Raw genomic sequence first — 57499 nt, forward strand, 5'->3', positions numbered from 1 at the left:
TCGGTGGGTTCCGCCGTGACGAGCGCCGTGACGACCGTCCGTCGTACGGGCGCCATGAGGACCGTCCCTCGTACCCGCGTCGCGACGACCGCGGCGAGCGTCCCTCGTACCCGCGCCGTGACGACCGGGGCGAGCGTCCCTCGTACCCGCGCCGTGACGACGAGCGCGGTGGGTTCCGCCGCGACGAGCGCCGTGACGACCGCGGTGACCGCGGTGAGCGTGGCGGCTTCCGCCGTGACGACCGCGGCGAGCGCCCCTCCTACGGGCGCCGCGACGACCGCGACCGCGGCGGCTACCGCGGCCGTGACGACCGCGGCGGCTACCGTGGCGAGCGCGACGGCGGCCGGCCGGACCGCGACCGCGACCGCGACCGCGAGCCGGTGAAGCGCCTGCCGATCGACGACGACGTCACCGGCATGGAGATCGACGCCGACGTCCGCCAGGAGCTCCTGAGCCTGCCCAAGGGGCTGGCCGAAGAGGTCTCCCGGAACCTGGTCATGGTCGCCCGCCTGATCGACGAGGAGCCGGAGCGGGCGTACGCGTACTCGCGCATCGCCCTGCGGCTCGCCTCCCGCGTCGCCGCCGTCCGCGAGGCCGCCGGCTTCGCCGCGTACGCCGTGCAGAAGTACAGCGAGGCGCTCGCGGAGTTCCGTGCCGCCAAGCGCATGACCGGCTCCGTCGAGCTGTGGCCCGTCATGGCCGACTGCGAGCGCGGCCTCGGCCGTCCGGAGCGGGCCCTGGCCATGGCCGGCGAGCCCGAGGTGCAGAAGCTCGACAAGGCCGGCCAGGTCGAGATGCGCCTGGTCGCCGCCGGCGCGCGCCGTGACATGGGGCAGCTCGACGCCGCCATCGTCACCCTGCAGAGCCCGGAGCTGGCCTCCAACGCCGTGCAGCCGTGGACCGCGCGCCTGCGGTACGCCTACGCCGACGCCCTGCTCGCCGCCGGCCGCGAGGACGAGGCCCGCGAGTGGTTCGCCAAGACCCTGGAGGCGGACCGGGACGGCGCGACGGACGCCTCCGACCGGCTCGCCGAGCTGGACGGCGTCGAGTTCGTCGACGCGCTGGACAGCGACGAGGACGGCGACCGGGACGAGGACGAGTTCGACGGCCAGGACCCCGCCGAGGTGGCCCGCGCCGAGCGCGCCTCCGACCAGGCGGAGTACTACGACGAGGACGACGACGAGTACGAGCCGGTCGAGCAGTCCGAGGCGGACGCCGACGCCGACGCCGAAGTCGCGAAGACCGAGGCCGAGGCCGAGGTCGACGTGGCCGACGAGAACACCGTCGTCGAGGACGAGGGCCGGGACGGCGACAAGGCCTGAGCGCCTGAACGAGTGACAGAGGGCGGCACCCCCGACGGGGTGCCGCCCTCCGCCGTGTCCGGCGTCAGCCCAGGCTGCGCAGGACCAGGCCCGTCGCCGGCTTCGGGCCGAACGAGGTCGACTTGCGCGGCATGGTCACGCCCTGCCGGGCCAGGTCCCGTACGACCTCCTCGCGCACGGGGTGCAGCAGGACCGCCGTGCCGCCGTGCCGCTCGGCCAGGGCGACCGTGGCCGCCGCGTCGTGTATGTACGTGATCTGGTCGGGCGTGTCCGGGATCTGCCACAGGGTGTCGAGGAGCGTCGCGTGCAGCACGGTCGCGTCCAGGCGGCGCCAGGCCTCCGGCCGGTCCCGGCGCACGCTCCGCTCCAGGAGCTCCAGGTCCGGGTCGGTGACCAGGTGGAACGTGCCGTCACCGGTGAGGAGGAAGGCGTTGCCCCGCTCGGCGGCGTCCCCGAGGGCCTCCAGGGCCAGCGGCAGCGGGCCGTCCACCGGGCGGACCCGGAAGCTCCCCTCGACGGCGGCCAGGGCGTCCGCGAGCGGGAGCCGGTACAGCATGCGGTGGATGGCACGCACCCGCAGCGGGTAGCGGACCGTGTCCACGAGCAGGACGAGGCCGAAATCCCACGGCGTCGGGGACTCGTGCTCCTGCTGCAGGCGCAGGTACGTCGCCCAGCGGTGGTGGCCGTCGGCGATCAGCGCCTGGCGGTGGCTGAGATCCGCGGTGACGGCGGCCTGGTCCGCGGGATCGGTGACGGCCCACAGCCGGTGCTCGACCCCGTCCTCCGTGGTCGTGTCCAGCAGCGGGGTGCGCCGCGCGGTCCGCTCGACGACCTCCGCCGCGCCGGCCGCGACGTCGCCGCCCCGGTACGTGAGCAGGAGCGGTTCCAGGTTCGCGGACGTGGCCCGCATCAGCCCCGCCCGGTCCGTGACCACGTGCGGCATGACGTCCTCGTGCGGGAGGACGACGCCGGCGTCCGCCGGAGACAGGGCCAGGGCGCCGATGAGGCCGCGCTGGAGCAGGCGGCCCTTGCGCTGCTCGTAGACGTACAGGGCCGGTTCCGGGTCCGCGCTCAGGACGCCCTTGGCCAGCCAGTCCCGCAGGGTCTGCGCGGCCTGCTCGTTGCGGGCGTCCTGCGTCTCCGCCTGCGGGAGGATCAGGCGGACGATGTTGTGCGGGTCGGCGGACTGCAGGTAGTCGACACCGTCGGGGCGCACCACCACGTCGTACGGCGGTGAGGTGACGGCCGCCAGGCTGCCGACGCGCTCCGGGACGTAGCGCAGGCCGTGGAAGGGGATCAGGCGCAGCCCGTCGTGCGTGGTGGCAGAAGTGGTCATTGGTGCATGGTAAGGCGCGTCTCGCGATGCGGGATGATCGAGTGAGGAAGACCTCGGCGGGCGTGTGGCCGAAAGAGATCGAAGACCGAGTGGATCAGGCCGACAGGGAGTGGACAGGATGACCCGGCAGAGCAGGACCAGTCCGGCAGGCAGCGAACTCGCTCTGCACCAGGCGTACGACACGGCTCTGCTGGATCTCGACGGTGTCGTGTACGCGGGCGGCGAGGCGATCGGCCATGCGGTGGAGTCGCTGGCCGCGGCCCGGGCCGACGGCATGCACTTGGCGTACGTCACGAACAACGCCCTGCGGACGCCCGACGCCGTCGCCGCGCACCTGGGCGAGCTGGGGATCCCCACCGAGGCCGGCGAGGTGATCACCTCGGCGCAGGCCGTGGCCCGGCTGATCTCGGAGCAGGTGGCACCCGGTTCCAAGGTGCTGGTGATCGGCGGGGAGGGGCTGCGGGTCGCGCTGCGCGAGCGCGGGCTGGTGCCGGTGGACTCCGCCGACGAGGACGGGCTCGCCGCGGTCGTCCAGGGCTACGGGGGTCCCGACCTGCCGTGGGGGCGGCTCGCGGAAGCCTCGTACGCGATCAACCGCGGGGTGCCGTGGTACGCGTCCAACACGGACCTGACCATCCCGACGGGGCGGGGCGTCGGCCCGGGCAACGGGGCGGCGGTGGAGGTCGTACGGATCGCCACGGGCGCCGAGCCGCAGGTGGCGGGCAAGCCGCTGCCCCCGATGCACCGGGAGACGGTGCTGCGGACCGGGGCGAAGCGGCCGCTGGTGGTCGGGGACCGGCTCGACACCGACATCGAGGGCGCGTTCAACGGCGAGGTGGACTCGCTGCTGGTGCTGACCGGCATCGCGGACGGGGCGCAGCTGCTGCGGGCCGAGCCCCGGCACCGGCCGACGTACGTGGACCTGGACCTGCGCGGGCTGCTGACCGGGCAGCCCGAGGTCGCGGCGGACGGCGACGGCTTCCGCTGCGGGGGCTGGACCGCGGTCGCCGGGGACGGCGTACTCGAACTGCACGGCGAGGGCGAGCCGGTCGACGGGCTGCGGGCGCTGTGCGCGGCCGCGTGGACGTGGGCGGGGGACGGCTCCTGCACGCTGGACGCGGGGAAGGCCCTGGCCAGGACCGGGCTGTAGGCGCCAGAATCGGAGAGGACAGGGATCAAGAAAACGCGCAGGGTAGGCTAACCTAACCGGCGTGTTGGTCGAGAGTCCCCCTGAACAGAGCGCGGCGCCGGTCGCCGCCCCGCGCGCGCGGCACGCGGCGCGCGCCGCCGGCCTGATCGGCGCCCTCGCGGTGCTGGCCCTCGTCGCGGTGGCGAGCGTCGCGGTCGGCGCCAAGCAGATGCCCCTCGGCGAGGTCTGGCACGGCCTGTTCCACTACGCGGGGACACCCTCCGACGTGGTGGTGCGCGACCTGCGGGTCCCGCGCACCCTCCTCGGGCTGATGGTCGGGGTCGGGCTCGGGCTGTCCGGCGCGGTCATGCAGGCGCTGACCCGCAACCCGCTGGCCGAGCCCGGCATCCTCGGCGTCAACGCGGGAGCCGCGGCCGCCGTCGTGTCGGCCATCAGCTTCCTCGGGGCCTCCAGCCTGACCGCGTTCGTGTGGTGGGCCCTGCTGGGCGCCGCCGTCGTCTCGGTCGTCGTGTACGTGCTCGGCGGCAGCCGCAGCGCGACCCCGGTGCGCCTCGCGCTCGCGGGTACGGCGGCCAGCGCGGCCCTCACCGGCTACATCAACGCCGTGCAGCTGATGGACAGCAAGGCCCTCGACAAGCTCCGCTTCTGGACGGTGGGCTCGCTGGCCTCGGCCAACATGGACACCGTCCGTCAGGTGGCCCCGTTCCTCGTCGTCGGCGCGGTCCTCGCGCTGGCGCTGGGCCGGCCGCTCAACGCGATGGCCTTGGGCGACGACACGGCGCGGGCACTCGGCGCGCACCTGACGCGGACCCGGATCGCGGCCATGATCGCCGTCACCCTGCTGTGCGGGGCCGCGACCGCCGCCTGCGGGCCGATCGTCTTCATCGGGCTGATGATCCCGCACCTGGTCCGGATCGTCACCGGCCCCGACATGCGGTGGGTGCTCGCCTACTCGGCGGTCCTCTCGCCCGTCCTGCTGCTGGGCGCGGACGTCATCGGCCGGGTTGTCACCCGGCCCGCCGAGCTCCAGGTCGGCATCGTCACCGCCCTCATCGGCGGACCCGTCTTCATCTACCTCGTCCGCCGCAAGAGGATGGCCCAGCTGTGACCGTCGAACTCCGAGCGGGCCGGAACCGGTTCGGCTCCCCGACCCGGACCCTGCGCGGCCCCGGCGGCCTGTCCCTGCGCATGGAGCCGCGGGCGCTGGCCGTCGGGCTCCTGCTCACCGCCGCCGCGGCGGCCCTGGCCGTCCTGCTGATCGGCACCGGCGACTTCGAGATCGCGCCCGGGGACGTCGTACAGACCCTGCTGGGCAACGGCTCGCCCGCGCAGGACTTCATCGTCAACGACCTGCGGCTGCCGCGGGTCCTCGTCGCGATGCTCGTCGGCGCCTCGCTCGGCATGGCCGGGTCGATCTTCCAGTCCCTGTCCCGCAATCCGCTCGGCTCCCCGGACCTGCTCGGCTTCCACTACGGCTCGGCCGTCGGCGCCCTCGTCGTGATCGTCGTGTTCAAGGGCGACGCGAACGTGGTGGCGGCCGGGGCGCTGGCCGGCGGCATCCTCACGGGCGTCTTCATCTACCTCGTGTCGTACAAGCGCGGCATCAACGGCTACCGGCTGGTCCTCGTCGGCATCGGCACCTCCGCGATGCTCGTCGCCGCCATCCAGTACCTGCTGACCAAGTCCCAGCTCGTCGACGCCACCCGCGCCATGGTCTGGCTCACCGGCTCCCTCGCCGGCCGGGACTGGAGCCAGGTGTGGCCGCTGCTCGCGACCTGCGCGGTGCTGTTCCCGCTCGTCCTCGGGCAGGGCCGGGCCCTGCGGATGACCGAGATGGGCGACGACGCCGCGTACGCCCTCGGCGTGCGGGTCGAGCGCATGCGGATGCTGCTGATGCTGGCGGCGGTCCTCCTCACCACCGCGGCCGCCGCCGCGGCCGGGCCGATCAGCTTCGTCGCGCTCGCCGCGCCCCAGCTGGCCCGGCGCCTCACCCGCTCGCCCGGGTCGAACCTGCTCACCGGCGCGCTCATGGGCTCCGTCCTGCTGATGCTGTCCGACTGGGCCTCGCAGCGGGCGTTCGGCGCCGACCAGCTGCCCGTCGGCGTCCTGACCGGGCTCGTCGGCGGTGCCTATCTGCTCTGGCTGCTCGTCACCGAGCGCAAGGCGGGACGTATATGACCAACTCAAGGAGTACGCAGGTGCAGCAGCGGCTGACCGCGCAGAACGTGACCCTCGGCTACGAGCAGCGGGTCATCGCCGAGAACCTGTCCGTGGAGATCCCCGACAACTCCTTCACGGTGATCGTCGGACCCAACGCGTGCGGCAAGTCCACGCTCCTGCGCGCCCTCTCCCGGATGCTGAAGCCGGCCGCCGGGCAGGTGCTGCTCGACGGGCAGGCCATCGGCTCCATGCCGGCGAAGAAGGTCGCGAAGACCCTGGGCCTGCTCCCGCAGTCCTCCGTCGCCCCGGACGGGATCACCGTCGCCGACCTCGTCGCGCGCGGCCGGTACCCGCACCAGGGGCTGCTGCGGCAGTGGTCGAAGGAGGACGAGCGGATCGTCCGGGAGTCGATGGCCTCGACCGGGGTCGCCGAGCTCGCCGACCGCAGCGTGGACGAGCTGTCGGGCGGCCAGCGCCAGCGCGTGTGGATCGCCATGGCGCTCGCCCAGCAGACGCCGCTGCTGCTCCTGGACGAGCCGACCACCTACCTGGACATCCAGCACCAGATCGACGTGCTGGACCTGTGCGCCGAGCTCCACGAGAACCAGGGGCGGACCCTCGTCGCCGTCCTGCACGACCTCAACCACGCCGCCCGCTACGCCACGCACCTGATCGCCATGCGGGGCGGGAAGGTCGTCGCGGAGGGGCCGCCGGCCGAGGTGGTCACCGCCGAGCTCGTCGAGAAGGTCTTCGGGCTGCGCTGCCGGATCATCGACGACCCGGAGACGGGTACGCCGCTGGTGATCCCGGCGGCCCGCACCTCCGCACGCACCGACCCGGCCGAGGCCGCCACCGCCTGAGGGGCGCGGGGAGCGCCGGCCTTACCGAGCCCGCTCAGAGGAGGTTCCGGAGGCGGAACAGGTCGCGTACGCCCGCCTCCAGCCGGACCCGGCCGGCCGCCCAGGCCTGGGCGAACTTCAGCTGCCCCGCGACCATCGCGACCAGGTCGTCGCCGCTCATCGCGAGCCGGATCTGCGCCTTCGCGGCGGGCGGGCCGGGAGCGACCGCGTCGACCCTGATCCGGCCGCCGTCGAGACGGCCCGTGAAGGTCCGGTCGAGGTCGGTGATGTGGCAGCTCAGGGAGCGGTCGAGGGCGGCCGTGCCGCGCACGTCGCCGTCGGCCCGCGCCAGGTTGTCGGAGAGTCGGTCCAGTGCCGTCCGGCACTCGTCGATCGTAGCCATCGTGATCTCGACCGTACCGCAGAGCCGCGGGTGGCCGCTCGCACGCTTCGGGGTAGCGTCGGGGCATGAGCGACGAAGCGCCCGACGCGTACGGGAACCCCGCGGTGCCGGAGCCCTCCGCGGGTGCCGGGGCCTCCGGCGGACCTGACGCACCTGACCTACTCGACGGCGCCTCGGGCGATGCGTACGGCGACGCGTACGGCGACGCGGACCGGGCCGCGCAGGCCGCCGACGGGCCCGCCGGGCCCGCGCCGCTGGGCCTCGTCCGCACCCCCACCGGGAACGCCGCGGTGGACGCGCACCTCGACCGGCTGGCCGACGCCGACCACCTCACGGCGGACGGACACGCCGCGGTGTACGAGGATGTGCACAGGGGCCTGCGTGACGCGCTGACCGCGCTGGACGCACCGCCCGTTCCCGGACCGTACGAAAACAGGAGCTGAACCGAACGTGGCAGGAGTGGCACGCCGCCGCCTGGACGCCGAACTGGTACGCCGCAGCATGGCCCGCTCGCGGGAGCACGCCGCGCAGCTGATCGCCGCGGGCCGGGTCACCGTCGGCGGGACCACCGCGACCAAGCCGGCCACCCAGGTCGAGACCAGCGCGGCCCTCGTCGTCCTCAAGGACGACAGCGACCCCGACTACGTCTCCCGGGGCGGCCACAAGCTGGCGGGCGCGCTCGCCGCCTTCCAGCCGCAGGGACTCGCCGTCGAGGGCCGCCGCGCCCTCGACGCCGGCGCCTCCACCGGCGGATTCACGGACGTGCTGCTGCGCGCCGGAGCGGCCCACGTGATGGCCGTCGACGTCGGCTACGGGCAGCTCGCCTGGTCGCTGCAGAGCGACGACCGGGTCACCGTCAAGGACCGCACCAACGTCCGCGAGCTCACCCTGGAGCAGATCGACGGGATCCCCGTCGACCTCGTCGTCGGCGACCTGTCCTTCATCTCGATCGGCCTGGTGCTGCCGGCGCTCGTCGCCTGCTGCGCGCCCGACGCGGACCTGGTGCTGATGGTCAAGCCGCAGTTCGAGGTCGGCAAGGACCGGCTCGGCAGCGGCGGCGTGGTGCGCAGCCCCGAGCTGCGGGCGGAAGCCGTGCGCGGGGTGGCCGCGGAGGCGGAGGCGCTGGGGCTGGGCGTGCTCGGGGTGACCGCGAGTCCGCTGCCGGGCCCCTCGGGCAACGTCGAGTACTTTCTGTGGCTGCGGGCGGGGGCACCGGCACTCGACCCGGAGGATGTCGACCGTGCAGTGGCGGAGGGGCCGCAGTGACAGATTCAGCGGGATCGAACGGTTCAACAGCTTCAACGGGTTACACGGGACACACGGGTCCCGGGGGAGCGGAGGGGGGACGGCGTCCGGACGCGGGACGGACCGTGTTCCTGGTCGCCCACACCGGGCGGCCGGCGGCCATCCGCAGCGCCGAACTGGTGGTGCAGGGGCTGCTCAGGTGCGGCCTGGGCGTACGGGTCCTGAAGCACGAGGCGCGGGACCTGCCGCTGCCGCCCGAGGTGGAACTCGTGGCCGAGGGCACCCCGGAAGCACTGGAGGGCTGCGAGCTGCTGATCGTGCTCGGCGGCGACGGGACCCTGCTGCGCGGCGCGGAGTTCGCGCGCGGCTCGGGGGTGCCGATGCTGGGCGTCAACCTGGGGCACGTGGGCTTCCTCGCCGAGGCCGAGCGGGACGACCTGGACAAGGTCGTCGACCGGGTGGTGACGCGGGCGTACGAGGTCGAGGACCGGATGACCCTCGACGTGCTCGTGCGGACCAACGGCGACGTGGTCCACCGGGACTGGGCGCTGAACGAGGCCGCGGTCCAGAAGGCCGCCCCCGAGCGGATGCTGGAGGTGGTCCTGGAGATCGACGGGCGCCCCGTGTCCGGATTCGGCTGCGACGGGATCGTCTGCGCCACCCCGACGGGGTCGACGGCGTACGCCTTCTCGGCGGGCGGGCCGGTGGTCTGGCCGGAGGTGGAGGCCCTGCTGATGGTGCCGATCAGCGCCCACGCGCTGTTCGCCAAGCCGCTGGTGACCTCGCCGGACTCGGTGCTGGCCGTGGAGGTGCAGGCCGGCGTCCCGCACGGGGTGCTGTGGTGCGACGGCCGGCGCATGCTCGAGCTGCCGGCCGGGGCCCGGGTGGAGGTCCGCCGGGGCGCGGTGCCGGTGCGGCTCGCCCGACTGCACCACGCGTCGTTCACGGACCGGCTCGTCGCCAAGTTCGCACTGCCCGTGTCGGGTTGGCGCGGCGCGCCCCACTAGCGCCGGAACGGGGCCCGGCGGGCGGGCCCGCCGGGTGTCGTTAATAGCACATCCGTTCGGAGAATTCTGGACGGGTGACGTCACATGCCACCCGTCAAACCTCGGTATGGTCGTCCCGTGCTTGAGGAGATGCGGATACGGTCGCTCGGGGTCATCGACGACGCGGTGGTCGAGCTGTCGCCCGGTTTCACCGCGGTGACCGGCGAGACCGGCGCGGGCAAGACGATGGTCGTCACCAGCCTCGGGCTGCTGCTCGGCGGGCGCGCGGACCCGGCCCTCGTACGGATCGGCGCCAAGGCGGCGGTCGTGGAGGGCCGGATCGTCATGCGCCCCGGCACGCCCGCGGCCGTACGGGCCGAAGAGGCCGGAGCCGAGCTCGACGACGGCACCCTGCTGATCAGCCGGACCGTGTCCGCCGAGGGGCGCTCCCGCGCCCACGTCGGCGGCCGGGCCGTGCCCGTCGGCCTGCTCGGCGAACTCGCCGACGACCTGATCGCCGTCCACGGCCAGACCGACCAGCAGGGACTGCTGCGGCCCGCCCGGCAGCGACAGGCCCTCGACCGGTACGCCGGCGACGCCGTCGCCGTCCCGCTGGAGAAGTACGCGGCCGCCTACCGGCGGCTGCGCGCCGCCGCCGCCGAGCTCGACGAGATCACCACCCGGGCCCGGGAACGGGCCCAGGAGGCCGACCTCCTCCGCTTCGGACTGGAGGAGATCGCGGCCGTCGAGCCGATGGCCGGCGAGGACACGGAACTGGCGGCGGAGGCCGAGCGGCTCGGCCACGCCGAAGCCCTGGCCTCGGCCGCGCAGATCGCCCACGCGGCCCTCGCTGGCGACGTCGAGGACCCGGAGGGCGTCGACGCGAACACGCTCGTCGCGGGCGCGTACCGGGCCCTGGAAGCCGTACGGTCCCACGACCCGGTGCTCGGCTCGCTCGCCGAGCGGATCGGAGAGCTCCAGATCCTGCTGACCGACGTCGCCGGCGAGCTCGCCGGGTACGCCGACGACCTCGACGCCGATCCGCTGCGGCTCGCCGCGGTGGAGGAACGGCGGGCGGCCCTGACCCAGCTCACGCGCAAGTACGGCGACTCCGTCGACGCGGTGCTGGAGTGGGCCGAGAAGAGCTCCGCACGGCTGCTGGAGCTCGACGGCGACGACGAGCGGATCACGGAGCTCACCGCCGAGCGGGACGGGCTCGCCGCCGAACTGTCGCAGCTCGCACAGGCCCTGACGGACGCCCGGACGGAGGCGGCCACGAGGTTCGCCTCCGCCGTGACGCAGGAGCTGGCCTCGCTGGCGATGCCGCACGCCCGGGTGACCATCGACGTCCGGCAGACGGACGACGAGGACGGCGTCGAGGTCGGCGGCCGACGCGTCGCATACGGGCCCTCGGGCGCCGACGAGGTCGAACTGCTGCTCGCGCCGCACCCCGGCGCGCAGCCGCGGCCGATCGCCAAGGGCGCCTCCGGCGGTGAGCTGTCGCGCGTCATGCTGGCCGTCGAGGTCGTCTTCGCGGGCTCCGACCCCGTCCCCACGTACCTCTTCGACGAGGTCGACGCGGGCGTCGGCGGCAAGGCGGCCGTCGAGATCGGCCGGCGCCTGGCGAAGCTCGCCAAGTCGGCGCAGGTCGTCGTCGTCACCCACCTGCCCCAGGTGGCGGCCTTCGCGGACCGGCAGCTGCTCGTCGAGAAGACCAACGACGGCTCGGTGACCCGCAGCGGCGTCACCGTCCTGGAAGGCGAGGACCGCGTACGCGAGCTGTCGCGCATGCTGGCGGGCCACGAGGACTCGGTGTCCGCACGGGCACACGCCGAGGAACTGCTGGCGGCGGCACGCGCCGACGCGTAGCGGAGCGGAGCGGAACGGCCGCGAGGGCCCGGGGCGCACGGCGCTCCGGGCCCTCGACATGTGCGCCGGTACGACACGCCCGTACACGCCCGTACACGCCCGTACACGCCCGTGCAGGCTCGTACACGTCCGTGCGCGCCCCGCGTGAAGGCGCGTCGGCGGAGGGCGGCAGCGCAAGGCGGCAGGGGGTGGCGAGTGGGGAGGCGCGGGGTGGCGCGAAGGTGGCGGCAGGATGACGAGGCGCTACGCCGTGTGGGTGAGGCTCGGGGGCGCGTGACGGTATCTCGTGCGGGATCCGCACCCGTATGGTCCCGGAACGCGCGTGCGGGCTGGCATCCTGGGCGGCGACTCTGCCCCCTCATCCAGGAGCTTCGGCCCGTGAGCAGCTCCCCGGTCCCGTTTCCGGCCCCCGCACAGCCGTACGGCAGGCCGCCCCTGCGCACCGTCCAAGTGCTCGGCGGCGCCGGCGTGGACAGCAGCGCACACGTGCGGTCCCTCGCGACCGGGCTCGCCGCGCGCGGAGTCCGCGTCACCGTGTGCGCCCCCGTGGAAGCAGAAGGGGAATACGACTTCACCGGCGCCGGCGCACAGTTCGCGCCCGACGCAGTCAGCGCGCTGCGGGCCGCCTGCGCCGGAGCGGACGTCGTCCACGCGCACGGCGTCCGGGCAGCCGTACGGGCCCTACTGGCGCTGCGCGGGCGCCGCGTCCCGCTGGTCGTCACCTGGCAGGGCGGCGAGCCGGCCGCCGCAGGGCCGGCCGGGCGGCTGAGCCGACTCGTCGAACGCCAAGTGGCGCGGGCCGCCGCCGTCGTACTGGGCGCCTCCTCCGAGCTGGTCGACCAAGCGCGGGCCCGCGGCGCCCGGGACGCCCGGCTGGCCCGGCCGGCCGCCCCGACCGCCCCCGGCGCCACCCCCGCCCTCGGCACGGACCCGGGCAAGGTACGGGCCGAACTCGGCGCCATCGGGCGGCCGCTCGTCATCGCGATCGGGAGCCTCGTCCCACACCGCGGGTACTCCGTCCTGCTCGACGCGGCGCGGGCCTGGCGGAGACTGGAACCGGTACCGCTGGTGGTGATCGCGGGAGAAGGCCCGCAGCGAGCCGAACTGTCCCGGCGGATCGAGGCCGAAGGGCTGCCGGTGCGGCTGCTGGGGCAGCGCCGGGACGCGGTGCAGCTGCTCGCCGCGGCCGACGCAGCAGTGCTGCCCAGCCGGTGGGAGACCCGGTCGCTGCTGGCGCAGGAGGCGCTGCGGCTCGGCGTTCCGTTGGTCGCGACGGCGGTGGGGGGTGTGCCGGAGCTGGTCGGGGACGCGGGGGTGCTGGTCCCCTGCGGGGACGCGGCCGCCCTGGCGACGGCCGTGTCCCGCCTCCTGGCGGACCCGGAACGCCGGCGGGACCTGGCCGCGGCGGGGCGGGCCCAGGCGGCGACCTGGCCGTCGGAGGACGACACCGTCGCCCAGGTCCTGTCCGTCTACGACGAACTGATGGACCGCCGCCGCTGACCCACCACCGCCCTCCGCCCGCCGCCGCGGCCCTCCGCCCGCCGCCGCGGCCCTCCGCCCGCCGCCGCGGCCCTCCGCCCGCCGCCGCCCCGGCCGCTGACCGCCGCCGTCGCCGCGCCCGGTCCCGCTGCGCGGAGCGTTTCCCCAGCCCCGCCCCTTCCCGAAACCGGGGCCTCCGGCCCCGGACCCCCAGCCGCCTCAAACGCCGACGGGGCTGGGAAGTCGGGGCTCCGTCCCGGACCCCTGCCGCCTCAAACGCCGGCGGGGCTGGGGAGTCGGGGCTTCGCCCCGGACCCCGTTCCGGGCGCTTCGCGCCCGGTGCGCTCAGACGCCGCGCGGGCTGGATTTTCCAGCCCGCCGCCGCTTGAGGCGCGGGGGTCCGGGGGCGGAGCCCACGGTTTCGGGAAGGGGCGGGGTGGGGTGGGAGCCGCCCGCAGGGCAGCCGTCAGCCACAACCACCCGCACCCGGGCGGCTGCCGACACGCCGGGATGACGGTGGGGGGCCACCGACCGGGCCCCGCCGGACGGAGTTCGGCGCAGCGCACCGAAGCCCCGGGAGGCGCCCCGGCGCCGAGTGGTGCGAGGGGCGCGTCGAGGAGGCGTGGCGCCCCGGCGCCGAGTGGTGCGAGGGGCGCGTCGAGGAGGCGTGGCGCCCCGGCGCCGAGTGGTGCGAGGGGCGCGTCAGGAAGGCGTGGCGTGGCGGCGGGCGCGGAGGGCCAGGCTCAAGGAGAGGACCGTCTCCGGGTCGTCGAGGTCCGTGCCCAGGAGTTCCGAGATGCGGGCCAGGCGGTTGTACAGCGTCTGGCGGTTGAGGTGCAGCTCCCGCGCGGTCTCCGCCTTCCGCCCGGCATGCGCCAGGTACGTTTCCAGTGTCGGCAGCAGCGGCGGCCGCGAGGCGGCGTCGTGGGCGCGCAGGGGCCCGATCGCCCGGTCGACGAAGGCCGCGAGGTCGGGTTGTTCCCGCAGCCGCCACAGCAGCAGGTCGATGTCGAGGCGCCGGGCGTCGTACCAGGGCCGGGCGGGCAGCCCGTGGGCGGCGGTGGCGGTTTCTGCCGCGTGCCGGAGCCCGGAGGAGACGGCGGCCCAGCCGCCGGCGACGCCGACCACGACGGCCGGCGGGGCCGCGGCCCGGTCGAGGCCGGCGCGTTCCATTCCGGCCCGGAGTGCGGCGGCGACCCGGTCTGCGACGGCGGTTCGCTCGGACTCTGCCCGCAGGGACACCAGGAGCGGTACGCGGCCCTCGACCGGCCGGACTCCGAGCAGCACCGGTACGCCGACCGCGGACAGTTCTTCCAGGACGGCGCGGGCGAGCACCGCCCAGTTCCCGGCCGGGCCCAGGTCGGTCGACAGCCGCATGACGACGGGGAGCAGCGGTCCGGCTCCGGGCCGGAAGCCGAGGACGCGCGCCTGTGCGGGGGCGTCTTCGGCGGAGATCCGCCCTTCGGCGAGGTCGGTGAGGAAGTCGCCGCGGCCGCGGGCGGCGAGTTCTTCTTCCTGCCGGGCCTGCATCAGGACGACGGCGAGGACGCCGGCGGTGCGTTCGGCCGCCATGCGGTGCACGGGCATCAGGGGCGCGGACACGGCGAGGAGGACGAGTCTCGCCCGTACCGAGCCGGTGCCGTGGCCGCCGCCGGGCACGTCGACGACGACGGTGTGGCCGGACGGCCCGGCTTCGCGCTGGCCGCGCAGGCCTTCCCAGACCTGGAGCGGGTCGGCGGCTGCTTCTCCGGCCATCGGGCCGGCTCCGTAGAGGAGTTGGCCGTCGGGGGTTTCCAGGAACACCGGGTTGGCGGTGAAGTCGGCCAGGATGTGCAGTACCTGGGGGATGCCGCCGCCGCTCAGGAGTGCCTCGGTGCACCGGCGGTGTACTTCCTCGGCGCGTTGGAGGAGTGCGTAGTGGCCGTTGACGATCTCGGTGTGGACTTCCTCCGTGACGGCCACGAAGGGGACTTCGCGGTGCAGTTGGACCAGGGGCAGGCCGACGGCCTGTGCCGTGTCCACGAGGGTCGCGGGGAGCCGGGTGAAGCGCGGGCCGAGCTCGACCACGAGGGCGGCGATGCCCCGGTCGGCCAGGCGCCGTACGAAGGCGCGCTGTTCGGCGGGGCGGGTGCCCAGGCCGAGGCCGGTGGTGAGCAGCAGCTCACCGCCCTTGAGGAGGGATGCGATGTTCGGTACCTCGCCCGCGTGCACCCAGCGGACGGTCCGGCCCAGGCGGTCGGCGCAGGCGACCACCTCCGGCAGTCCGCTGCGCAGCCCGGGCAGCTCCAGTGCCCGCTGAACGGTGATCCCGCCCTGGTTGTCCATGGCTCGGGACGCTACCGCCCGGCCCGTGCCGCAGGCTAATGCGGTGTGATGTTGTGGTTGAAGCGGAAGACGTTGTCCGGGTCGTACTGCCGTTTCACCTCGCCCAGCCGGCGCAGGTTCTCCGCGCCGAGGCCGGCCACGATCCGCTCCGGGCCCTCGTCGCCGGTGAAGTTCAGGTACACGGCGCCGGTGCTCCACGGCTGCGCGTCGGCCCGTACGTCCTTGACCCACCGGACGGCGCGCTCGTCGTCCGCGGGGTCCTCCCAGATCCCGAACGGGTGCACGACCCACGGCGCGTCCCGGTACGGCACGGGCCACTGGGGCGGGCCGGAGGCGATCGCGCCGCCCTGCGGGAACAGCACGTGCTGGCAGCCGGACGGCACGGGCATGCCGGACGCGCGGGCGCAGAACACGTCGACCATCTCGTTCGGGAAGCCGGTGAGGTACTCCGCGGACCAGTAGTTGCGCATGCCGGGCGGGTCGTCGAGCATGCACTGGAAGTCCGCGTACGGCGTTGCGGTGATGATCTCCACCTCGTGCGGGACCGCCAGCAGCGGTGCCGCGAGCTTGCGGAGCCGTTCCTCGGGGCCGGCGTACGGTACGACCGCGGCGGCCATGAGGGTGCCGACCAGGTGTGGCGGCATGAAGTCGTCCGGCGGGCCGGTCAGGTAGAGGATGCCCCCGCCCACGTCGTCGGGGCCGGTCTCGATGACCTCGCGGTAGGCGCGGGTCAGGGCCGGTCCGTGTTCGGGCAGGGCCAGCAGCAGGGCGAAGGAGAACGCGGGCAGCTCGTGCAGCCGCAGGGTGAGGGAGGTGGCGATGCCGAAGTTCCCGCCGCCGCCGTGCAGCGCCCAGAACAGTTCCGGGTTCTCCTCGGCGGTGGCCTCGACCACCATGCCGTCCGCGGTGACGAGTTCCACGCCCAGCAGGTTGTCGGCGGCCAGCCCGAACTTCCGGTCCAGCCAGCCGCTGCCGCCGCCCAGTACGTAGCCGCCGAGGCCGGTGGTGGAGGCCCGGCCGCCCGTCGTGGCCAGGGCGTGCGGTTGGCAGGCCCGGTCCAGGTGGCTCATGGTGGCGCCGCCCCCGGCGCGGACCGCCCGGGCCGCCGGGTGCACGGTCACCTCGTGCATCCGGCGCAGGTCGACGACGACCCCGCCGTCGTTGAGGGCCATCCCGGCGACGCTGTGGCCGCCGCCGCGCACCCCGACGTGCAGGTCCAGGTCCCGGGCGAAGCGCACGGTGGTGACCACGTCCGCGACGCTCTCGCACTGGGCGATGACCGCCGGCCTGCGGTCGATCATCGCGTTGAAGACGCGCCGGGCCTCGTCGTAGCCCGCGTCGCCGGGCGCGAACACGTCGCCGGCCAGATCCTCGCGGAGCGCGGCAAGCGCCGTGCCCGCCTTCGACAGGGGAGCCATGGCCGCCCCTTTCCGCCGGGAGGCAAAGGACCCTTCCAGCGTAGGCGGGCCCACCGGACCCCACCTCCCGGGACCCGGGAGGACGCGGGCAGGGGGCCGGGAGGGCGGGGCGGCGAGGCGGGCGGGCTCCGGCGGGTCAGCCGCCGTAGGCGCCGCTCGCCGTCAGGCGCAGGGCCGTGTCGATCAGGGGAACGTGGCTGAAGGCCTGCGGGAAGTTGCCGACCTGCCGCTGCAGCCGCGGGTCCCACTCCTCCGCCAGCAGCCCCAGGTCGTTGCGCAGGGCCAGCAGCTTCTCGAAGAGGTGGCGGGCCTCGTCGACCCGGCCGATCATCGCCAGGTCGTCGGCCATCCAGAACGAGCAGGCCAGGAAGGCGCCCTCGTCGCCCTCCAGGCCGTCCACCCCGGCCTCCTCGCCGGCCGTCGGGTAGCGCAGGATGAAGCCGTCGGGCGTGGACAGCTCGCGCTGGATCGCCTCGATGGTGCCGATGACCCGCTTGTCGTCCGGCGGGAGGAAGCCCATCTGCGGGATCAGCAGCAGGGAGGCGTCCAGTTCCTTCGACCCGTACGACTGGGTGAAGGTGTTGCGCTCCTTGTCGTAGCCCTTCTCGCACACGTCCTGGTGGATCTCGTCGCGCAGTTCGCGCCACCGGTCCAGCGGGCCGTCCGCGTCCCCGCTCTCGATCAGCTTGATCGTCCGGTCCACCGCCACCCAGGCCATCACCTTCGAGTGCACGAAGTGCCGGCGCGGGCCGCGCACCTCCCAGATGCCCTCGTCCGGCTGGTCCCAGTGGGTTTCCAGGTAGCGGATCAGCTTCAGCTGGAGCCCCTGGGCGTAGTCGCTGCGGGCCAGGCCCGTCATGTGGCCGAGGTGCAGGGCCTCGGTGACCTCGCCGTAGACGTCCAGCTGGAGCTGGTGCGCGGCGCCGTTGCCGACCCGGACGGGGCGGGAGTCCTCGTAGCCCGGCAGCCAGTCCAGCTCGGTCTCGCCGAGCTCCCGCTCGCCCGCGATCCCGTACATGATCTGCAGGTTCTCCGGGTCCCCGGCGACGGCGCGGAGCAGCCACTCGCGCCAGGCCTGGGCCTCCTCGCGGTAGCCGGTGCGCAGCAGCGAGGAGAGGGTGATCGCCGCGTCGCGGAGCCAGGTGTAGCGGTAGTCCCAGTTCCGGACGCCGCCGATCTCCTCGGGCAGGGAGGTGGTGGGGGCGGCGACGATGCCGCCGGTGGGCCCGTACGTCAGTGCCTTGAGCGTGATCAGGGAGCGGATCACGGCCTCCCGGTAGGGGCCGTGGTAGGTGCAGTGGTCGACCCACTCCCGCCAGAACGCGGTGGTGGCGGTCAGCGCGGCCGGGGCGTCGGGGACCTCCGGTGCGCCGCGGTGCGAGGCCTGCCAGCTGATGCAGAAGGCCACCCGTTCGCCGGGGCCGACGGCGAAGTCGGAGTACGTCGTCAGGTCCTCGCCGTACGTCTGCGCGTCGGTGTCCAGCCAGACGGAGTCGGGGCCGGCGACGGCGACGGTCCGGCCGTCCACCTTGTGGACCCACGGCACGACCCGCCCGTAGCTGAACCGCATCCGCAGCGCGGAGCGCATCTGCACCCGCCCGCTGACGCCTTCGACGATGCGGATCAGCTGCGGGGCGTGGTCCTCGCGCGGCGGCATGAAGTCGATCACGCGGACCGTGCCGTCCGGGGTGTCCCACTCCGATTCCAGGATCAGCGAGTCGCCCTGGTAGCGGCGGCGGTCGGCGTACGGAGCCCCGGTGCCGGCCGGACCGATCCGCCAGAACCCGTGGTCCTCCGTGCCGAGAAGGCTCGCGAAGACGGCGTGGGAGTCGAACCGTGGCAGGCACAGCCAGTCCACCGACCCGTCCCGGCAGACCAGTGCGGCGGTCTGCGTGTCTCCGATCAGTGCGTAATCCTCGATGCGCCCGGACACGTTGCTTCTCCAGTCGAAACGGCCACGTCCGCCCCGAAGGGCGCTTGCATTGCGCGGTTGCGCGGTCTTCCGTGTGTGGATCCCCGCACTGAGCTCATGATTCCGGATGCGGCCGGGTTACGCCGTCTGCCGGACTGCTCGGCGGCGATGTGCAGCGATATCCGAGCAGGATATGACGGCACCCTAGTGATCTCTCAGAGCCCGGGGACAGTGCCGCTCGTCCAATCGGGTGACCAGGGAGGATGTCGCCCGATCGGAGGTACGCCATGGGGTAGCGGGCGGTCGGGCCGCCGTCGCGGCGCGTGGCCGGAGGCGGAGCGCGCCGGGCGCTGATAGGCTGGTATCCCGTGGATCGGTGGTCTGCCTGTGTGCATCAGGCACCCCGAAACCGCAGCCTCGGCGCCCCCTGAGACCTTCCGGTTCGACGGTGGCCGGCGCCGGACGCACCTCACTTCGCGACCACGGGAGCCCCCTCTTGGCGATGCCGCCCGCTGCTTTTCGAAACAGCACAGCCACGACGACCAAGCACATCTTCGTCACCGGGGGTGTCGCCTCCTCCCTCGGCAAGGGCCTGACCGCCTCCAGCCTGGGTGCGCTCCTCAAGGCACGCGGTCTGCGGGTCACGATGCAGAAGCTCGACCCGTACCTGAACGTCGACCCGGGCACGATGAACCCGTTCCAGCACGGCGAGGTGTTCGTCACCAACGACGGCGCCGAGACCGACCTGGACATCGGCCACTACGAGCGCTTCCTCGACGTCGACCTCGACGGCTCGGCCAACGTCACCACGGGCCAGGTCTACTCGCAGGTCATCGCCAAGGAGCGGCGCGGCGAGTACCTCGGTGACACCGTGCAGGTCATCCCGCACATCACCAACGAGATCAAGCACCGCATCCGCCGCATGGCGACCGAGGACGTCGACGTCGTCATCACCGAGGTCGGCGGCACCGTCGGCGACATCGAGTCCCTGCCGTTCCTGGAGACCGTCCGCCAGGTCCGCCACGAGGTCGGCCGCGACAACGTCTTCGTCGTGCACATCTCGCTGCTGCCCTACATCGGCCCCTCCGGCGAGCTGAAGACCAAGCCGACCCAGCACTCGGTCGCCGCGCTGCGCAACATCGGCATCCAGCCCGACGCGATCGTGCTGCGCGCCGACCGGGACGTCCCGACCTCCATCAAGCGCAAGATCTCGCTGATGTGCGACGTGGACGAGGCGGCCGTGGTCGCCGCCATCGACGCCAAGTCGATCTACGACATTCCGAAGGTCCTGCACACCGAGGGCCTCGACGCGTACGTCGTGCGCAAGCTCGACCTGCCGTTCCGCGACGTGGACTGGACCGTCTGGGAGGACCTCCTCGACCGCGTCCACAACCCCGACCACGAGGTCAACGTCGCGCTCGTCGGCAAGTACATCGACCTGCCCGACGCCTACCTGTCGGTGACCGAGGCGCTGCGCGCCGGCGGCTTCGCCAACCGCGCCCGCGTCAAGATCAAGTGGGTCACCTCCGACGACTGCAAGACCCCGGCCGGTGCCGAGGCCCAGCTGTCCGACGTCGACGCGATCTGCGTCCCCGGCGGCTTCGGCGACCGCGGTGTCGACGGCAAGGTCGGCGCGATCACCTACGCCCGCGAGAACAAGATCCCGCTGCTCGGCCTGTGCCTGGGCCTGCAGTGCGTGGTCATCGAGGCCGCCCGCAACCTGGCCGGCATCCCCGAGGCCAACTCCACCGAGTTCGACTCCTCCACCCCGCACCCGGTCATCTCGACCATGGAGGAGCAGCTCGCCTTCGTCGAGGGCGCCGGCGACCTCGGCGGCACCATGCGCCTGGGCATGTACCCGGCCAAGCTGGCCGAGGGCTCGATCGTCCGCGAGGTCTACGGCGACCAGGCGTACGTGGACGAGCGCCACCGCCACCGCTACGAGGTGAACAACGCCTACCGCGGCGAGCTGGAGAAGAAGGCGGGCGTCGTCTTCTCCGGCACCTCCCCGGACAACAAGCTCGTCGAGTACGTCGAGTACCCGCGCGAGGTGCACCCCTACCTGGTGGCCACCCAGGCCCACCCGGAGCTGCGCTCGCGTCCGACGCGCCCGCACCCGCTCTTCGCCGGCCTGGTGAAGGCCGCGGTGGAGCGCAAGCAGTCGGGCAAGTGACGACGGCCTGACCGCATAACGTAGACGGCCGGGGTACGGGCATCCGCACCCCGGCCGTCGCGTGCGTGGAGGGTTTCGGGGAATGAACATCAAGGACACGGCCGAGTCGTGGGAGACGCTGTCGAGCCGCCGGCCGTTCGAGGGCCGCAAGACGGCGGTGGTGACGGACGAGGTCCGGATGCCCGACGGCTCCGTGGCCACCCGCGACTACCAGGCGCACCCGGGCTCGGTGTGCGTCCTCGCCCTCGACGGGGAGGAGCGGGTCCTGGTCCTCAAGCAGTACCGGCACCCGGTGCGGTGGAAGCTGTGGGAGCTGCCCGCGGGCCTGCTCGACGTGCCCGGCGAGAACCCGCTGCACGCGGCGCAGCGCGAGCTGTACGAGGAGGCGCACGCCACGGCGGGGGAGTGGCGGGTGCTGGTGGACTTCTTCTCCTCGCCCGGCGGGTCGGACGAGGCGGTGCGGGTCTTCCTCGCCCGCGACCTCGCCGAGGCCGAGGGCGAGCGCTTCGAGGTGTCGGAGGAGGAGGCGGACATGGAGCTGTCCCGTGTCCCGCTCGCCGACCTGGTCCGGGGCGTCCTGGCGGGCGAACTCGGCAACCCGGGCCTGGTCAACGGCGTCCTGGCGCTCCAGGCCGCCCTGGCCTCGGAGGGCGGCCTGGACTCCCTGCGCGCCCCGCAGGCGCCCTGGCCGGCCCGCCCGTACGAGGTGTGAGCCAGGTCCGGGCCGGCGCCCGGGCGGGCCCGATGGGCCGGACGGAGGGCGGTGTGACCATCGGCTGATCCGATCGGGCGATGTGCCCGCCGCGCTCCCCACGGGTCGTCGCTCAGCGTGAACTACGCTCGCACCCCGAAGGCAGGGAGAGGAGCGGATCCGTGGCGGATTTCGTCGGGCGGCGGCGTGAGCTGAAGGAGCTGCGCGAGGACATCGCGCGCACGGGGCTCGACACCCTCTCCGGCCGCAAGGCCAAGGCCCCCCGGGCGCGCCTGCTGCTGATCGCCGGGCGCCCCGGCTCCGGCCGCACCTCCCTCGCCGAGGCCTTCGTCCGGGAGATCGCCGCCGACTACCCCGACGGCCTCCTCCGGGTCCGGCTGACCTCGCCCGGCGGCCGGCCCATCGCCACCGAACGCGCCCTGCGCACCCTCCTGGAAGGGCTCGGGGAGCCCACCCCGCCCGGCGCCGCCGAGGACGAGCTCAGCTCCGCCCTGCGCACCGCGCTCACCGGGCGGCGGGCCGTCCTCCTCGTCGACGACGCCTCCGACCCCTACCAGGTCGACGCCCTGCTGCCCGACAACCCGGACTGCCTGGTCGTCCTCACCGCCGAAGGGCCCCTCACCGGGATCCCGGACGTCCGCCCCTGCGCCCTCGGCGGCCTGGACACCGCCTCCGCCGTCGAGATGCTCGCCCAGCGCATCGGCACCACCCGCATCGCCGTCGACCCGCGCTCCGCCGACAAGCTCGCCGAGGTGTGCGACAGACAGCCGGCCGTGCTCGCCCTCGTCGGCGGGTGGCTCGCCGCGCACCCCAAGGCCTCCGTTTCCGACACCGCCAAACAGCTGCACGACATGCCGTCCGACGGGGAGGGCCCGCTCGGCCGCGGCTTCCGGCTCGTCTACGAGTCCCTGCCGCAGCCCGCCCAGCGGACCCTGCGGCTGCTGCCGCTCGCGCCCGCCGGCATCGTCGACTCGCACACCGCCTCCGCCCTCGCCGGCTGCTCCGTCGCCGCCGCGCAGTCCGTCCTGGAGGAGTTCGTCGGGCTGGGCCTCCTCCGGAACGGCTCCGACGGCCTGTTCCTGCTGCCCGGCTGCCTCGTCCCGCTGATCCGCCCGCTGCTGGAGACCCGGGAGCGGCCCGCCGAGGTCCAGCTGGCCCGGGCCCGGATGCTGGAGCGCACCGTACGCCTGCTGCACTCCTGCGAGGTCATGGCCGCCGCGGAGGGGGAGGACGTACGGGAGCTGCTGGAGGGAATGCCGCGCGCGCTCCGCTTCCCCGACCGGCGGTCCGCCGCCACCTGGCTCGACACCCGGCTGCCCGCCCTGTCCGCGGCCGCCCAGCTGGCCGTGGCCGACGGGGGGCTCGACACCCTGGCCCGTCGGCTCGTCGCCGGACTCGTCCGGGCCCTCGCCGAGCACCGCGGCACCGCGGCGGCCGCGCCCGAGCTGTACGGGCTGCACCGGCTGGTCCTGGACGTGGCCGAGCGCCGCAGCCTGCACCGCGAGCAGGCCGCGGCCCTGCTGAACCTGGCCGACCTGGACGCCGAGACCGGCCGGACCCGTGAGGCCCTCGACCGCTACCGGTCCGCGCTGGACGCCGGGCGGGCGGCGAACGACCCGTACGCCACCGGCCGCGCGATGGAATCCGTGGGCGGCGCCCACCAGGAGCTCAGCGACTGGCACCGGGCGGCCGACTGGTTCGGCCGGGCCCTGGCGCAGGCCCTGGCGCGGGGCGAGCGCGCGGACGAGGCCCGGCTGTACGGGCGGCTCGGCAACGCCTACACCCACGCGGGCCGGTACGGGGACGCGCTGCGCAGCTGGCGCGCCGCCGCCGCGGGCTACCGGCGGCTGGCGGACGTGCCCGGGCAGGCGAAGGCGCTGAGCGAGATGGCGCGAATCCAGGAGTACGCCGGGCGGCCCGAGGAATCGCTGCACACCTGCCGCGAGGCAGTCGATCTTGCGCGCCGGGCCGGGGACCTGCGCCTTCAGGCGGCGTTGCAGGTGCGGCTCGCCGACACCCTCGACCGGCTGGGTGATCCGGCGGCCGCGCGCCTGCACCGTTCGGCGGCCGACAAGTTGCTGGGAGACGACCCCGCGGCCTGCGAAATCCGCAGTGGTAACGACTGAGATTATTGGTTTGCAAGGCTAGACAGCGCCTCATCCTTCATTAGACTGGCTCCACCACGTCATCTCGTGGTGCATCCCGTTGCGCGCCTTGTGGACGGGTATGTATGGAAGTGCCCCGTAATATCCCCTGAGCCAAGGACCGTGATCGACGATGAAGGTCGGCATCCCCCGCGAGGTCAAGAACAACGAGTTCCGGGTCGCCATCACGCCCGCCGGCGTGCATGAGCTGGTCCGCAACGGCCACCAGGTCTTCATCGAGCAGAACGCCGGTGTCGGCTCCTCGATCTCCGACGCCGAGTACGTCGCCGCCGGCGCCGAGATCCTCGGCACCGCCGACGAGGTCTGGGCCACCGCCGACCTGCTGCTGAAGGTCAAGGAGCCCATCGCGGAGGAGTACCACCGCCTCCGCAAGGACCAGACGCTCTTCACCTACCTGCACCTGGCGGCCTCCCGCGAGTGCACGGACGCCCTGCTGGAGTCCGGCACCACCGCCATCGCGTACGAGACGGTCGAGCTCGCCAACCGCGCGCTCCCGCTGCTCGCCCCGATGTCCGAGGTCGCGGGCCGCCTGGCCCCGCAGGTCGGCGCCTACCACCTGATGCGCTCGGCCGGCGGCCGCGGCGTGCTCCCCGGCGGCGTCCCCGGCACCCACGCCGGCGAGTGCGTCGTCATCGGCGGCGGCGTCTCCGGCTGGAACGCGGTCCAGATCGCCATCGGCATGGGCTTCCACGTGACCCTGCTCGACCGCGACATCAACAAGCTGCGCGAGGCCGACAAGGTCTTCGGCACCAAGGTCAAGACGATCGTCTCCAACGCCTACGAGCTGGAGAAGGCCGTCATCGAGGCCGACCTCGTCATCGGCGCCGTGCTGATCCCGGGTGCGAAGGCCCCGAAGCTGGTCACCAACGAGCTCGTCGCCAAGATGAAGCCCGGAAGTGTACTTGTCGACATCGCCATCGACCAGGGCGGCTGCTTCGAGGACTCCCGTCCGACCACCCACGCCGAGCCGACCTTCCAGGTCCACAACTCGGTCTTCTACTGCGTCGCCAACATGCCGGGCGCGGTCCCGAACACCTCCACCTACGCGCTGACGAACGCCACGCTGCCCTACATCGTGCAGCTCGCGAACCTCGGCTGGGTCGAGGCGCTGCGCCGCGACGCCGCGCTGGGGCTGGGCCTCAACACCCATGACGGCAAGGTCGTTTACGGCCCGGTCGCCGAGGCCCACGGCCTGGAGTCCGTCGAGCTCAGCGCGCTGCTCGGCTGACCCGACCAGCACGTCAACGACTGACGTCAATCTCACGTATCCGGCCGGACCTTGCCCGCAAGGTCCGGCCGGACGCGTTTGCGGAAGCCGTGCGTCCGCTGTTCAACTCGCCTCGAACGTAACCCTTTAACCCTTTCGCACACCTGCGAAACTTCACAGAGGCGGGCCGGACACCCTTGACAGAGTGGTGTTCGGATGCCGACACATCGTTGCGGGTCCAGTGGATTGTGTTGCCGCTGAGCGGTGACACGCCATAGAGTCGCCAACCGTCGGCATGGTGCCACGCTGACCTATCGATAAGTGTCCTGGTCACGTCCGAGGAGGTAAGACGACTTGTGAATGAGTCGACATTTACTCCTGGGGGTGGTCGAGCAGGAACGCCCGATCGGGGCCAGAGCCCTGCCGGGCTCGAAGCTGTCGGCTCCGTCGCAGTCCGCACCTTCGCACACCACCAGCACATGACGACGCCCCAAAAGAGCATGGACGGCCTAGACGTGAACTCCACGGCCGGCGACCACAGCGGCGATTTGCCCATTGGTTTCGCCGACTACGACCAGGTGCCCGAGGGGCACTTCTACGACCCCGACGCGGAGTACGAGCCCGACCCCGAGTACGCGGCCACACTCGCCCCCGACGCTGCCCGCCAGCGCCGCGAGCGGATCGGCCCCACCGGGCGGCCGCTGCCGTACTTCCCGATCCCGGGTCCGCTGACCGACCACGGTCCGGCGAAGATCATCGCGATGTGCAACCAGAAGGGCGGCGTGGGCAAGACCACGTCCACCATCAACCTGGGTGCCGCGCTCGCCGAGTACGGGCGCCGCGTGCTGCTCGTCGACTTCGACCCGCAGGGCGCCCTGTCCGTGGGCCTCGGCGTGAACCCGATGGAACTCGACCTGACGGTCTACAACCTGCTCATGGAGCGGGGCATGTCGGCCGACGAGGTGCTGCTCAAGACGGCGGTCCCCAACATGGACCTGCTGCCGAGCAACATCGACCTGTCCGCTGCCGAGGTGCAGCTGGTCAGCGAGGTCGCGCGCGAGTCGACGCTGCAGCGGGCGCTCAAGCCGCTGATGAACGACTACGACTACATCATCATCGACTGCCAGCCCTCGCTCGGCCTGCTGACCGTGAACGCCCTGACGGCGGCTCACAAGGTCATCGTCCCGCTGGAGTGCGAGTTCTTCGCCCTGCGCGGCGTCGCCCTCCTCACGGAGACCATCGAGAAGGTGCAGGAGCGGCTCAACCCCGAGCTGGAGCTCGACGGCATCCTCGCCACGATGTACGACTCGCGCACGGTGCACAGCCGCGAGGTGCTGGCGCGCGTCGTCGAGGCCTTCGACGACCACGTGTACCACACGGTCATCGGCCGTACGGTGCGCTTCCCGGAGACCACGGTCGCCGGCGAGCCGATCACCACGTACGCCTCGAACTCCGTCGGGGCCGCCGCCTACCGCCAGTTGGCCAGGGAGGTGCTCGCCCGGTGTCACGCCGAGTGAGTCTGCCCGGAGCCGACGAACTCTTCCGTACGACCGGCGGGATGGCGCTGCAGTCGTCCTCGCCGAAGCGGGGCGGCGAGGAGGCCCCGGAGGCCGCGCCGGAGCACTCGGCGGCCTCGGGGCAGGCCCCCGCGGCGTCGGGGGAGGGCCGCGGCCGGGAGGCGGCGGCCGGCACGGAGCGCACGGACCCCGTGGTGGGAGCCCCGCGGCGGCCGCAGGAAGGTTCTGTCACCCCGCCCGCCCGGCGCGGCAAGACCCCCGCCCGGACGGCGAGCCGCCGGCCGAGCGGGCGTGAGCGGCACGACGAGAAGATCACGGTCTACGTCTCCGCCGAGGAGCTGATGGACCTGGAGCACGCCCGCCTGGTGCTCCGCGGTGAACACGGCCTCGCGGTGGACCGCGGCCGCATCGTCCGCGAGGCGGTGGCGGTCGTCCTCGCGGACCTGGAATCCCGCGGCGACGCGAGCATCCTGGTCCGCCGCCTCCGCGGCCGCTGACCGCCTCCGCGCTCCCGCCTCCCGCCCGGCCCACCCGGGCCCCGGCCCCCTGCGCCCTCCCGGCAGCCCTGCCCGGGTTCCCGTGCCGGCTCCGGGGTGCTCCCGCCGGGCCCCGACTCCCGCCCGCCCCTTGAGGTCCGCGCCGTACAAGGCCGGCCGGTGCCCGTGCTGCCCGGCGTTCACGGTGCCCCGAGCCTGCTGCGCGGCGTGCGTTCGGCCCGGCGGTTCGGGGGGCGGGGGGCGGGTCCGGCGGTGGTGGGGGCTGCGGTTCGTGGGAGTCTTGGAGTGGCCGATCGGCCCGAACTTTCGTACCACCCTGGACTGCGATGCCCCCTCCCGCCGAATCCGGCCGCCCTCCCCGCCGGACCCTGGGCCGCGGGCCGAACGCGCCCGTCCCGCCCGTCGCGCCTCTGCGGCCGCAGGCGGCCGCAGAGCGGCCCGAGCCGGCCGGGGCGCCCTCGGACACCGGCGGCGCCCCCGAGCCCGCCCAGGCGGCGCCTGAGGCGCCTGCCGCGGTACCGGAGGGCACGCGTGGGACCCGGGAGGCGCGGGAGGCACCCCCGGCGGCCCTTCCGGAGTCCGAGGACGGGGGCGGCGAGGAGCCCGCGCAGGGCGGCGACGGGCGGTTCACGCTGCGGCTCGCCAACTTCGAGGGCCCCTTCGACCTGCTGCTCCAGCTGATCTCCCGGCACAAGCTCGACGTCACCGAGGTCGCCCTCTCCAAGGTCACCGACGAGTTCATGGCGCACATCCGCGCCATGGGCCCCGACTGGGACCTCGACCAGACCACCGAGTTCCTCGTCGTGGCCGCGACCCTGCTCGACCTCAAGGCGGCCCGGCTGCTGCCCGCCGCCGAGGTCGAGGACGAGGCCGACCTCGCCCTCCTCGAAGCCCGCGACCTGCTCTTCGCGCGCCTGCTCCAGTACCGCGCGTACAAGCGGATCGCCGCGATCCTGGAGGAGCGGAACGAGGCCGAGGGCAAGCGCTACCCCCGCACCGTCGGCCTGGAGCCCCACCACGCCGAGCTCCTGCCCGACGTGGTGATCAGCATCGGCGCCGAAGGGTTCGCCCGCCTCGCGGTCAAGGCCATGCAGCCCAGGGCCAAGCCGCAGGTCTACGTGGACCACATCCATGCGCCGCTGGTCAGCGTGCGCGAGCAGGCGGCCGTGGTGGTCGCGCTCCTCAAGGAGCGCGGCACGGCCACCTTCCAGGACCTCACCGAGGACACCGGCGACACCCTCACCGTCGTCGCCCGCTTCCTGGCCCTCCTGGAGCTGTACCGCGAGAAGGCGGTGGTCCTCGACCAGGAGGAGGCCCTGCGGACCCTTACCGTCCGCTGGACCGGCGGGGACGGCGACGGCATGCCCGTCGTGACGGACGAGTTCGACCGGCCCGTGGACGTCACGGAATGAGAATGAGTACGTGGGATGAGCACATGAGCGACGACAGCGACCACAGCAGAGACGACGACGGCGGCGGCGGTGTGGCCGGGATGCCGTTGAAGCCCGCCCTGGAGGCCGTCCTCATGGTCGTGGACGAGCCCGCGACCGAGGCGCACCTCGCGAAGGTCCTCGACCGCACCCCCCGGGAGGTGGCCGACGCCCTGCGCGAGCTCGCCGACGAGTACACCGTCCGGCAGCGCGGCTTCGAGCTGCGGCTCGTCGCCGGCGGCTGGCGGTTCTACACCCGGCCCCGGTACGCGGCGGCCGTCGAGCGGTTCGTCCTGGACGGGCAGCAGGCCCGCCTGACCCAGGCCGCCCTGGAAACCCTGGCCGTGGTCGCGTACCGGCAGCCGGTCAGCCGCTCCCGGGTCTCTGCGGTGCGCGGGGTGAACTGTGACGGGGTCATGCGGACCCTGCTGCAGCGGGGTCTGGTGGCCGAGGCGGGCACGGAACCCGAAACAGGTGCGATCCTGTACAGGACGACGAACTACTTTCTGGAGCGGATGGGCCTGCGCGGCCTGGACGAGCTCCCGGAGCTCGCGCCCTTCCTCCCCGAGGCGGACGCGATCGAAGCCGAGACGCAGGAAGGTGTTCCGTCGTTCGATCCGGACGCACCGGACACCGAAGAAGACGACAAGACGACGGAACTTTGATGCGAAGCAGCGGCAACGGCAACGGCGGCAACCGGAACACGGGCGGCGGCGGCAGCCGCAAGGGCGGAGACGGACGCGGGCGCGGCAACTCCCGCGGCGCCGGCAACGCGCGCGACGACCGGGCGGGCGGCGCGCCGCAGCGTCCGCGCCGTCCGCGTCCGGAGGAGCGCCTCTACGACGTCGGCCCCGAGGGCGAGCGCACCCGCGGCTCCCGCGGCGCGGCCGCGCGCGGCGGCGCCAAGGGCAGCCCGAAGAAGCCCGGCGGCCCCCAGGGCGGCCAGCGCGGCCAGGGCGGCGGCCAGGGCGGCTACGGCGGCGGCGCCCGGCGCGGCGAGGCCGGCTACGGCGGCCCCTCCCGGTCGCGCGAGTTCGAGGCGCGCATCGAGGAGCGCGTACGCGACCGGTACGCCGACAAGCCGGTGATCAAGACCCCGAAGACCTTCCCGGGCGCCGAGCAGGAGGGCGAGCGGCTGCAGAAGGTGCTCGCCCGGGCCGGCATGGGCTCGCGGCGCGCCTGCGAGGAGCTGATCGAGCAGGCCCGCGTCGAGGTCAACGGCGAGATCGTCACGGAGCAGGGCAAGCGCGTCCTGCCCAAGGACGAGGTCAAGGTGGACGGCCTGACCGTCGCCACCCAGTCGTACCTGTTCTTCGTGCTGAACAAGCCCGTCGGCGTCGTCTCCACCATGGAGGACCCGGACGGCCGGCAGTGCCTGGGCGACTACGTCACCAACCGCGAGACCCGGCTCTTCCACGTGGGCCGGCTCGACACGGAGACCGAGGGCGTCATCATCCTCACCAACCACGGTGAGCTGGCCCACCGCCTCACGCACCCGAAGTACGGCGTGAAGAAGACGTACGTCGCCGCCATCACCGGCCCGCTGCCCCGCGACATCGGCAAGAAGCTCAAGGACGGCATCGAGCTGGAGGACGGCTGGGCGCGCGCCGACCACTTCCGCGTCATCGACCAGGTCGGCAAGAACTACATGGTCGAGGTGACCCTCCACGAGGGCCGCAAGCACATCGTCCGCCGCATGCTGGCGGAGGCCGGCTTCCCGGCCGAGAAGCTCGTCCGCACCGCCTTCGGCCCGATCGAGCTGGGCGACCAGAAGTCGGGCTGGCTGCGCCGCCTGAGCAACACCGAGGTCGGCATGCTGATGCGCGAGGTCGGCCTGTAGGACGACGGTCCGCCGGCCGCCGTCCGCGACGGAGCCCGCAGTGCCCTGTGGCACTGCGGGCTTTTTGCTTGCCCGACACCCCCCGCGCTGTTTATAGTCAGAATGACCATTAAGGGAGTGAGGGGGGTCGATGCTCTCGTGAGCTGGACCGAAGTACTCGGGTTCGCCACCGGGGCCCTGTGCGTCTGGCTCGTGGCCCGGCAGCACATCGCCAACTGGCCGGTCGGCATCGCCAACAACGTCTTCTTCATCGTGCTGTTCACCCAGGCCGGCCTGTACGCCGATGCCGGCCTGCAACTCGTCTTCATCGCCCTCGCCGCGTACGGCTGGTGGTCCTGGACCCACGGGGGTGGACCAGGAACCGCCGGAGCCCTGCCGGTGCGCCGCACCACGCGCACCGAATGGGCCGTACTGGCCGCGGCGGGGGCGGTGGGGGTGCTCGCCCTCACGCTCCTGCTGGACCGGGCCACGGACTCCACCGTCCCGTTCTGGGACGCGCTGACCACTGGGCTCTCGCTGATGGCCACCTACGGCCAGTGCCGCAAGCTCGTCGAATCGTGGTGGCTGTGGATCGCCGCGGACCTCGTCTACATCCCGCTGTACGCGTACAAGGGCCTGTACCTGACCGCCGCCCTCTACGTCGGCTTCCTCGCCCTGTGCGTGGCCGGCCTGGCCGGCTGGCGGCGCACGCTGCCGGGCGCGGGCGGGCGTACGACCGCGGAGGCGGCGGCATGAGCGGCACGGACCGGCGATACGCCCACGGGCTGGTGCTCGGCAAGTTCTACCCGCCGCACGCCGGCCACCACCACCTGGTGGACACCGCCGCCGCGCAGTGCGAGCGGCTGACCGTACTGGTCTGCGCGGCCTCCGTCGAGTCGGTGCCGCTCGCCGACCGGGTCGCCTGGATGCGGGACACGCACCGGCAGGCGGGCGTACGGGTCGTCGGCGCGCTCGACGACGTCCCCGTGGACCTGCACGACCCGGCGATCTGGGCCGCGCACATGGCCGTCTTCCGGGGCGCCGTGTCCGAGCCGGTGGACGCCGTCTTCACCTCGGAGGAGTACGGGACCGAGCTCGCCCGGCGCTTCGGGGCCGAGGAGGTCCTCGTGGACCCCGGCCGGAGCCGGTTCCCGGTCTCCGGGACGGCGGTCCGCGCCGACCCCGTCCGCTGCTGGCCGTACCTCAGCCCGGCGGTCCGGGCCGCGCTGGCCCGGCGGGTCGTCGTCCTCGGCGCCGAGTCCACCGGGACGACCACGCTGTCGCGGGCGCTCGCCGAGCACTACCGGGGCCGCGGCGGGGTGTGGGCGGAAACGGGCTGGGTCGCCGAGTACGGCCGCCGGTACAGCGAGGAGAAACTCGCGGCCGCGCGCACCGCCGACCCGGCGGCGGCCTGGGAGGACGTGGAGTTCACCTCCGACGAGTTCCCGGTCATCGCCCGCCGCCAGGACGAGGACGAGGAGCGGGCGGCCCGCGCGGGCTCGCCCGTCCTCTTCTGCGACACCGACTCCTTCACCACCGGCATCTGGCACGAGCGGTACACGGGCGGCCGCAACGAGGAGGTCGAGCGGATCGGGGCCGCGCGCCGACGCGACCTGTACCTGCTGACGGACCACGCGGACGTCCCCTTCGAGGACGACGGCCTGCGCGACGGCCCGCACCTGCGGCCGTGGATGACGGACCGCTTCCGCGAGGAACTGGAACGCACCGGGCGGCGCTTCCTCGTCGTCCGCGGCGACCGCGCGACGCGCCTGCACACGGCGGTCACCGCGGTCGACGAACTCCTGGCCGAAGGGCGGCACTTCACCGACCCCCTCCCGGAAGGGCGCTGACGACGATGACGGACCCGGGACCGGACTACGACCCGCACGCCTACGCCCCCTTCGCGGTCACGGTCGACCTGGCCGTCTTCACCGTCCGCGACGCCGCCCTCCACGTCCTGCTGATCCGGCGCGGGCAGGACCCGTACGCAGGCGCCTGGGCACTCCCCGGCGGCTTCGTCCTGCCCCGCGAGTCCGCGGAGGCCGCGGCCCGCCGCGAACTGGCCGAGGAGACCGGCCTCCCGGAGCCGGTCGTCGCGGCCCTCCACCTGGAGCAGCTGCGCACGTACAGCGACCCGGACCGCGACCCCCGCATGCGGGTGGTGTCGGTGGCCTTCACCGCCCTCGTCCCGGACATGCCCGAGCCGGTGGCGGAGGGCGGCGGCGACGCGGACCGCGCCCGGTGGGTGCCGGCGGGGGAGGCCGGGCTCCTGGCCTTCGACCATGCGGTGATCCTCGCCGACGCCCGCTCCAGGATCGGCGCCAAGCTGGAGTACACCTGCCTGGCCACCGCCTTCTGCCCGCCCGAATTCACCCTCGGCGAGCTCCAATCCGTCTACGAGACCATCTGGGACACCGCCCTGGACCGCCCCAACTTCCGCCGCAAGGTCCTTGCCACCCCCGGCTTCGTCGAAGCCGTGCCCGGAGCCGCCCGGCTCACCGGCGGCCGCGGCAAACCGGCCGCCCTCTACCGGGCCGGCCCGGCCACCGCCCTGCACCCCCCACTGCTCCGCCCCACACCCACCATCACGCCCACCACCACACCCACCACCACACCCACCATCACGCCCACGGAAGGGACCCCGACGACATGACGAAGACGGCGGCGACGAAACGCGCAGCGACGGGCTCCCTCCTGGGCCTGGCCCTCGGGGACGCGCTGGGCTTCCCGACGGAGTTCAACGACGTCCCGTCGATCCTGGCGAAGACCGGCCCGTGGCGGCAGATGCGCCTGCCCCGCCCGGCCATCGTCACGGACGACACCCAGATGACCCTGGCCCTCGCCCGCGGCATCCGCACCGCCACGGCCCGCGGCCCCGTCGGCCCCCTCCGGCTCACCCGTCCGGTCCGCGAGGAATTCGTGGACTGGTACCAGTCCCCGGAGAACAACCGCGCCCCCGGCAACACCTGCCTGCGCGCCTGCAGCCTCCTCAAGGACCCGGCCCGGGACTGGCGGGACGCCAGCCAGATCGGCTCCAAGGGCTGCGGCGCGAACATGCGCGTGGCCCCGATAGGCCTCGTCCCCGGCTGGACGGAGGAGGAACGCGCCGGCGCCGCCCAGCTCCAGTCGGCCCTCACCCACGGCCACCCCACGGCCCTCGCGGCCTCGGACCTGACGGCCCGCGCGGTGTACCTCCTGGCCCAGGGCACGGAGGTCACGGGCCTGGTCGGCCTCCTCCGCTCGTACGCCCTGGACAACCGCACCCGCTACCACGAGCGCTGGCTCGGCGACCTCTGGATGCGCACCGCCTCCGACGCCACCCCGGAGTCCTTCATGGCCCGCGGCTGGGACGAGTGCCTGGCCGCCCTGGACCGCCTGACGGCGGCGTTGAGGACGCCCTCCCCGGAGACGGACCCCTGCCTCACCACGGGCGAAGGCTGGATAGCGGAGGAAGCCCTGGCAACGGCCCTCCAGTGCTTCCTCCTCTTCCCGGACGAGCCCCTCACGGCCCTGCGCCGCGCCGCCTGCACCGCCGGCGACTCGGACTCCATCGCCTGCCTGGCCGGCGCCTTCGCCGGCGCCCACCTCGGCGCGGACGCCTGGCCCGAGGACTGGACGTCGGTCATCGAATACCGCGAGGACCTCCTCACCCACGCCACCCTCTGGGACGCGTGACACATGCCGGCGGGGTCCAGGCCCATCTGCCGACCCTGCTGGGCGAGGTGGCCGGTGCCCCGCCCTACCTGGCCGGGCTCATTGAGGCAAAGGCCGCTGTCGAACACGGTCCGGCCGTCGGCGCCGACGGAGCACGCGTCGGGCAGGACTTCCAGGCCCTGCACGCCGTCCTGGACGCCGCCCAGGCCGGGTCAGCCCTGCCTGACGGGGCCACCGCGCACGCCGCGCTGGACGACTTCGTCGTCCGCCACCGCCCACCGCACCGCTGACGCCCGGCGGGTGCGGGTGAGGAAGGACTCGACGCGGGCGTGGTCCGGGGATTCGGGGAGGGGGGTGGTCGTCAGGGCCGCTTCGGACTCCTCCGTGAGGCGGGTCATCCACGACTCCACCTCCGGCCAGGCCAGTTCGCCGTGTTTCAGGGCGAGGAGGCGGTCGCGGTGCGGGGTGGCGTCGATCACCAGCCGGCCCGTGCGGAGCAGGTCGCGGCAGGACAGCAGCAGCCGCACCAGGTGCATGGCGTGCTTCCAGCGCGGGGCGCCGTGGATGCGGACGTCCGCCCGGAGCTTCGCGTGCTGGGAGGCCGCGTACCGGCTGAAGGTGGCGTGGGCCCGGCGGGAGAGGAACGCCTCGCGGAGCGAGAGGAGCTCCTCCCCGACCGGGGTGAGGGTCTCCACCAGGGGGGAGTGCAGGACCTCCAGGATGTTCGGGTTGGCGCGCAGGGCGAGCTCGCAGAAGCGCTCCAGCTCCCAGCTGAACTCCTCCTCCCGCGGACCCTCCACATGGGTCGGCGGCTTCTCGAAGCGCCAGAACAGCGGCGTCGGGGCGAGGTAGACGCCGCGCCGGTCGGTGTCGCTCGCCTCCGTCGCCAGCCCGAACGCCCGGGAGCCCATCACGCACGCGTAGACCGTGTGGCCGCGCACCAGGGCGTGGTGGTCCGGGGCTTCGGCGGGCGGCTTGGGTGCGGCGGTCATTCCGGGAGCTTACGCAGCCGCCCGGACCCCTCGCGAAGGGATTACGGGGCGGGGGCAGGGCAGTGGGGCCGAGTCGGCAGGTCAGCCCGGCGGGTCGGGCCGGCGGGTCGGGCCGGCGGGTCAGGCCAGGGTGATGTCGCCCGACGGGGAGACCGCGATCTTCTGCTGGGCCAGCGGGCGGGTCGCCGGGCCGTGCACCACGGCACCGTCCGACATGTTGTATTTGCTGCCGTGGCAGGGGCAGTCGATCGTGCCGTTCGCCACCTTGTTCACCAGGCAGCCCTGGTGCGTGCACACCGCCGTGAAGCAGCGGAAGGTCCCGGCCGACGGCTGGGTGACCACCAGCTTCCTGGGCGTGAGGACCGTGCCGCCGCCCACCGGCACCGCCGACGCCTTCACGAGCGTCTGCGACGCGTCGCCGCCCGTCGTGGGCGTCGCCGCGGACGTGCCCGCGGGGGCGGGCGTGGCGGCCGCGGGGGATTCGCCCTTCGGCGGGGTCTGCGCGGTCTCCTTGCCGCCGCTGCCGCAGCCGGTGAGCGCGCCGCCGGACAGGGCGGCGACGGCTCCTGCCGCCAGTACGGCGCGTCGGGCGGTGGGCTGGGGGTTGCTCATGCGCTGCTCCTCGTTCAAGGCCGCGGCGGGGCCGCCCGGTCGCCGGGTGGCCGGGCTGGTGGCCGGGTGGCCGGGGCCGCCGGGTGGGGGGTTCGCGAGGAGCATCCTGGCGTGCGGCGGGCCCGGGCGCAGCCCGCCGCGCCGCCGGTTCAGGAACCCGGCACCCACGGGGCCAGCTCCGCCGGGGCGCCGGCGCGGCGGACCACCTCCCAGAGGCGGATCACGGCCGCCCGGTCCAGCGGGCCGTGGACGTGCGGGTAGCGGGCGCCCGATTCACCCTCCCGGCTCACCTCCGAGGTCAGGGCCCGTTCGTCCAGCTCGACCGCCAGCAGCGGCCCCGGGACGTCCCGGTAGTGCGCGTCCGCGATCCCGAGCGCCGTCGGACGGTCCGCGGAGCAGTGCACGAACCCCTCGGAGTCCAGGGAGGGCGGGGCGTACGGGAGATCGGGTGCGGCGGTCCAGTCGGAGAGGGGGACGATGTGGAAGATCATGCCGATCGTTGTACCCCAGCCGGTCCGTGCCACCCGTGACGCGGCGCGTCCCGGCGTGGGCGCCGGCGCCCCGGAGGGGCGCGGGGAACTGCGCGACCGGCCACAACGGGCCCGCAGGCGATCGCCGGCCCAACACGGCACCTCCCGCGGAGCGCATACGCTGGCCCTGACGTGCCGTAACGCAATACCGCCACCCCTGGAGCGCCCGTGAGAACCGCCGTCGTCATCGGAACCGGACTGATCGGCACCTCCGTGGCGCTCGCCCTGTCCGCCCGCGGGATCGCCGTCCACCTGGCCGACCACGACCCGGCCCAGGCCCGTACGGCCGCCTCCCTCGGCGCCGGCACCGACAAGGCGCCCGACGGCCCGGTCGACCTCGCGGTCGTCGCCGTGCCGCCGGCCCACGTGGCCGCGACCCTGGCCGAGGCGATCGGACGGGGCCTGGCCCGCGCGTACGTGGACGTGGCCAGCGTCAAGGGCGGGCCGCGGCGGGAGCTGGCGGCGCTCGGCGTGGACACGACCGCCTACATCGGCACCCACCCCATGGCCGGCAAGGAGCAGTCCGGGCCGCTCGCCGCGACCGCGGACCTCTTCGAGGGGCGGCCGTGGGTGCTGACCCCGACCCGGGACACCGACCACGAGGTGCTGAACCTCACGCTGGAGCTCGTCGCCCTGTGCAAGGCCGTCCCCGTCGTCATGGACGCCGACGCGCACGACCGGGCCGTCGCGCTCGTCTCGCACACCCCGCAGCTGGTGTCGAGCATGGTCGCCGCCCGCCTGGAGGAGGCGGACGAGACCGCCGTACGGCTCTGCGGCCAGGGGATCCGGGACGTGACCCGGATCGCCGCCTCCGACCCGCGGATGTGGGTGGAGATCCTCTCCGCGAACCCGGGGCCGGTCGCCGACGTCCTCGCCGGCATCGCCGCCGACCTGGACGCGACGGTCGAGGCGCTGCGGGCCCTGGAATCCGCCGACGTGGAGCAGCGGCGCGGGGGAGCGTCCGGCATCGAGGACGTGCTGCGCCGCGGCAACACGGGCCGGGGCCGGATGCCGGGCAAGCACGGCACGGCGCCGATGGCGTACGAGACGGTGGCCGTCCTGATCAGCGACCAGCCGGGCGAGCTCGCCCGGATCTTCGCGGACGCGGGCCGGGCCGGGGTCAACATCGAGGACGTGCGGATCGAGCACGCGACCGGGCAGCAGGCGGGCCTGGTGCAGCTGATGGTCGACCCGCGGGCCGCGGCCGCCCTGACCGCCGAGCTCCGCGACCGCGGCTGGGCCCTGCGCCGACCGTAGCCGACCGCGCACCCGCGCACCGAAAGTAGCCGACCCTGCGCCGACAGTGGCGGCCGGGCCCTGGTCCGGCGGTGGCCGCCCCCGCATCAGGGCCCGTTTCGGGCGGGCTCCGCGCCGCCCCGCCCGGCCTCCCGGCCCTGGTCCGGGACCGGGCGGGCGGTGATCGCGGCGCGGGCCGGTAACCTTGGGCAGGGGTGCTTTGTCGCGCCCTGACACGCCCGCGCAACCAGGAAGGTGCCCGCACCGTGGAAACCGCAGCTCCGTCCGCCGTGATCGTCGCCATCGACGGTCCCTCCGGCACGGGCAAGTCCAGCACCTCCAAGGCCGTGGCCGCCAAGCTCGGGCTGCGCTACCTGGACACCGGTGCCCAGTACCGGGCCATCACCTGGTGGATGATCAGCAACGGCGTCGACACCGACGACCCGCAGGCCATCGCCGTGGCCTCCGGCAAGCCGGCCATCGTCTCCGGGACGGACCCGGCCGCGCCGACGATCACCGTCGACGGGCTGGACGCCTCCGGCCCGATCCGCACCCGGGAGGTCACCTCCAAGGTCAGCGCCGTCAGCGCCGTCCCCGAGGTCCGCACCCTGATCACCGAGCTGCAGCGCACCATCGCCGCGGCTGCCGCGGACGAGGGCGGGATCGTCGTCGAGGGCCGGGACATCGGCACCACCGTCCTCCCCGACGCCGACCTGAAGATCTTCCTCACCGCCTCCGCCGAGGCCCGCGCCGCCCGCCGCAGCGGCGAGCTGCGCGGCAAGGAGGCCACCGACCTGGCGGCCACCAGGGAAGCCCTGATCAAGCGGGACGCGGCCGACTCGGGCCGCAAGACCTCGCCGCTGGCCAAGGCCGACGACGCCGTCGAGGTGGACACCACCGAGCTGACCCTGGACCAGGTCATCGAGTGCGTCGTGACCCTGGTCGAGGAGAAGAGGGCGGGGGCGGGCCGCAAGTGAGCGACACGCCCTCCCTCAAGGGTGCGGCGGTCGGCCGGCGGATCGGCGTCGGGCTCATGTACGGGCTGTGGAAGCCCCGCGTACTGGGAGCCTGGCGCGTGCCCGCCTCGGGCCCCGTCATCCTCGCCGTCAACCACTCCCACAACATCGACGGGCCCATGGTCATGGGCACGGCACCCCGGCCGCTGCACTTCCTGATCAAGAAGGAGGCGTACGTCGGCCCGCTCGGGACCTTCCTGGACGGCATCGGCCAGGTCAAGGTCGACCGCTCGGGCAGCGACCGCACCGCGATCACGAAGGCCCTGGCGGTCCTCGAGAACGACGGCGCCCTGGGGATCTTCCCCGAGGGCACCCGGGGCGAGGGCGACTTCGCCGCGCTGCGCGCCGGCCTCGCCTACTTCGCGGTCCGCAGCGGCGCGCCCGTCGTGCCCGTCGCCGTCCTGGGCAGCACCGACCGCCAGGGGCGCCTGATCCGGGGGCTGCCGCCCTTCAAGAGCCGGGTCGACATCGTCTTCGGCTCCCCCTTCGACGCGGGCGACGGCACCGGCCGCCGTACCCGCACCGCCCTGGACGAGGCAACCGTCCGCATCCAGAGCAGGCTCACCGCACACCTGGCCGACGCCAAGCGCCTCACCGGGCGCTGAGCGAGACTTGACCCAGTAGTGGCAGCCGCCGCGGGCACCGCCCGCGGAGGCTGCGGGGATCCCGCCCGGCTGCCACCGATCACCACGAACGACGAGGAACGGACTTCATGAACGACCAGCACGACCACGGAGCGCTTGGCGACGCCGAGTACGCGGAGTTCATGGAGCTCGCCGCGGAGGAAGGCTTCGACCTGGAGGAGGTCGAGGACGCGATCGGGGCGGCGGGCCACGGCCCGCTCCCCGTCCTCGCCGTCGTCGGCCGCCCGAACGTGGGCAAGTCGACCCTGGTGAACCGCATCATCGGCCGCCGTGAGGCGGTCGTCGAGGACAAGCCGGGCGTCACCCGCGACCGCGTCACCTACGAGGCCGAATGGGCCGGCCGCCGCTTCAAGGTCGTCGACACGGGCGGCTGGGAGCAGGACGTCCTCGGCATCGACGCCTCCGTCGCCGCCCAGGCCGAGTACGCCATCGAGACCGCCGACGCGGTCGTCTTCGTCGTCGACTCCAAGGTCGGCGCCACCGACACCGACGAGGCCGTCGTCAAGCTGCTGCGCCGCGCCGGCAAGCCCGTCGTCCTGTGCGCGAACAAGGTCGACGGCCAGTCCGGCGAGTCCGACGCGGCCACGCTCTGGTCCCTCGGCCTCGGCATGCCCTACCCGGTGTCCTCCCTGCACGGCCGCGGCACGGGCGACCTGCTCGACGCCGTCCTGGAGGCGCTGCCGGACGCCCCCGCGCAGTCCTTCGGCGGCGGCCAGCTCGGCGGCCCGCGCCGCATCGCGCTCATCGGCCGCCCGAACGTCGGCAAGTCCTCCCTCCTGAACAAGGTCGCCAGGGAGGAGCGGGTCGTCGTCAACGAACTGGCCGGCACCACCCGCGACCCGGTCGACGAGCTGATCGAACTCGGCGGCGTCACCTGGAAGTTCGTCGACACCGCCGGCATCCGCAAGCGCGTCCACCTCCAGCAGGGCGCCGACTACTACGCCTCGCTGCGCACCGCCGCCGCCGTCGAGAAGGCGGAGGTCGCGGTCATCCTGATCGACGCCAGCGAGAACATCAGCGTCCAGGACCAGCGCATCATCACCATGGCCGTCGAGGCAGGCCGCGCCGTCGTGATCGCCTACAACAAGTGGGACCAGCTCGACGAGGAGCGCCGCTACTACCTCGAGCGCGAGATCGAGACCGAGATGCAGCAGGTCTCCTGGGCGCCCCGGGTCAACGTCTCCGCGATGACCGGCCGCCACATGGAGAAGCTGGTCCCGGCGATCGAGGCCGCCCTCGCGGGCTGGGAGACGCGCGTCCCGACCGGCCGGCTGAACGCCTTCCTCGGCGAGATCGTCGCGGCGCACCCGCACCCGATCCGCGGCGGCAAGCAGCCCCGCATCCTGTTCGGCACCCAGGCGGGCAGCAAGCCGCCGCGGTTCGTGCTCTTCGCCTCCGGCTTCCTGGAGCACGGCTACCGGCGCTTCATCGAGCGCCGTCTGCGCGAGGAGTTCGGCTTCGAGGGCACCCCGATCCACATCTCCGTGCGGGTGCGCGAGAAGCGCGGCGCCCAGCACAAGAAGAAGTAGCAGCAGCGGCAGCGGCGGCGGGCGGGTCCGGGGTCTCCCGGGCCCGGGTCAGTAGCCGCGGCGCGGAGCGGGCGGCAGGGCCGCCGGGATGTGGTGCATCCCGGTCTGGTGCTGCCGCCCGCCGGCGTACATGCCGGTCGCGGTGCCGGTGGCGGCGTACGCGTACGTGGGCTGCGGCACCTGCACCGGCACGGGCGCCTGGGCCGGCACGGGCGCGTACGCGGGCAGCCAGGGCTCGGGCTGCCAGCCGGAGCCGCTCCAGCCGCCGCCGTACGTGCCGGTGACGGTCACGGAGCCGGTGTAGGAGCCGCCGTACGAGAACGCCGTGAAGGCGAGGTCCTCCTCGCCGGTCCGGTCGCCCGGCAGGGCCCGGAAGGCGCGCAGGTACTCCGAGTACAGCGCGTCGTAGATCGGGGTGTGCGAGGGGGCGGCCGGAGCACTGTCCCGGTCCCGTACGGGGCGCATCGGGGAGACGGCGCTCGGATGGGCAGAGGCGCGGGAGGGGTCGTATGAATGCACGTATCAGCAAACGACCCCGGGGCCCTCGCGGATGCGGCCCGAGGCCGGGAAAACGCAGATCGCCGGGGGTGCGCGGGGCGGACCGCACACCCCCGGCGCACGCCGACCCGCCCCCTCGTGAGGGGCGGGCCGACCGGTTCGGGGTCCCTCGGCGTCAGGCGCCCGGGGTGCCTGCCAGCGGCATCGAGGCGGCCACCAGCCGGCCGCCGGCGGCGGCCCGGTCGAGCGCCTCGCGCAGCAGGTCCTCTCGGGGCTGCTGGCCGATGGAGCCGACCGGGGCGGCGTAGACGAGGACGCGCTGGTTCTTGTTGACGGCGGCCCGCCAACCGTCCGTGACCGACAGGGCCTGGTGCGCCTGCCACCAGGCGACCGGCTTGCCGCCCTTCGGGTCCGGCTGGAGCACGGCGTGCAGCTGGCCCGCGGCGAGCAGCACCGACCACCCGGCGAGCGGGGAGGGCACCTCGGCGGTGTCGGTGACGAAGTGGAAGCCCTGTTCGATGAGGAGCGGCAGGAAGTCGTCGCCGGGCCCGTCGCTGCCCGGGCGGGCGATCGGCGCGGTCGGCTCGACGACGAGCGCCGGGTGCAGCTCGCCGCCGATCAGGACCAGCCCGCTGGTGATGCCGAGGACGGCCTGGCCGCCGGGCACGCTCTGCGGCACGGAGCCGCCGGGGGCGGGAGCCGCCTGCGGGGCCGGGCTGTCACCGGTGATGCTGCGCACGGCGCCCTGCAACTGCTCCTCGGAGACGTTCACGACCTGGGAGGGGATGCAGCCGGCGTGGGCGAAGGCGAGGACGGCGGTCTCCTCGCCGACGAACAGCACGGTGCTGGTGCGGTCGGTCTCCGGGTCCCCGGGGGTGCGGCAGGAGGTGCAGTCGTAACTGCGCGGTGCGTCGTCGCCGGTGAGCAGCCTCTCGGCTTCTTCGTCACCGATCTCGGCACGTACCTCATCACTGACGTCGAGCATGCGGGGCACGGGGTGGCTCCTCGGACTAGGCAAGCAGGGGCGGGCCGAGCGGTTCCCGGCCTGCCGGATCAACGGGGGAGCGGCGGCCGGGGTCACGCCGTCGGAGGGAACGGAATCGAACCCGCCCCCCGGAGGGGTGAACGGTCGCACCACGGGGTTGTTTTCGGGCCAACTGTTGCCGTTTTGTGTGCAGTTGCTGGCCGGAGCTGCGCGTTTGGGTATGCGGCCCACGGGTAGGCAGCAGGGCTGCTACGGGGCGTCGCGGGTCTGCTGTCGGGGCTGCCGCGTGCCTGCCGGGTCCGCCGACCGGGTGGGGTTCGGGCCCGGTGCGGCCCCGGCCGCGTGGCGCGGCGGAAACGGGGCCGCGGACTGCGTAGCGTGACCCGATGCCCGACCCCCGGATCCGGCGGGCCGCTTCGGCGGCTGCGGCCGCTGTCGCGCTGGCTCTCGTCCTCGTACTCCCGTCGGGAGCCGGCGCGGCCCCTCCACCTCCGGCGCCCGGGCCTGCGGCGGCGGCGCACCCCGGCTCGCCCGGCACCATCGGCAGCGGACCGGGGGACTGCGGGCCGGGCGCGGAGTGGCCCTGGGACTGCGTGGCCGACTGCGAGAGCAGCGGGCGCTGGGCGGTCAACACCGGCAACGGCTTCTACGGCGGGCTGCAGTTCGGGCAGCCGACCTGGGAGGCGTACGGGGGCCTGGCGTTCGCGGCACGGGCCGACCTGGCCGACCGGGAGCAGCAGATCCTGGTGGCGGAGGAGGTGGTGGCCCGGCAGGGCTGGGAGGCCTGGCCGGTGTGCGCGAAGCGGTACGGGCTGGCGGGGCGGGTGCACGTGGTGCGGGCCGGGGACACGCTCGACGGCATTGCCCGCCGCCGGAGCGTCGAGGGCGGGTGGCCGGCCCTGTACGAGGCGAACCGGACGCTGATCGGCCCGGTGCCGCAGGTGATCACCCCCGGCATGCTCCTGGCCCTCCCCGCACCGCCCGCGTCGCCCACGAATCCGCCGTCCTTGCCCGCGAGGCCGCTGGAGCCGCCCGCGAGGCCGCTGGAGTCGCCCACGAGGCCGTCCGCCCTGCCTCCGGGGCCGGCGGGGGCGGACGCGGAGCCGGCGCAGTCGGCCAAGTACGTGGTCCCGGGCCGGACTTAGCCGCGGTGGCCCCGGGGCCGGTGTAGTGGGTCGGCGGTTGTCGGCGGCGCGTACCTCACTCGTCCGTGTGCCGGACGGTTCGGTGGTGCCGGGAGGCGGTGGACGGCGCGGGGGCTGCCGTGGGCGACCGCCACCCCGGACCCGGACGTCGAGCACAGGGCAGGCCTGTTCGCGGCCTGCCGTCGGGACGGCGGGGACGGGCCGTCCGGGGCGGAGCCGGGTGGTCCGGGGCGGCGGGGGCGGGTCGCCCGGGGCGGGTGCCGCGCGCTGCTTCGGCGCGCCCCGGGCGGCGCACCGCACCCGGCCGGTGGCGGGCGGGCGCCGGGCGGGGGTCTCGGCGCTGGCACACTGCTCCGCATGCTGGAGACCTCCGCACGACTGCTGCGCCTGCTGTCCCTGTTGCAGGCCCACCGCGAATGGACCGGGGCCGGCCTCGCGGAGCGCCTCGGCGTGACCCCGCGGACGGTGCGGCGCGACGTGGAACGGCTGCGGGAGCTCGGCTATCCCGTGAACGCCACCCCCGGGACCGGCGGCGGCTACCAGCTGGGCGCCGGGGCCGAGCTGCCGCCGCTGCTGCTCGACGACGACGAGGCGGTGGCCGTCGCGGTGGGGCTGCGCACCGCCGCCGGGAACGGGGTCGAGGGGATCGGCGAGGCCTCCGTACGGGCGCTGGCCAAGCTGGAGCAGGTCCTTCCGGGCAGGCTGCGGCGGCGGGTGTCGGCGATCGACGAGTTCACCGTGCCGATGCTGCGTGCGCCGGAGCGGAGCGCCGTCGACCCGTCCGTGCTGGCCGAGCTGGCCGCCGCGTGCCGGGACGGCGAGCGGCTCCGCTTCGCCTACCGGGACCACGAGGGCAGCGCCTCGCGGCGGGTGGTGGAGCCGCACCGGCTGGTGTGCACGGAGCGGCGCTGGTACCTCGTCGCGTGGGACGTGGAGCGGGACGGCTGGCGGACCTTCCGCGCCGACCGGATCGAGCCCAGACCGCCGCACGGGCCGCGGTTCACCCCCCGCCCGGCACCCGCGGAGGACCTGGCCGCGTACGTCTCCCGGGGCGTGGCGCAGGCCGCGTACGCCGCGCGTGCGGTGCTGCGGCTGGGGATGCCGGCCGAGGACGCGGCGCGGCTGATCGGGCCGGGCGCCGGGGCCCTGGAACCGGTCGACGACAAGAGCTGCCTGCTGCGCACGGGGGCCGCCGGCCTCGACGCGCTCGTCGTCCACGTCATGCTGCTCGGCTGCGAGTTCGAGGTGGTCGAGCCGCCGGAACTGACCGACCGGATCCGGGCGGCCCGGGACCTCCTCGGGCGGGCGGTGGACCGGTCGGGCGGCACCGCGGCCGCGGAGAAGGGGCATTGAAACCGGGAGCCCGGGTGGCCGTCCGCCGACTGCCCGGGGGCAATCGGCCCGCGGAATTCGGGCGTTCTCGAACGAAATGCGAATGGAGTCGGGTGGCTGTCCGGGCCCGGTTCCGCGTCGCTTCCCGGGCCGTGCGGCGGCGGTTCGGACCGGGCCCGGAAATGGAATGCGGGAAGGGCGGTTGTTCGCGGCGTGCACGCGACTTCCGGAGAACTCGGCGTACCCGGAGAACTGTCGACATTCCGTGACAGAAGCGTGACCCGGTTCGGACGAACCTCCGGGCGCGCGGCTGACGTCCTGGGGAATCCGACGGCGAAGGCGGGCCGGGCGGAGGCCCGGCCCGCCTTCGGCGGTGCGTGCTGTGGGGGGAGGGAGCAGGGTGGTGTGCGTACCGCCCCGCAGGGTGTCCCCGCGTGTTCCGGGGGCCTGTTCGGCCGTCCGGTTCAGCCGTTGGTGGCCGGGCGGGCGGCGCGTCCGGCCGGGGTCCGCTCCGTGTGCGCCGGGCGCCGGGTGCCGCCCGGCGCGGCCGGCACCCGCTCGGTGCGGACCAGGTGCGCCCGTCCGGCGTGGTGCGCGGGCCGGGGCACCGCGGCGTGCGCGGATGCCGGGGCGGTCGGCTGGCCCGGGACCGGGGCGCCGGCTGCCGCCTCCGCGGTCCGGGCCGCGGCCGGGACTCCCGCCACAGCCGCGGAGCCACCGGTTCCGGTGGTGTGCGGAGGCTGCCACTTGCCGCCCGCGGAGAGCAGCGGGACGAGCGCGCCGGCGACCGGTGCGGGCACCGTGCCGGCCTCCACGCGCCGCCGCATCCGCTCCCGCCGCTCGAACACCCAGGCCTCGGCGCCCGCGATCAGCGGCTCGAACCAGGGGAGCGCCAGCATGATCAGCAGGCCCGCGGACCAGCCGAGGAGGACGTCGCTGACCCAGTGGGTGCCGAGGTAGACGGTGGTGGCGCCGACGCTGAGCGAGACGACCGCGGAGACCACGGACAGCACCCGCCGGGTGACCGTGGTGGAGGCCAGGTAGGCCAGGATTCCCCAGGTCACGACGGCGTTCGCGGTGTGGCCGGAAGGAAATATGTCGCCGCCGGCGAACAGCTCCGCGGAGCCGATCGTGGTGGCGTAGTGCGGGCCGAGGCGGCCGAGGCCGAGCTTGACCGCGCCCACGGTGATGTTGAGCAGGAGCAGCGCCACGCCGAGGGTGATCAGCGGGCGCAGGGTGTGCTGCCGCCAGGAGCGCCAGCCGAGCCATGCGGCGACCATGACCGCCGTGGGTCCGCGCTGCCCCAGCACGACGAGGTAGTCGAGGAAGGCGTGCAGCTGCGGCCACTGGTCGTACGGCCGGAAGAACATGACCTGCCAGTCCAGGCGGACGAGCCAGGACGTGGCCAGTACGGCCACCACGATCGCGAGATAGAAGGCGAGGGTCGCTCCGAAGAGCACGACGCGGTGCCGGCTCATCTGCGGCGTTTGCAGATGAGCCGGTCGCTCGGGTTCCCGGTCCAGTCGGGCGAACACCCGCTCCAGCCGGGACAGGATTTGGTCGGTACGCACGTCAATCGACGTTACCGCGCGCCGCTGGTCAGCCCGGGCGAATCACCGGGTTTGTGATGACCATGTGATGTGGAGTTGGTCTCACGCGGCGCGTAATTCCTGGGATTAAGGCATTAGTTGGATGTCCGACTCCAATGGCCCGGCGATTGTTTCGCACTCGTGCCCGGGCTTTATCGGCGACGCTCAATTCCTTTGCCGAAAGATGGTCCGGAATGATCCATTCCGTTGCCGGGCGGGCCCGTCGGGGGCGCGCCCCTCGGCCGGTCCCGCCCGAAGCCCCGGCCGCCGCCGCGCCGCCCGCCGCCCGCCCCGCCATCTCTACGGCGGCCCCGAGCCGTTCAGCCAGAACGCCCCGTACACCGCCGACGCCACCGCCGCCGCCCCCAGCACCGCGGCCGCCCGGCCAGGCCGCCGCCGGGCCAGCGCCACCGCGGCCGGCAGCAGCAGCGGGAAGGCCGGCAGCAGCAGCCGCGGCTTGGACCCGAAGTACGCCGACGCGCCCAGCGCCAGCGCCAGGACGATCCCGGAGTACACCAGCAGCACGGCCGGCTGCCGCTGCCGCACGCACAGTGCGTACAGCCACAGCACCAGCACCACGCCCGCGATCAGCCCGATCCCCGCCGGGGCCGCGCCCGAGGCCAGCTTCGCCCCGATGAACCGGGCGAAGGCCAGGCCGCCGTCGAAGCCGTTGCCCCAGCCGCCCTGCACGTCGAGGTACCCGAGCAGGCCGCGCCCGGTGTGCGCGCCCACCCACAGGACGTACGCCGCCGCCCCCGCCGGGGCCAGGACCGCCCCCACCGCCATCCGCCAGGACCGCTCGCCGCGCCGCCAGGCGAGGGCGAGCGCCACCCACACGGCCGCGACCACCGCGGCACCGACCGGGCGGGTCAGCCCGGCACCCGCCGCGAGCAGTCCGGCCACCGGCCACCGGCCGCGCAGGGCCGCGTACAGCGCCCAGGCGGCCAGCGCCGTGAACAGCGCCTCGCTGTACGCCATGGACTGCACGATGCCGACGGGCAGCGCGGCCCAGACTCCGGCCGCGAACACCCCCGCCCGTCGCCCGTCGACGCCGAGGTCCTGCCGGGCGCACACCAGGTCGGTGACCGCGAAGATCCCCCAGGCCGCGGCGAGCCCCGCCACCGCGGAGACCGCCAGGCCCGCCGATCCGTGCCCCAGCCCGGTCGCCGCCGAGACCAGCCGCTCCAGCCAGGGCAGCAGCGGGAAGAACGCCAGGTTCGAGTGGACGGCCCCATCCGGCAGGACCACCTGGTAGCCGTACCCCTCGGCGGCGATGCGGGCGTACCAGAGGGAGTCCCAGCGCGCCGACAGCAGCGTGTGCGGGCTGCTGCCCGCCGCCGCCCCCCACGCCGCCAGCACACCCAGCCCGAGCAGCCGGACCGCCGCGAAGGCGGCCAGAGCGGGCGCGGCCCGGCGAAAAGCATGATCTTTCACAGGCATGATTATCGGTGGCGCCCGCGGCCGGCCGCCGGGCAGAACCACGTGCCGTGACCGGGCGTGTACGCGGAGGAAGAGTGGGGAGGGGACCGGGTGGGACGAGTGGCGTACACCACACCGCGGCCGCCGCCGTGATGAGAGCTTGACCACGTGCCGGACAAGCGGACTCGCGTACGCTGACCGTTCACTCGCATGTCGATGCCGGACCCCTTAGGACGCCGCCCCGTGCACACCACGACGGCTCCGCCGAGACGCTGGTCCGCCGAGTGCGAGCGATTCATCTGGGAGGTACATGCATGTCGGGGACCAACGCGGCCGACCGCAGGACCGCCGACAGCAGACACACCCCCGGCGGGGCCGCCGACCGCGCGCCCCTCGGGGCGCTGCTGCGCGCGGCCTCCGGCGGAACCAACCGCTGGGTCGTCCTCGCGGTCCTGTGCGTCAGCCTGGTCCTCGTTGCGCTCGACGCGACGATCCTGCACGTCGCCGTCCCCTCCGTCACCGAGGACCTGCGCCCCGGCTCCGTCGAGCTGCTGTGGATCGTCGACGCGTACCCGCTGGTGTGCGCCGCGCTGCTGATCCTCTTCGGCACCCTCGGCGACCGGGTCGGCCGCCGCCGGATACTCCTGCTCGGCTACACCCTCTTCGGCGCGGCCTCCGCCCTCGCCGCCTTCGCCGACCACGCCCAGGTCCTCATCATCGCCCGCGCCCTGCTCGGCGTCGGCGGCGCGATGATCATGCCGGCCACCCTGTCGATCCTGCGCCAGGTCTTCCCCGACCGGCGCGAGCGGGCCCTGGCCATCGGCATCTGGACCGCCGTCGCCGCGATCGGCGCCGCCAGCGGCCCGGTCCTCGGCGGCTTCCTCATCGAGCACTTCTGGTGGGGCTCGGTCTTCCTGATCAACATCCCGCTGATGGCCCTGATCCTGCCGCTCGGGCGCTGGCTGCTGCCCGAATCCAAGGGCACCGCCGACGGGCCGTGGGACGTGCTCGGCGCGCTGATGGCCGCGGGCGGTGTGCTCGGCGTGGTCCTCGGGGTCAAGCGGCTCGGCGCCGAGCGCCGGCTCCTCGACGCCGAGTCGCTGCTGCCGCTGCTGCTCGGCGTGGCCCTGCTCGTCCTGTTCACCCGCCGGCAGAAGCGCCGCGCGCACCCGCTCATCGACATGCGGATGTTCGCGCGCGCCGCCTTCTCCACCTCCGTCGGCTGCATCGTGCTCGCCATGCTGGCCCTGGTCGGCCTGGAGCTCCTCGCCGTCCAGTACCTCCAGCTCGTGCTCGAACTCAGCCCCCTGGAGACCGGGCTGCGCCTGCTGCCGCTGACCTTCGCGGCCATGGCCGCCGGGGCCACCGGCTCGTACACGCTGGCCCGGGTCGGGCCGCGCACGATGGTGTCGCTCGGCTTCGTGCTCACCGCCTTCGCCGTGCTGCTGCTGACGCTCATGGGGGAGCACGACCGGCCCGTCCTGCTCACCGTCGGGTTCGTCCTGCTCGGCTTCGGGCTCCAGACCACCCTCTTCGCCGCGTACGAGTCGATGCTGAGCGAGGCCCCCGCGGAGACGGCCGGCGGGGCGGCCTCCATAGGCGAGACCTCGTACCAGCTGGGCGCCGGCATGGGCATCGCCCTGCTCGGCAGCGTCATGAACGCCGCCTATGCGCCCGGGCTGCTGGACGTGCCCGGCGTGTCGCCCGAGGACGCCAAGGGCGCCGCGAACTCGCTCGGCGAGGCCTACCAGATCGCCGGGCAGCTGGGCGGCGCCGCGGGTGAGTCGCTGGTCGACGCGGCGCGCCACTCGTTCGTGCAGGGCCTGCACCTCACACTGGCGGTCAGCGCCGCCCTGCTGCTGGCGGGGGCCGTGATGGCGCTGAAGCTGCCGCGGGCCATGGAGTGCACCGACGTCCGCGAGGACGCCGACGCCGCCGGTACCGCCGACGCCGCCGGTACCGCCGACGCTGCCGGTACGGGCGACGCTGCGGAGCCGGGCCCGTCCGCGGAGCCGGGCGCCGCGCCCGCCGGCCGTCCCGCCCGGACCGCGGCCGCACCGGCGGGCGAGGGCCCGCGGATCCCCGGCCCGGCCCGTCCCGGCCGTGATGCGCTCGCCGGCCCGGCCGGGGGTGGACCGGGGGCGGCGGCAAGGTCAAACTTGCACCGCTAGCTTCACCCTCTGGCCCGCCGGGAGGCCCCGTGTCCTTCGTACCCACCGATCCGCTCGGGCTCGACGAGCTCCTCAGCCCCGAGGACCTCGCCATCCGCGACACCGTCCGCGGCTGGGCCGCCGACCGCGTCCTCCCGCACATCGCCGAGTGGTACGAGACCGGCGAGCTGCCGGTGATCCGCGAGCTGGCCCGCGAGCTCGGCTCCCTCGGGGCCCTCGGCATGTCCCTCCAGGGGTACGGCTGCGCCAGCGCCACCGCCGTGCAGTACGGGCTGGCCTGCCTGGAGCTGGAGGCCGCCGACTCCGGGATCCGCTCGCTGGTCTCCGTCCAGGGCTCCCTCGCCATGTACGCGATCTGGAAGTACGGATCGGAGGAGCAGAAGCAGCGCTGGCTCCCCGGCATGGCGGCCGGCGAGCTGATCGGCTGCTTCGGGCTGACCGAGCCCGACATCGGCTCCGACCCCGCGGCCATGCGCACGTACGCCAAGCGCGACGGCTCCGACTGGATCCTGAACGGCCGCAAGATGTGGATCACCAACGGGTCCGTGGCGGCGGTGGCGGTGGTCTGGGCGCAGACCGACGAGGGGATCCGCGGCTTCGCCGTGCCCACCGACTCGGCCGGCTTCTCGGCGCCCGAGATCAAGCACAAGTGGTCGCTGCGCGCCTCGGTCACCAGCGAGCTGGTCATGGACGACGTACGGCTGCCCGCCGACGCGGTGCTGCCGGAGGTCCGGGGGCTCAAGGGGCCGCTGGGCTGTCTCAGCCACGCGCGGTACGGGATCGTCTGGGGATCCATGGGCGCGGCGCGCGCCAGTTTCGAGGCCGCGCTCGACTACGCGCGGACGCGGGAGCAGTTCGGCCGGCCGATCGGCGGCTTCCAGCTCACCCAGGCCAAGCTCGCCGACATGGCGCTGGAGCTCCACAAGGGCATCCTGCTCGCCCACCACCTCGGCCGCCGCATGGACGCCGGAACCCTGCGGCCGGAGCAGATCAGCTTCGGCAAGCTCAACAACGTCCGCGAGGCCATCGACATCTGCCGCACCGCGCGGACGATCCTCGGCGCCAACGGGATCTCGCTCGAATACCCCGTCATGCGGCACGCCACCAACCTGGAGTCGGTGCTCACCTACGAGGGCACCGTGGAGATGCACCAGCTGGTGCTGGGCAAGGCGCTCACCGGGCTCGACGCCTTCCGGTGAGGCCCCGCCTCAGCTCTGGTTGAAGAAGTCGCGGGACCGGACGCCGGACTCGCCGCTCACGATCTGGGTGTCGGCCGGGGTCAGCAGGAAGACCCTGGTCGCCACCCGTTCGATCGACCCGCGCAGGCCGAAGGTGAGGCCGGCCGCGAAGTCGACCACGCGCTTGGCGTCGGCCGGGTCCATCAGCGAGAGGTTCACGATCACCGGGACGCCCTCGCGGAAGAGCTCGCCGATGGCGCGCGCGTCGCGGAAGCCGTCCGGCGTGACCGTGGCGATCCGGCGGCCCTGCTCGACGGCCGACTCCGACGCGACCCTGACCCGGGGGTCGGTGACCCACTGGTCGCCCGGTCCCGCGACGGAACCGTGCGGGGCCTCCGCGTAGTCGTCGTCGTAGTAGCGCTCGTCGTCGCTGTCCTCCACGAGACCCAGCCAAGCGCTCGCCTTGCGTACCGAACCCATGGACGCCTCCTCTCTCACCGCGGTCAGTCTGTTTCTCTCCGCTGTCGCTGTCCCTATGGTCGTCCATGATGCTGACAACGCGCCAAGTGGATAGCCGCCGCGCAGGGTTTTCGTGACGGTACTGGTGCAGAACATCCGTTGCACCGTCAGCATCGTGCCGGGCCCCACTGCTGACTGAGTGAAAATATGACGATTGCCGCCGTCCGGGTGGGCCGCAGGGGCGGACGGGTGACCGATCCGGCTCGGTACGATGCCCCTCTCGCAAGCGATTGACACTCGGGGGACCTGGTTTGTTCGGCATAGTCAGACCGTGTGCGCACCGGCTCGGGGAGCGCTTCAAGACGGAGTGGATGGCCCATCTCTGCGGGCTCTGCCTCGCACTTCGCGGAGATCACGGACAGTTCGCCCGGATCGTGACCAACTACGACGGGCTGCTCATCTCCGTTCTGACGGAAGCTCAGTCCGGTCCCGCACCCGGCGCCCGCCGCACCGCCGGCCCCTGCCCGCTGCGCGGCATGCGCACCGCCGCTGTGGCCAACGGCGAGGGCGCGCGGCTCGCGGCCGCGGTCTCGCTCGTGCTCGCCTCGGCGAAGGTACGGGACCACGTGGCCGACCGGGACGGGCTGTTGGCCCGCGCCCCGATCGCCGCCGCCGCGCGCCGGGTGGCCCGCGGCTGGGACCGCGCGGGCGCCCGCACCGGCGCCTCCCTCGGCTTCGACACCGCGGTCCTCCTCGACGCCGTGGACCGGCAGACGGACATCGAGGCCCTGGCCGGCCCAGGCACCCCGGTGCTCGTGGTCACCGAGCCGACGGAGACCGCGACGGCCGCCGCCTTCGCCCACACCGCTTCGCTGGCCGGACGCCCGGGCAACGCCGTCCCGCTCGCCGAGGCCGGACGGTACTTCGGCCGGCTCGCGCACCTGCTGGACGCCGTCGAGGACCAGGCCGCGGACGCCGAGAAGGGCGCCTGGAACCCCCTGACCGCGACCGGGACCCCGCTCGCCGAGGCCCGCCGGCTGTGCGACGACGCCCTCCACGGCATCCGGCTCGCCCTGCAGGAGGTCGAGTTCGTGGACGGCGGGCTGGCCCACCGGCTGCTGGTGCACGAGCTGCGGACCTCGGTGGACCGGGCCTTCGGCGCCGGCTCCTGCCGCCACACGGCCGTGAACGCGGCCGGGCAGGGCGGCTTCGGAGCGCCGCCGCCGCAGGGCTACGGCCCGGGCGGCGGCAACCCGTACGGGGGTGGCGGCCCGCACGGCGGCAACCCGTACGGGGGAAACCCGCCCGGCGGCGGCCAGTACGGCGGCGGCCAGTACGGCGGCGGCCAGTACGGCGGCGGTCCGCACGGCGGGGGCCCCTACGGCGGAGGTCCCTACGGCGGCGGCCCGGGCGGCCCGGGCGGTCCCGGGATGCCGCCGCCCATGGGCCCGGGCGGTCCCGGGATGCCCCCGCAGAAGCCGCGGCGCGGGCTGCTCGCCGGCTGCGCGGTGGCCGTGGGGCTGTTCTGCACCTGCCAGTTGTGCTGCACGGACCACGAGGGTCCGTGGTCCCGCAAGAAGCGGGACCCGTGGTGCGACGCCTGCGAGTGCTGCGACTGCAGCTGCTGCCGGAGCTGCAGCGGCAGCGACAGCAGCGGCGGCGGTGACGCCGGCGGTGGTGGCGGCGACGGCGGTTGCTGCGACTGCAACTGCGACTGCGGCTGCAGCTGAACCGCACGAAACCACATGAAACCGCATGAAGCGGGATGCCCGGGGGGAGGCGGGTCGCGCGGTGCGGCGGCCCGCCGATCCGCCGTCAGGTGTCGTGCGCGCAGGCGGGTACAGGCCCGGACGGCGTACAGCGCGGTTCCCGTCCGGGCCGGTGTGGAAGGGCTGAGCGGCATGAACGAAGTCGCAGACGCTCCCGCGACGGCCCGGCGGCGGGCGGACGGAGGCCGAAAGATGCCCTTGCCGCCCGTGACCGGCGCCACGACACTCCCGACAGCGACTGTCCGGGAGGTTGTCAGGGGCACGACGAAAACCAGTGCGCCCGCCGTACCCCCGGCTGCGCCTCACGGGCCCCGGCTCCCCCACGCCCACCGGGCCCCCGATCCCTCCCGGGAGGACGAGAAGTGAGGATCAAGAGCATCACCCGTACCCGGCTGCTGGCGGTCGCCGCCGGCCTGGCTGCCGTCGCCGGGCTCGCCGCCCCCACCGCCGCGAACGCCGACAGCGGCTTCAGCGCGGCCCGGCTCGCATCGGCCGGTGCCGCCGTCGAACGCGCCGACGTCGCCGGAACCGCCTGGTACACCGACCCCGCCAACGGGACCCTGGTGGTCGCCGCCGACTCCACCGTCACCGCGGCGGACCTCGCCAGGATCCGCACGGAGGCCGGAGCCGACGCCGCCGCCCTGCGCATCGAGCGCATCCCCGGCACCCTGAGCAAGCTGATCTCCGGCGGCGACGCGGTCTACGCGTCGAGCTGGCGCTGCTCGCTCGGCTTCAACGTGCGCAGCGGCAGCACCTACTACATGCTGACCGCCGGCCACTGCACCGACGGCGCGGGCACCTGGTGGACGAACTCCTCGCGCACGACGGCGATCGGCCCGACCGTGGGCTCCAGCTTCCCGAGCAACGACTACGGCCTGGTCCGCTACGACAACGCCTCCCTCGCCCACCCCGGAACCGCCGGCAGCCAGGACATCACCAGCGCCGTCAACGCCACCGTCGGCATGTCCGTGACCCGGCGCGGCTCCACCACCGGCACCCGCAGCGGGTCCGTGACCGGCCTCAATGCCACCGTGAACTACGGCGGCGGCGACATCGTCCACGGCCTGATCCGCACCAACGTCTGCGCCGAACCGGGCGACAGCGGCGGCCCGCTCCACTCCGGCACCCGCGCCGTCGGCCTCACCTCCGGCGGCAGCGGCAACTGCACCACGGGCGGGACGACCTTCTTCCAGCCGGTCGTCGAGGCCCTGAACGCCTACGGGGTCAGCGTCTACTGACGCCCGCCGCGGCCCTGACGGCAGCCGCATCCACCGGGCACCATCATGAGCCCCCGCCCGAACTGCCGGACGGGGGCTCGGCATTGACGGAAAGCGAGGCCGTCGTGAGCGGGCGGACCGTCGTGTGGCGCGCGGGTGTGGCCGTGGGGCGAAGGGCATTTTTCGGAACCGGCGTGGCGGATTGCGGCTGTTGTGCCGCTCTGTGACGGCTGGTTAGCGTCGGGGCGCATTGCCGGTCAGTCACCGTGTCGTCCTCAGCCAGGAGTGTCCGTGAAGCCGTCCCGCTCTGCCCTGCTGTCCCTCGGTGCCGCTCTGGCGCTGGCCGCCACCGGCGCCGTACCGGCCGCCCAGGCCGCCCCGGCCCCGGCTGCGGACGGCGGGGCCGTCGTCCGCGCGTGGTACGACACCACCGCGCAGACCGTCGCCGCCGCAGGTGTGCCGACCCAGGTCACCAACAGTCGGACGTGGGCGATCAGCTGGCTCGCCGCCGCGCGCGCCGCCCGGGAGGCCCCCGCCGGCCGCGACCGGGCCGCCTTCCAGGACGCCGCGGTCGCCTCCGCCGTCCACGACGCCCTGGTCTCCCTCGCCCCCGCCCACGCGGCCCGGCTCGACGCCGCCCTCGCCGCCACCCTCGACCGGATCCCCGACGGCCCCGCCGAAGCCCGGGGCGTCGCCGCCGGCGCCCGCCAGGCCCGGGCCGCCCTCGCCGAGCGCGAGGGCGACGGACTCGACCCGGAGTCCGTGAACGCCCCCTTCACCGTGCCGCCCGCCGCGCCCGGCGTGTGGCAGCCGACGCCCGACGGGTACGCCCCCGCCGTCCAGTACGGCAACCGCGTCGCGAAGCCCTTCCTGCTGGACTCCCCGTCCCAGTACCGGCTCGGCCCGCCGCCCGCGCTCGACTCCCGCCGCTACCGGGCCGACCTGGCCGAGGTGCGGGCGTACGGGAAGGCCGACAGCACCGTGCGCACCCCGCGCCAGACCGAGACCGCCGAGTTCTGGTACGGCGCCTCGCTGACCCTCTACACCGAGCCGCTGCGAGTGGCCGTGACCCGCTCGCACCGCTCGGCCGCCGGGCGGGCGGAGCTGATCGCCCTCTACCACGCCGCCCTGGTCGACACGCAGATCGCCACCTCCGACAGCAAGTACGCCCACACCCGCTGGCGCCCCGTCACCGCGATCCGGACCGGCTCCATCGCCCCCGACCCGGCCTGGACCCCGCTGCACCAGACCCCGGCCCACCCCGACTACCCCAGCGGCCACACCACCTACGCGGGGGCCTCGGAGGTGATCCTGGACGCCCTCGCCGGAGCCCGCACCGCGCCGTTCTCGCTGACGAGCCAGACCGCGCCGGGCGTGCGCCGGACCTACACCGGCTGGGCGGAGCTGACCCGCGAGAACGTCGACGCGCGCGTCTTCTCGGGGATCCACAGCCGCTCGGCCGACGAGGCGGGCGTCGTCCTCGGCAAGGCGGTCGCGCTGCACGCCCTGCGCCACGCCGACCGGCTCTTCGACCCGAAGGGCACCGGGCGCCCGTAGCGGATCACCGGGCGTCCGCAGGGGATCACGGACGCCCGGATGATCGAACAAACGTTTCGCACGGATATTCGAATTGCCTTATGGTGGAGACGGGGGAGGTGTTCCACGAACGAAGCAGGAGGCTGCGGGTGCCAGGGTTTACGCATCTGCACGCCGTTTCGGGGTTCTCCGTGCGCTACGGAGGCTCCCACCCCGAACGGCTGGCGGAGCGTGCCGCCGAGCGGGGCATGGACGCCCTCGCCCTGACCGACCGGGACACCCTCGCGGGTGCGGTGCGGTTCGCGAAGGCATGCGCGAAGGCCGGGATCCGGCCGCTGTTCGGGACCGACCTGGCCGTGTCGGCCGCGCCCCTGACGGACAGCTCCGGCGGCCCCGGTTCCGGCGGCCCCGGCGCGGAGGCGTCGTACCGGCGGCGGACCCCCGTCCGGGGCGGGGCCTTCGTGGACGAGTCCGCGCCCCGGGCCGTCTTCCTCGCCCGCGACGGAGCCGCCGGCTGGGCCGAGCTGTGCCGCATGATCACCGCCGCCCACGCCGGGCAGGCCGCCCACGCATCGGGAGCCCCGGAATCCCCCGGCATCCCGGGCATTCCTGCAGGGCGGCCCGTGCTGCCCTGGGATGCCCTGCACGGCACGGGCGTGTACGTCCTGCTCGGCCCCGGCTCCGAGGTCGGGCGGGCCCTGGCCGCCGGCCGGCCCGACCGGGCCGCGCGGCTGCTCGCGCCCTGGCGGGAGGTCTTCGGGGACTCCCTGCGCCTGGAGGCCGTCCACCACGGCCGCACCGGGACCGGTTCCGGCTCGCTGCGGCTGGCCGCCCGCACCGTCGGCTTCGCCGCCGAGCAGGGCGTCCCGGCCGTGCTGACCAACGCCGTCCGCTACGCCGACCCCGGCCAGGGCCCGGTCGCCGACGTCCTCGACGCGGCCCGCCGCCTGGTCCCCGTCGACCCCCGCGGCCCCCTCGACGGCGGGGAGCGCTGGCTCAAGCCCCCGGCCGCCATGGCCGAGGCCGCCGACCGGATCGCCCGGGCCGCCGGCCTCGGCCCGGCCGACGCGCGCCGGCTGCTCGCGGAGACCCGGCGCACCGCCGAGGCCTGCGCGGTGGACCCCGAGGACGACCTCGGCATCGGCTCCGTGCACTTCCCCGAAGCCCACCTCGTCGGCGCCGCCCACCGCACCGCCCAGCGGGTCCTCGCCTCCCGCGCCTCCGCCGGCATGGTGCTGCGCGGCTACGCCGACGACCCCGCCTACTGGGAGCGGATGCACCACGAGCTCGACATCATCGCCTACCACGGCTACGCCTCGTACTTCCTGACGGTCGCCCGGGTCGTGGACGACGTACGGGAGATGGGCATCCGCGTGGCCGCCCGCGGCTCCGGCGCCGGCTCCCTCGTCAACCACCTGCTCGGCATCGCCCACGCCGACCCCGTCGCCCAGGGCCTGCTGATGGAGCGCTTCCTGTCCAAGCGCCGCCACGTCCTGCCCGACATCGACATCGACGTGGAATCCGCCCGCCGGCTGGAGGTCTACCGCAGGATCATCGACCGGTTCGGCACCGAGCGCGTCGCCACCGTCTCCATGCCCGAGACCTACCGCGTCCGGCACGCCGTCCGCGACGTCGGCGCCGCCCTGTCCATGGACCCGGCCGCCGTCGACCGGCTCGCCAAGGCCTTCCCGCACATCCGGGCCCGCGACGCCCGCGCGGCCCTCGCCGAACTGCCCGAGCTGCGCGGCGTACGCGAGGAGGAGCACGGGCGGCTGTGGGAGCTCGTCGAGGCGCTGGACGCGCTGCCGCGCGGAACCGCCATGCACCCGTGCGGGGTGCTGCTCTCCGACGCCTCCCTGCTCGCCCGCACCCCCGTGGTGCCCACCAGCGGCGAGGGCTTCCCCATGTCCCAGTTCGACAAGGACGACGTGGAGGAGCTCGGCCTGCTCAAACTCGACGTGCTGGGCGTGCGCATGCAGTCCGCGATGGCGCACGCCGTCGCCGAGATCCGGCGCACCACCGGC

49 protein-coding genes (1 of these 49 running past the window's edge) are annotated in these 57499 nt (G+C 74.1%); 36 read left to right on the forward strand and 13 right to left on the reverse strand.

Annotation, left to right across the window (positions count from 1 at the left end; translation table 11 throughout):
* Nucleotides 1–416 precede the first annotated feature (416 nt).
* Nucleotides 417–1322: a tetratricopeptide repeat protein gene (locus ACIQUT_RS35480; protein ID WP_403569299.1), complete on the forward strand. Its 906-nt coding sequence runs from the start codon at nt 417–419 to the stop codon at nt 1320–1322.
* Between the two features lie 64 nt (nt 1323–1386).
* Here ACIQUT_RS35480 and ACIQUT_RS35485 read toward each other — a convergent pair whose 3' ends face one another.
* The gene (locus ACIQUT_RS35485) at nt 1387–2658 is read right to left on the reverse strand and encodes a DUF1015 domain-containing protein (protein WP_403569203.1); all 1272 of its coding nucleotides are present in this window, start codon (nt 2656–2658) and stop codon (nt 1387–1389) included.
* 118 nt (nt 2659–2776) lie between these two features.
* Here ACIQUT_RS35485 and ACIQUT_RS35490 point away from each other — a divergent pair, with 118 nt between their 5' ends.
* From ACIQUT_RS35490 to ACIQUT_RS35505, 4 genes are all read left to right on the forward strand, one after another.
* Nucleotides 2777–3808 (forward strand): HAD hydrolase-like protein, encoded by a 1032-nt coding sequence (locus tag ACIQUT_RS35490; RefSeq protein ID WP_403569205.1) that lies wholly within the window; start codon nt 2777–2779, stop codon nt 3806–3808.
* Nucleotides 3809–3869: 61 nt separating this feature from the next.
* Nucleotides 3870–4916, forward strand: coding sequence for a FecCD family ABC transporter permease (locus tag ACIQUT_RS35495; RefSeq protein ID WP_403569207.1), 1047 nt, complete (start codon nt 3870–3872; stop codon nt 4914–4916).
* Nucleotides 4917–4996: 80 nt separating this feature from the next.
* Nucleotides 4997–5986 (forward strand): FecCD family ABC transporter permease, encoded by a 990-nt coding sequence (locus ACIQUT_RS35500; RefSeq protein WP_403569301.1) that lies wholly within the window; start codon nt 4997–4999, stop codon nt 5984–5986.
* Complete coding sequence (locus ACIQUT_RS35505; RefSeq protein WP_403569208.1) at nt 5983–6828, forward strand: ABC transporter ATP-binding protein; 846 nt, start codon at nt 5983–5985, stop codon at nt 6826–6828. The genes ACIQUT_RS35500 and ACIQUT_RS35505 overlap by 4 nt, the downstream gene beginning before the upstream one ends.
* Before the next feature lie 34 nt (nt 6829–6862).
* Here ACIQUT_RS35505 and ACIQUT_RS35510 read toward each other — a convergent pair whose 3' ends face one another.
* Nucleotides 6863–7210, reverse strand: coding sequence for an SCP2 sterol-binding domain-containing protein (locus tag ACIQUT_RS35510; RefSeq protein ID WP_403569209.1), 348 nt, complete (start codon nt 7208–7210; stop codon nt 6863–6865).
* Between the two features lie 65 nt (nt 7211–7275).
* Between ACIQUT_RS35510 and ACIQUT_RS35515 the strand changes: the two genes are divergently transcribed.
* The 5 genes from ACIQUT_RS35515 to ACIQUT_RS35535 all read left to right on the forward strand — a co-directional run bounded on the left by ACIQUT_RS35515 (nt 7276) and on the right by ACIQUT_RS35535 (nt 12810).
* Complete coding sequence (locus tag ACIQUT_RS35515; protein ID WP_403569210.1) at nt 7276–7653, forward strand: hypothetical protein; 378 nt, start codon at nt 7276–7278, stop codon at nt 7651–7653.
* Nucleotides 7654–7660: 7 nt separating this feature from the next.
* Nucleotides 7661–8476 carry a TlyA family RNA methyltransferase gene (locus tag ACIQUT_RS35520; protein WP_403569211.1) on the forward strand — a complete coding sequence of 272 codons (816 nt, stop codon included), beginning with the start codon at nt 7661–7663 and terminating at the stop codon, nt 8474–8476.
* 104 nt (nt 8477–8580) lie between these two features.
* Nucleotides 8581–9462 (forward strand): NAD kinase, encoded by an 882-nt coding sequence (locus tag ACIQUT_RS35525; RefSeq protein ID WP_403569213.1) that lies wholly within the window; start codon nt 8581–8583, stop codon nt 9460–9462.
* An 84-nt stretch (nt 9463–9546) separates the two neighbouring features.
* Nucleotides 9547–11310 carry a DNA repair protein RecN gene (gene recN / locus ACIQUT_RS35530; RefSeq protein ID WP_403569215.1) on the forward strand — a complete coding sequence of 588 codons (1764 nt, stop codon included), beginning with the start codon at nt 9547–9549 and terminating at the stop codon, nt 11308–11310.
* Nucleotides 11311–11688: 378 nt separating this feature from the next.
* Nucleotides 11689–12810 (forward strand): glycosyltransferase family 4 protein, encoded by a 1122-nt coding sequence (locus tag ACIQUT_RS35535; RefSeq protein ID WP_403569216.1) that lies wholly within the window; start codon nt 11689–11691, stop codon nt 12808–12810.
* A gap of 681 nt (nt 12811–13491) precedes the next feature.
* Here the strand turns inward: ACIQUT_RS35535 and ACIQUT_RS35540 are convergent.
* The 3 genes from ACIQUT_RS35540 to ACIQUT_RS35550 form a co-directional block, all read right to left on the reverse strand.
* Nucleotides 13492–15114: a PucR family transcriptional regulator gene (locus ACIQUT_RS35540; protein ID WP_403569217.1), complete on the reverse strand. Its 1623-nt coding sequence runs from the start codon at nt 15112–15114 to the stop codon at nt 13492–13494.
* A gap of 35 nt (nt 15115–15149) precedes the next feature.
* Nucleotides 15150–16532, reverse strand: coding sequence for an FAD-binding oxidoreductase (locus ACIQUT_RS35545; RefSeq protein ID WP_403569219.1), 1383 nt, complete (start codon nt 16530–16532; stop codon nt 15150–15152).
* Nucleotides 16533–16668: 136 nt separating this feature from the next.
* Nucleotides 16669–18465, reverse strand: coding sequence for a glycoside hydrolase family 15 protein (locus ACIQUT_RS35550; RefSeq protein WP_403569220.1), 1797 nt, complete (start codon nt 18463–18465; stop codon nt 16669–16671).
* A 481-nt stretch (nt 18466–18946) separates the two neighbouring features.
* Between ACIQUT_RS35550 and ACIQUT_RS35555 the strand changes: the two genes are divergently transcribed.
* From ACIQUT_RS35555 to ACIQUT_RS35620, 14 genes are all read left to right on the forward strand, one after another.
* Nucleotides 18947–20617 carry a CTP synthase gene (locus tag ACIQUT_RS35555; RefSeq protein ID WP_403569303.1) on the forward strand — a complete coding sequence of 557 codons (1671 nt, stop codon included), beginning with the start codon at nt 18947–18949 and terminating at the stop codon, nt 20615–20617.
* 82 nt (nt 20618–20699) lie between these two features.
* Nucleotides 20700–21329 carry an NUDIX domain-containing protein gene (locus tag ACIQUT_RS35560; protein ID WP_403569222.1) on the forward strand — a complete coding sequence of 210 codons (630 nt, stop codon included), beginning with the start codon at nt 20700–20702 and terminating at the stop codon, nt 21327–21329.
* An 80-nt stretch (nt 21330–21409) separates the two neighbouring features.
* Nucleotides 21410–23455 (forward strand): tetratricopeptide repeat protein, encoded by a 2046-nt coding sequence (locus ACIQUT_RS35565; protein WP_403569224.1) that lies wholly within the window; start codon nt 21410–21412, stop codon nt 23453–23455.
* A 151-nt stretch (nt 23456–23606) separates the two neighbouring features.
* The gene (gene ald, locus ACIQUT_RS35570; RefSeq protein ID WP_403569226.1) at nt 23607–24722 is read left to right on the forward strand and encodes an alanine dehydrogenase; all 1116 of its coding nucleotides are present in this window, start codon (nt 23607–23609) and stop codon (nt 24720–24722) included.
* Nucleotides 24723–25057: 335 nt separating this feature from the next.
* Entirely contained in the window at nt 25058–26218 is a 1161-nt protein-coding gene (locus ACIQUT_RS35575) for a ParA family protein (protein ID WP_403569228.1), read from the forward strand.
* The gene (locus ACIQUT_RS35580) at nt 26203–26715 is read left to right on the forward strand and encodes a hypothetical protein (RefSeq protein ID WP_403569230.1); all 513 of its coding nucleotides are present in this window, start codon (nt 26203–26205) and stop codon (nt 26713–26715) included. Before ACIQUT_RS35575 ends, ACIQUT_RS35580 begins: the two co-directional genes overlap by 16 nt.
* A gap of 326 nt (nt 26716–27041) precedes the next feature.
* A complete protein-coding gene (locus ACIQUT_RS35585; RefSeq protein WP_403569232.1) occupies nt 27042–28127 on the forward strand; it encodes a segregation and condensation protein A in 1086 nt (361 codons plus the stop codon).
* A gap of 23 nt (nt 28128–28150) precedes the next feature.
* The gene (scpB, locus tag ACIQUT_RS35590) at nt 28151–28810 is read left to right on the forward strand and encodes an SMC-Scp complex subunit ScpB (RefSeq protein ID WP_403569234.1); all 660 of its coding nucleotides are present in this window, start codon (nt 28151–28153) and stop codon (nt 28808–28810) included.
* The gene (locus ACIQUT_RS35595) at nt 28810–29985 is read left to right on the forward strand and encodes a pseudouridine synthase (protein ID WP_403569236.1); all 1176 of its coding nucleotides are present in this window, start codon (nt 28810–28812) and stop codon (nt 29983–29985) included. The genes scpB and ACIQUT_RS35595 overlap by 1 nt, the downstream gene beginning before the upstream one ends.
* 102 nt (nt 29986–30087) lie before the next feature.
* Nucleotides 30088–30720: a nicotinamide riboside transporter PnuC gene (gene pnuC, locus ACIQUT_RS35600; protein ID WP_403569237.1), complete on the forward strand. Its 633-nt coding sequence runs from the start codon at nt 30088–30090 to the stop codon at nt 30718–30720.
* Nucleotides 30717–31814 (forward strand): AAA family ATPase, encoded by a 1098-nt coding sequence (locus ACIQUT_RS35605; RefSeq protein ID WP_403569239.1) that lies wholly within the window; start codon nt 30717–30719, stop codon nt 31812–31814. Before pnuC ends, ACIQUT_RS35605 begins: the two co-directional genes overlap by 4 nt.
* A gap of 5 nt (nt 31815–31819) precedes the next feature.
* Nucleotides 31820–32617, forward strand: a complete 798-nt coding sequence (locus ACIQUT_RS35610; protein WP_403569241.1) for an NUDIX hydrolase — start codon at nt 31820–31822, stop codon at nt 32615–32617.
* Nucleotides 32614–33639, forward strand: coding sequence for an ADP-ribosylglycohydrolase family protein (locus ACIQUT_RS35615; protein ID WP_403569243.1), 1026 nt, complete (start codon nt 32614–32616; stop codon nt 33637–33639). Before ACIQUT_RS35610 ends, ACIQUT_RS35615 begins: the two co-directional genes overlap by 4 nt.
* On the forward strand, nt 33636–33908 hold the full coding sequence (locus ACIQUT_RS35620) for a hypothetical protein (protein ID WP_403569245.1): 273 nt from the start codon (nt 33636–33638) through the stop codon (nt 33906–33908). The genes ACIQUT_RS35615 and ACIQUT_RS35620 overlap by 4 nt, the downstream gene beginning before the upstream one ends.
* Here ACIQUT_RS35620 and ACIQUT_RS35625 read toward each other — a convergent pair.
* The 3 genes from ACIQUT_RS35625 to ACIQUT_RS35635 all read right to left on the reverse strand — a co-directional run bounded on the left by ACIQUT_RS35625 (nt 33831) and on the right by ACIQUT_RS35635 (nt 35713).
* The gene (locus ACIQUT_RS35625) at nt 33831–34610 is read right to left on the reverse strand and encodes a DNA polymerase beta superfamily protein (protein ID WP_403569247.1); all 780 of its coding nucleotides are present in this window, start codon (nt 34608–34610) and stop codon (nt 33831–33833) included. The two genes, ACIQUT_RS35620 and ACIQUT_RS35625, sit on opposite strands and share 78 nt — an antisense overlap.
* A gap of 120 nt (nt 34611–34730) precedes the next feature.
* Complete coding sequence (locus ACIQUT_RS35630) at nt 34731–35222, reverse strand: Rieske (2Fe-2S) protein (protein WP_403569248.1); 492 nt, start codon at nt 35220–35222, stop codon at nt 34731–34733.
* A gap of 149 nt (nt 35223–35371) precedes the next feature.
* Complete coding sequence (locus ACIQUT_RS35635) at nt 35372–35713, reverse strand: DUF952 domain-containing protein (protein WP_403569250.1); 342 nt, start codon at nt 35711–35713, stop codon at nt 35372–35374.
* A gap of 207 nt (nt 35714–35920) precedes the next feature.
* Between ACIQUT_RS35635 and ACIQUT_RS35640 the strand changes: the two genes are divergently transcribed.
* The 4 genes from ACIQUT_RS35640 to der all read left to right on the forward strand — a co-directional run bounded on the left by ACIQUT_RS35640 (nt 35921) and on the right by der (nt 40177).
* Nucleotides 35921–37009, forward strand: a complete 1089-nt coding sequence (locus ACIQUT_RS35640) for a prephenate dehydrogenase (RefSeq protein WP_403569252.1) — start codon at nt 35921–35923, stop codon at nt 37007–37009.
* Nucleotides 37010–37254: 245 nt separating this feature from the next.
* The gene (gene cmk, locus ACIQUT_RS35645; RefSeq protein ID WP_403569254.1) at nt 37255–37965 is read left to right on the forward strand and encodes a (d)CMP kinase; all 711 of its coding nucleotides are present in this window, start codon (nt 37255–37257) and stop codon (nt 37963–37965) included.
* The gene (locus ACIQUT_RS35650; protein WP_403569256.1) at nt 37914–38609 is read left to right on the forward strand and encodes a lysophospholipid acyltransferase family protein; all 696 of its coding nucleotides are present in this window, start codon (nt 37914–37916) and stop codon (nt 38607–38609) included. The genes cmk and ACIQUT_RS35650 overlap by 52 nt, the downstream gene beginning before the upstream one ends.
* 107 nt (nt 38610–38716) lie before the next feature.
* A complete protein-coding gene (gene der / locus ACIQUT_RS35655) occupies nt 38717–40177 on the forward strand; it encodes a ribosome biogenesis GTPase Der (RefSeq protein WP_403569258.1) in 1461 nt (486 codons plus the stop codon).
* 48 nt (nt 40178–40225) lie between these two features.
* On the opposite strand, the gene ACIQUT_RS35660 is transcribed toward der, so the two are convergent.
* Nucleotides 40226–40696: a hypothetical protein gene (locus ACIQUT_RS35660; protein WP_403569259.1), complete on the reverse strand. Its 471-nt coding sequence runs from the start codon at nt 40694–40696 to the stop codon at nt 40226–40228.
* Nucleotides 40697–40850: 154 nt separating this feature from the next.
* Nucleotides 40851–41669: a hypothetical protein gene (locus ACIQUT_RS35665; protein ID WP_403569261.1), complete on the reverse strand. Its 819-nt coding sequence runs from the start codon at nt 41667–41669 to the stop codon at nt 40851–40853.
* A gap of 377 nt (nt 41670–42046) precedes the next feature.
* On the opposite strand from ACIQUT_RS35665, the gene ACIQUT_RS35670 reads away from it, so the two are divergent.
* Both ACIQUT_RS35670 and ACIQUT_RS35675 read left to right on the forward strand, forming a co-directional pair.
* Nucleotides 42047–42805 carry a transglycosylase family protein gene (locus ACIQUT_RS35670; protein WP_403569263.1) on the forward strand — a complete coding sequence of 253 codons (759 nt, stop codon included), beginning with the start codon at nt 42047–42049 and terminating at the stop codon, nt 42803–42805.
* Between the two features lie 357 nt (nt 42806–43162).
* Entirely contained in the window at nt 43163–44158 is a 996-nt protein-coding gene (locus ACIQUT_RS35675; RefSeq protein WP_403569265.1) for a helix-turn-helix transcriptional regulator, read from the forward strand.
* Nucleotides 44159–44601: 443 nt separating this feature from the next.
* On the opposite strand, the gene ACIQUT_RS35680 is transcribed toward ACIQUT_RS35675, so the two are convergent.
* Together ACIQUT_RS35680 and ACIQUT_RS35685 are read right to left on the reverse strand one after the other, a co-directional pair.
* Entirely contained in the window at nt 44602–45708 is a 1107-nt protein-coding gene (locus ACIQUT_RS35680; RefSeq protein ID WP_403569266.1) for a phosphatase PAP2 family protein, read from the reverse strand.
* A gap of 318 nt (nt 45709–46026) precedes the next feature.
* Nucleotides 46027–47166 carry a hypothetical protein gene (locus tag ACIQUT_RS35685; protein ID WP_403569268.1) on the reverse strand — a complete coding sequence of 380 codons (1140 nt, stop codon included), beginning with the start codon at nt 47164–47166 and terminating at the stop codon, nt 46027–46029.
* A 293-nt stretch (nt 47167–47459) separates the two neighbouring features.
* On the opposite strand from ACIQUT_RS35685, the gene ACIQUT_RS35690 reads away from it, so the two are divergent.
* Nucleotides 47460–49316: an MFS transporter gene (locus ACIQUT_RS35690; RefSeq protein ID WP_403569270.1), complete on the forward strand. Its 1857-nt coding sequence runs from the start codon at nt 47460–47462 to the stop codon at nt 49314–49316.
* 29 nt (nt 49317–49345) lie between these two features.
* Complete coding sequence (locus ACIQUT_RS35695) at nt 49346–50515, forward strand: acyl-CoA dehydrogenase family protein (RefSeq protein ID WP_403569272.1); 1170 nt, start codon at nt 49346–49348, stop codon at nt 50513–50515.
* A gap of 9 nt (nt 50516–50524) precedes the next feature.
* Here ACIQUT_RS35695 and ACIQUT_RS35700 read toward each other — a convergent pair whose 3' ends face one another.
* Entirely contained in the window at nt 50525–50974 is a 450-nt protein-coding gene (locus tag ACIQUT_RS35700; RefSeq protein WP_403569274.1) for a cell division protein SepF, read from the reverse strand.
* A gap of 290 nt (nt 50975–51264) precedes the next feature.
* On the opposite strand from ACIQUT_RS35700, the gene ACIQUT_RS35705 reads away from it, so the two are divergent.
* The 4 genes from ACIQUT_RS35705 to ACIQUT_RS35720 form a co-directional block, all read left to right on the forward strand.
* Entirely contained in the window at nt 51265–52683 is a 1419-nt protein-coding gene (locus ACIQUT_RS35705; protein WP_403569276.1) for a DUF5685 family protein, read from the forward strand.
* Between the two features lie 401 nt (nt 52684–53084).
* A complete protein-coding gene (locus ACIQUT_RS35710) occupies nt 53085–53960 on the forward strand; it encodes a S1 family peptidase (protein ID WP_403569278.1) in 876 nt (291 codons plus the stop codon).
* A gap of 270 nt (nt 53961–54230) precedes the next feature.
* Nucleotides 54231–55496, forward strand: a complete 1266-nt coding sequence (locus ACIQUT_RS35715; RefSeq protein WP_403569279.1) for a vanadium-dependent haloperoxidase — start codon at nt 54231–54233, stop codon at nt 55494–55496.
* Between the two features lie 80 nt (nt 55497–55576).
* A protein-coding gene (locus ACIQUT_RS35720; RefSeq protein WP_403569281.1) for a DNA polymerase III subunit alpha crosses the window boundary here: on the forward strand, nt 55577–57499 show its 5' portion. The gene runs 1704 nt beyond the window's last position; 1923 of the gene's 3627 nt are visible here — the first part of the coding sequence; the start codon lies at nt 55577–55579; its stop codon lies beyond the right edge, outside the window.

The organism is Streptomyces sp. NPDC090445 (assembly GCF_044769385.1).
Classification (GTDB): Bacteria; Actinomycetota; Actinomycetes; order Streptomycetales; family Streptomycetaceae; genus Streptomyces.

Bases quoted from the DNA above. Each gene is read 5' to 3' on its own strand.
- ACIQUT_RS35675 (WP_403569265.1), top strand. From the start codon at position 43,163: ATGCTGGAGACCTCCGCACGACTGCTGCGCCTGCTGTCCCTGTTGCAG.
- scpB (WP_403569234.1), top strand. From the start codon at position 28,151: ATGAGCGACGACAGCGACCACAGCAGAGACGACGACGGCGGCGGCGGT.
- der (WP_403569258.1), top strand. From the start codon at position 38,717: ATGAACGACCAGCACGACCACGGAGCGCTTGGCGACGCCGAGTACGCG.
- ACIQUT_RS35500 (WP_403569301.1), top strand. From the start codon at position 4,997: ATGGAGCCGCGGGCGCTGGCCGTCGGGCTCCTGCTCACCGCCGCCGCG.
- ACIQUT_RS35540 (WP_403569217.1), bottom strand. From the start codon at position 15,114: ATGGACAACCAGGGCGGGATCACCGTTCAGCGGGCACTGGAGCTGCCC.
- ACIQUT_RS35610 (WP_403569241.1), top strand. From the start codon at position 31,820: ATGACGGACCCGGGACCGGACTACGACCCGCACGCCTACGCCCCCTTC.
- ACIQUT_RS35670 (WP_403569263.1), top strand. From the start codon at position 42,047: ATGCCCGACCCCCGGATCCGGCGGGCCGCTTCGGCGGCTGCGGCCGCT.
- ACIQUT_RS35685 (WP_403569268.1), bottom strand. From the start codon at position 47,166: ATGCCTGTGAAAGATCATGCTTTTCGCCGGGCCGCGCCCGCTCTGGCC.
- ACIQUT_RS35690 (WP_403569270.1), top strand. From the start codon at position 47,460: ATGTCGGGGACCAACGCGGCCGACCGCAGGACCGCCGACAGCAGACAC.
- ACIQUT_RS35560 (WP_403569222.1), top strand. From the start codon at position 20,700: ATGAACATCAAGGACACGGCCGAGTCGTGGGAGACGCTGTCGAGCCGC.
- recN (WP_403569215.1), top strand. From the start codon at position 9,547: ATGCCACCCGTCAAACCTCGGTATGGTCGTCCCGTGCTTGAGGAGATG.
- ACIQUT_RS35625 (WP_403569247.1), bottom strand. From the start codon at position 34,610: ATGACCGCCGCACCCAAGCCGCCCGCCGAAGCCCCGGACCACCACGCC.
- ACIQUT_RS35490 (WP_403569205.1), top strand. From the start codon at position 2,777: ATGACCCGGCAGAGCAGGACCAGTCCGGCAGGCAGCGAACTCGCTCTG.
- ACIQUT_RS35565 (WP_403569224.1), top strand. From the start codon at position 21,410: ATGTGCCCGCCGCGCTCCCCACGGGTCGTCGCTCAGCGTGAACTACGC.
- ald (WP_403569226.1), top strand. From the start codon at position 23,607: ATGAAGGTCGGCATCCCCCGCGAGGTCAAGAACAACGAGTTCCGGGTC.
- ACIQUT_RS35700 (WP_403569274.1), bottom strand. From the start codon at position 50,974: ATGGGTTCGGTACGCAAGGCGAGCGCTTGGCTGGGTCTCGTGGAGGAC.
- ACIQUT_RS35585 (WP_403569232.1), top strand. From the start codon at position 27,042: ATGCCCCCTCCCGCCGAATCCGGCCGCCCTCCCCGCCGGACCCTGGGC.
- pnuC (WP_403569237.1), top strand. From the start codon at position 30,088: ATGACCATTAAGGGAGTGAGGGGGGTCGATGCTCTCGTGAGCTGGACC.
- ACIQUT_RS35635 (WP_403569250.1), bottom strand. From the start codon at position 35,713: ATGATCTTCCACATCGTCCCCCTCTCCGACTGGACCGCCGCACCCGAT.
- ACIQUT_RS35515 (WP_403569210.1), top strand. From the start codon at position 7,276: ATGAGCGACGAAGCGCCCGACGCGTACGGGAACCCCGCGGTGCCGGAG.
- ACIQUT_RS35630 (WP_403569248.1), bottom strand. From the start codon at position 35,222: ATGAGCAACCCCCAGCCCACCGCCCGACGCGCCGTACTGGCGGCAGGA.
- ACIQUT_RS35555 (WP_403569303.1), top strand. From the start codon at position 18,947: ATGCCGCCCGCTGCTTTTCGAAACAGCACAGCCACGACGACCAAGCAC.
- ACIQUT_RS35480 (WP_403569299.1), top strand. From the start codon at position 417: ATGGAGATCGACGCCGACGTCCGCCAGGAGCTCCTGAGCCTGCCCAAG.
- ACIQUT_RS35505 (WP_403569208.1), top strand. From the start codon at position 5,983: ATGACCAACTCAAGGAGTACGCAGGTGCAGCAGCGGCTGACCGCGCAG.
- ACIQUT_RS35615 (WP_403569243.1), top strand. From the start codon at position 32,614: ATGACGAAGACGGCGGCGACGAAACGCGCAGCGACGGGCTCCCTCCTG.
- ACIQUT_RS35595 (WP_403569236.1), top strand. From the start codon at position 28,810: ATGCGAAGCAGCGGCAACGGCAACGGCGGCAACCGGAACACGGGCGGC.
- ACIQUT_RS35510 (WP_403569209.1), bottom strand. From the start codon at position 7,210: ATGGCTACGATCGACGAGTGCCGGACGGCACTGGACCGACTCTCCGAC.
- ACIQUT_RS35545 (WP_403569219.1), bottom strand. From the start codon at position 16,532: ATGGCTCCCCTGTCGAAGGCGGGCACGGCGCTTGCCGCGCTCCGCGAG.
- ACIQUT_RS35485 (WP_403569203.1), bottom strand. From the start codon at position 2,658: ATGACCACTTCTGCCACCACGCACGACGGGCTGCGCCTGATCCCCTTC.
- ACIQUT_RS35605 (WP_403569239.1), top strand. From the start codon at position 30,717: ATGAGCGGCACGGACCGGCGATACGCCCACGGGCTGGTGCTCGGCAAG.